The sequence below is a fragment of the Pseudomonas sp. LBUM1647 genome (genome assembly GCF_059716175.1).
Window position 1 is genome coordinate 2,578,460 of record NZ_CP166809.1, and the last position, 57,671, is coordinate 2,636,130.

General features: G+C 56.5%; 45 protein-coding genes and 2 pseudogenes (2 of these 47 running past the window's edge). 23 read left to right on the forward strand and 24 right to left on the reverse strand.

What is annotated here, in order from left to right:
* Positions 1-210, reverse strand: the beginning of a protein-coding gene (locus ACA059_RS11705; RefSeq protein ID WP_497633902.1) for an MFS transporter. The gene continues 996 nt to the left of window position 1, outside the view; 210 of the gene's 1,206 nt are visible here — the first part of the coding sequence; the start codon lies at positions 208-210; its stop codon lies beyond the left edge, outside the window.
* Positions 211-363: 153 nt separating this feature from the next.
* On the opposite strand from ACA059_RS11705, the gene ACA059_RS11710 reads away from it, so the two are divergent.
* Positions 364-1,290, forward strand: a complete 927-nt coding sequence (locus ACA059_RS11710) for a LysR family transcriptional regulator (RefSeq protein ID WP_497633903.1) — start codon at positions 364-366, stop codon at positions 1,288-1,290.
* Positions 1,291-1,327: 37 nt separating this feature from the next.
* On the opposite strand, the gene ACA059_RS11715 is transcribed toward ACA059_RS11710, so the two are convergent.
* Positions 1,328-1,816: a hypothetical protein gene (locus ACA059_RS11715; protein WP_497633904.1), complete on the reverse strand. Its 489-nt coding sequence runs from the start codon at positions 1,814-1,816 to the stop codon at positions 1,328-1,330.
* Between the two features lie 93 nt (positions 1,817-1,909).
* Entirely contained in the window at positions 1,910-2,650 is a 741-nt protein-coding gene (locus ACA059_RS11720; protein ID WP_497633905.1) for a Mut7-C RNAse domain-containing protein, read from the reverse strand.
* A 286-nt stretch (positions 2,651-2,936) separates the two neighbouring features.
* On the opposite strand from ACA059_RS11720, the gene ACA059_RS11725 reads away from it, so the two are divergent.
* Positions 2,937-4,226: an NAD(P)/FAD-dependent oxidoreductase gene (locus tag ACA059_RS11725; RefSeq protein WP_497633906.1), complete on the forward strand. Its 1,290-nt coding sequence runs from the start codon at positions 2,937-2,939 to the stop codon at positions 4,224-4,226.
* 92 nt (positions 4,227-4,318) lie between these two features.
* On the opposite strand, the gene ACA059_RS11730 is transcribed toward ACA059_RS11725, so the two are convergent.
* The 3 genes from ACA059_RS11730 to ACA059_RS11740 form a co-directional block, all read right to left on the reverse strand.
* Positions 4,319-5,332, reverse strand: coding sequence for an acyltransferase family protein (locus ACA059_RS11730; protein WP_497633907.1), 1,014 nt, complete (start codon positions 5,330-5,332; stop codon positions 4,319-4,321).
* Between the two features lie 333 nt (positions 5,333-5,665).
* Entirely contained in the window at positions 5,666-6,859 is a 1,194-nt protein-coding gene (gene ampC, locus ACA059_RS11735) for a class C beta-lactamase (protein WP_497633908.1), read from the reverse strand.
* Between the two features lie 663 nt (positions 6,860-7,522).
* Entirely contained in the window at positions 7,523-8,575 is a 1,053-nt protein-coding gene (locus ACA059_RS11740) for an alpha/beta hydrolase family protein (RefSeq protein ID WP_497633909.1), read from the reverse strand.
* A 436-nt stretch (positions 8,576-9,011) separates the two neighbouring features.
* Here ACA059_RS11740 and ACA059_RS11745 point away from each other — a divergent pair, with 436 nt between their 5' ends.
* Positions 9,012-9,842, forward strand: coding sequence for an alpha/beta fold hydrolase (locus ACA059_RS11745; protein ID WP_497633910.1), 831 nt, complete (start codon positions 9,012-9,014; stop codon positions 9,840-9,842).
* Between the two features lie 76 nt (positions 9,843-9,918).
* Here ACA059_RS11745 and ACA059_RS11750 read toward each other — a convergent pair whose 3' ends face one another.
* A complete protein-coding gene (locus tag ACA059_RS11750; protein ID WP_497634759.1) occupies positions 9,919-10,071 on the reverse strand; it encodes a hypothetical protein in 153 nt (50 codons plus the stop codon).
* Entirely contained in the window at positions 10,068-10,496 is a 429-nt protein-coding gene (locus ACA059_RS11755) for a hypothetical protein (RefSeq protein WP_497633911.1), read from the reverse strand. Before ACA059_RS11755 ends, ACA059_RS11750 begins: the two co-directional genes overlap by 4 nt.
* Positions 10,497-10,654: 158 nt before the next feature.
* Between ACA059_RS11755 and ACA059_RS11760 the strand changes: the two are divergent.
* From ACA059_RS11760 to ACA059_RS11785, 6 genes and pseudogenes are all read left to right on the forward strand, one after another.
* Positions 10,655-10,726: pseudogene (locus ACA059_RS11760) on the forward strand (KUP/HAK/KT family potassium transporter); the annotation flags it as partial.
* Between the two features lie 330 nt (positions 10,727-11,056).
* Positions 11,057-12,178, forward strand: coding sequence for an HDOD domain-containing protein (locus ACA059_RS11765; RefSeq protein ID WP_497633912.1), 1,122 nt, complete (start codon positions 11,057-11,059; stop codon positions 12,176-12,178).
* 95 nt (positions 12,179-12,273) lie between these two features.
* Entirely contained in the window at positions 12,274-13,983 is a 1,710-nt protein-coding gene (locus ACA059_RS11770; RefSeq protein ID WP_497633913.1) for a putative bifunctional diguanylate cyclase/phosphodiesterase, read from the forward strand.
* Between the two features lie 68 nt (positions 13,984-14,051).
* Complete coding sequence (locus ACA059_RS11775; RefSeq protein ID WP_497633914.1) at positions 14,052-18,602, forward strand: PAS domain-containing hybrid sensor histidine kinase/response regulator; 4,551 nt, start codon at positions 14,052-14,054, stop codon at positions 18,600-18,602.
* Positions 18,602-19,570, forward strand: coding sequence for a diguanylate cyclase (locus tag ACA059_RS11780; protein ID WP_497633915.1), 969 nt, complete (start codon positions 18,602-18,604; stop codon positions 19,568-19,570). The genes ACA059_RS11775 and ACA059_RS11780 overlap by 1 nt, the downstream gene beginning before the upstream one ends.
* A gap of 708 nt (positions 19,571-20,278) precedes the next feature.
* Positions 20,279-20,521 carry a hypothetical protein gene (locus ACA059_RS11785; RefSeq protein ID WP_497633916.1) on the forward strand — a complete coding sequence of 81 codons (243 nt, stop codon included), beginning with the start codon at positions 20,279-20,281 and terminating at the stop codon, positions 20,519-20,521.
* 227 nt (positions 20,522-20,748) lie between these two features.
* Here the strand turns inward: ACA059_RS11785 and ACA059_RS11790 are convergent, their stop codons facing one another.
* From ACA059_RS11790 to ACA059_RS11825, 8 genes are all read right to left on the reverse strand, one after another.
* Positions 20,749-21,474 carry a Crp/Fnr family transcriptional regulator gene (locus ACA059_RS11790; protein ID WP_497633917.1) on the reverse strand — a complete coding sequence of 242 codons (726 nt, stop codon included), beginning with the start codon at positions 21,472-21,474 and terminating at the stop codon, positions 20,749-20,751.
* 76 nt (positions 21,475-21,550) lie between these two features.
* Positions 21,551-30,199 carry a GH36-type glycosyl hydrolase domain-containing protein gene (locus tag ACA059_RS11795; protein ID WP_497633918.1) on the reverse strand — a complete coding sequence of 2,883 codons (8,649 nt, stop codon included), beginning with the start codon at positions 30,197-30,199 and terminating at the stop codon, positions 21,551-21,553.
* A 335-nt stretch (positions 30,200-30,534) separates the two neighbouring features.
* Positions 30,535-30,738: a hypothetical protein gene (locus ACA059_RS11800; RefSeq protein WP_497633919.1), complete on the reverse strand. Its 204-nt coding sequence runs from the start codon at positions 30,736-30,738 to the stop codon at positions 30,535-30,537.
* A 136-nt stretch (positions 30,739-30,874) separates the two neighbouring features.
* Positions 30,875-32,242, reverse strand: a complete 1,368-nt coding sequence (locus ACA059_RS11805) for an aspartate aminotransferase family protein (RefSeq protein ID WP_497452952.1) — start codon at positions 32,240-32,242, stop codon at positions 30,875-30,877.
* A gap of 87 nt (positions 32,243-32,329) precedes the next feature.
* The gene (locus tag ACA059_RS11810) at positions 32,330-33,676 is read right to left on the reverse strand and encodes a glutamine synthetase family protein (RefSeq protein WP_497452951.1); all 1,347 of its coding nucleotides are present in this window, start codon (positions 33,674-33,676) and stop codon (positions 32,330-32,332) included.
* 32 nt (positions 33,677-33,708) lie between these two features.
* The gene (locus tag ACA059_RS11815; protein WP_497452950.1) at positions 33,709-34,266 is read right to left on the reverse strand and encodes a helix-turn-helix domain-containing protein; all 558 of its coding nucleotides are present in this window, start codon (positions 34,264-34,266) and stop codon (positions 33,709-33,711) included.
* Positions 34,267-34,301: 35 nt separating this feature from the next.
* Positions 34,302-35,270 carry an agmatinase gene (speB, locus tag ACA059_RS11820; protein ID WP_497452949.1) on the reverse strand — a complete coding sequence of 323 codons (969 nt, stop codon included), beginning with the start codon at positions 35,268-35,270 and terminating at the stop codon, positions 34,302-34,304.
* A 10-nt stretch (positions 35,271-35,280) separates the two neighbouring features.
* Positions 35,281-36,360, reverse strand: a complete 1,080-nt coding sequence (locus tag ACA059_RS11825) for a polyamine ABC transporter substrate-binding protein (RefSeq protein WP_497633920.1) — start codon at positions 36,358-36,360, stop codon at positions 35,281-35,283.
* Between the two features lie 120 nt (positions 36,361-36,480).
* Between ACA059_RS11825 and ACA059_RS11830 the strand changes: the two genes are divergently transcribed.
* Positions 36,481-37,389, forward strand: a complete 909-nt coding sequence (locus ACA059_RS11830) for a LysR family transcriptional regulator (RefSeq protein WP_497633921.1) — start codon at positions 36,481-36,483, stop codon at positions 37,387-37,389.
* A gap of 191 nt (positions 37,390-37,580) precedes the next feature.
* On the opposite strand, the gene ACA059_RS11835 is transcribed toward ACA059_RS11830, so the two are convergent.
* A complete protein-coding gene (locus tag ACA059_RS11835; RefSeq protein ID WP_497633922.1) occupies positions 37,581-38,492 on the reverse strand; it encodes a LysR family transcriptional regulator in 912 nt (303 codons plus the stop codon).
* Between the two features lie 107 nt (positions 38,493-38,599).
* Here ACA059_RS11835 and ACA059_RS11840 point away from each other — a divergent pair, with 107 nt between their 5' ends.
* The 4 genes from ACA059_RS11840 to ACA059_RS11855 all read left to right on the forward strand — a co-directional run bounded on the left by ACA059_RS11840 (position 38,600) and on the right by ACA059_RS11855 (position 43,775).
* A complete protein-coding gene (locus ACA059_RS11840) occupies positions 38,600-40,339 on the forward strand; it encodes an amidohydrolase (RefSeq protein WP_497633923.1) in 1,740 nt (579 codons plus the stop codon).
* Between the two features lie 87 nt (positions 40,340-40,426).
* Positions 40,427-41,167 (forward strand): TorF family putative porin, encoded by a 741-nt coding sequence (locus ACA059_RS11845; protein WP_497633924.1) that lies wholly within the window; start codon positions 40,427-40,429, stop codon positions 41,165-41,167.
* Between the two features lie 223 nt (positions 41,168-41,390).
* Entirely contained in the window at positions 41,391-42,959 is a 1,569-nt protein-coding gene (locus tag ACA059_RS11850; RefSeq protein ID WP_497633925.1) for a long-chain-fatty-acid--CoA ligase, read from the forward strand.
* A gap of 471 nt (positions 42,960-43,430) precedes the next feature.
* Positions 43,431-43,775 (forward strand): cupin domain-containing protein, encoded by a 345-nt coding sequence (locus tag ACA059_RS11855; RefSeq protein WP_497633926.1) that lies wholly within the window; start codon positions 43,431-43,433, stop codon positions 43,773-43,775.
* A gap of 52 nt (positions 43,776-43,827) precedes the next feature.
* On the opposite strand, the pseudogene ACA059_RS11860 reads toward ACA059_RS11855, so the two are convergent.
* Positions 43,828-44,492: pseudogene (locus ACA059_RS11860) on the reverse strand (FMN-dependent NADH-azoreductase).
* A gap of 103 nt (positions 44,493-44,595) precedes the next feature.
* Between ACA059_RS11860 and ACA059_RS11865 the strand changes: the two are divergent.
* Positions 44,596-45,450, forward strand: a complete 855-nt coding sequence (locus ACA059_RS11865; protein WP_497633927.1) for a LysR substrate-binding domain-containing protein — start codon at positions 44,596-44,598, stop codon at positions 45,448-45,450.
* Positions 45,451-45,587: 137 nt separating this feature from the next.
* On the opposite strand, the gene ACA059_RS11870 is transcribed toward ACA059_RS11865, so the two are convergent.
* Both ACA059_RS11870 and ACA059_RS11875 read right to left on the reverse strand, forming a co-directional pair.
* Positions 45,588-45,737, reverse strand: coding sequence for a hypothetical protein (locus tag ACA059_RS11870; protein WP_497633928.1), 150 nt, complete (start codon positions 45,735-45,737; stop codon positions 45,588-45,590).
* A complete protein-coding gene (locus ACA059_RS11875; protein ID WP_497633929.1) occupies positions 45,716-46,087 on the reverse strand; it encodes a hypothetical protein in 372 nt (123 codons plus the stop codon). Before ACA059_RS11875 ends, ACA059_RS11870 begins: the two co-directional genes overlap by 22 nt.
* A 206-nt stretch (positions 46,088-46,293) precedes the next feature.
* Here ACA059_RS11875 and ACA059_RS11880 point away from each other — a divergent pair, with 206 nt between their 5' ends.
* Positions 46,294-47,010 carry a hypothetical protein gene (locus tag ACA059_RS11880; RefSeq protein ID WP_497633930.1) on the forward strand — a complete coding sequence of 239 codons (717 nt, stop codon included), beginning with the start codon at positions 46,294-46,296 and terminating at the stop codon, positions 47,008-47,010.
* Between the two features lie 149 nt (positions 47,011-47,159).
* On the opposite strand, the gene ACA059_RS11885 is transcribed toward ACA059_RS11880, so the two are convergent.
* Positions 47,160-47,432: a hypothetical protein gene (locus ACA059_RS11885; protein ID WP_497633931.1), complete on the reverse strand. Its 273-nt coding sequence runs from the start codon at positions 47,430-47,432 to the stop codon at positions 47,160-47,162.
* Positions 47,433-47,738: 306 nt separating this feature from the next.
* Entirely contained in the window at positions 47,739-48,632 is an 894-nt protein-coding gene (locus ACA059_RS11890) for a LysR family transcriptional regulator (RefSeq protein WP_497633932.1), read from the reverse strand.
* Positions 48,633-48,728: 96 nt separating this feature from the next.
* On the opposite strand from ACA059_RS11890, the gene ACA059_RS11895 reads away from it, so the two are divergent.
* The 5 genes from ACA059_RS11895 to ACA059_RS11915 all read left to right on the forward strand — a co-directional run bounded on the left by ACA059_RS11895 (position 48,729) and on the right by ACA059_RS11915 (position 54,895).
* A complete protein-coding gene (locus ACA059_RS11895; RefSeq protein ID WP_497633933.1) occupies positions 48,729-49,874 on the forward strand; it encodes an alpha/beta hydrolase in 1,146 nt (381 codons plus the stop codon).
* Positions 49,875-49,919: 45 nt separating this feature from the next.
* Positions 49,920-51,131 carry an MFS transporter gene (locus ACA059_RS11900; RefSeq protein ID WP_497633934.1) on the forward strand — a complete coding sequence of 404 codons (1,212 nt, stop codon included), beginning with the start codon at positions 49,920-49,922 and terminating at the stop codon, positions 51,129-51,131.
* Positions 51,132-51,481: 350 nt separating this feature from the next.
* Complete coding sequence (locus ACA059_RS11905) at positions 51,482-52,840, forward strand: MATE family efflux transporter (protein WP_497633935.1); 1,359 nt, start codon at positions 51,482-51,484, stop codon at positions 52,838-52,840.
* Between the two features lie 95 nt (positions 52,841-52,935).
* Entirely contained in the window at positions 52,936-53,625 is a 690-nt protein-coding gene (locus tag ACA059_RS11910) for a phosphoribosyltransferase (protein WP_497633936.1), read from the forward strand.
* 238 nt (positions 53,626-53,863) lie between these two features.
* A complete protein-coding gene (locus ACA059_RS11915; RefSeq protein ID WP_497633937.1) occupies positions 53,864-54,895 on the forward strand; it encodes an NAD-dependent epimerase/dehydratase family protein in 1,032 nt (343 codons plus the stop codon).
* On the opposite strand, the gene ACA059_RS11920 is transcribed toward ACA059_RS11915, so the two are convergent.
* Both ACA059_RS11920 and ACA059_RS11925 read right to left on the reverse strand, forming a co-directional pair.
* Entirely contained in the window at positions 54,822-55,229 is a 408-nt protein-coding gene (locus tag ACA059_RS11920) for a MerR family transcriptional regulator (protein WP_497634658.1), read from the reverse strand. The genes ACA059_RS11915 and ACA059_RS11920 overlap by 74 nt on opposite strands.
* A 158-nt stretch (positions 55,230-55,387) precedes the next feature.
* On the reverse strand, positions 55,388-56,143 hold the full coding sequence (locus tag ACA059_RS11925; protein ID WP_497633938.1) for an SDR family oxidoreductase: 756 nt from the start codon (positions 56,141-56,143) through the stop codon (positions 55,388-55,390).
* A gap of 205 nt (positions 56,144-56,348) precedes the next feature.
* Between ACA059_RS11925 and ACA059_RS11930 the strand changes: the two genes are divergently transcribed.
* Both ACA059_RS11930 and ACA059_RS11935 read left to right on the forward strand, forming a co-directional pair.
* Positions 56,349-56,918 (forward strand): YceI family protein, encoded by a 570-nt coding sequence (locus ACA059_RS11930; protein ID WP_497633939.1) that lies wholly within the window; start codon positions 56,349-56,351, stop codon positions 56,916-56,918.
* An 84-nt stretch (positions 56,919-57,002) separates the two neighbouring features.
* Positions 57,003-57,671 carry the 5' portion of a GNAT family N-acetyltransferase gene (locus ACA059_RS11935; RefSeq protein WP_497633940.1) on the forward strand. 12 nt of this gene lie beyond the right edge of the window, so only the first 669 of its 681 coding nucleotides appear in the window; its start codon is at positions 57,003-57,005; its stop codon lies off the right edge, out of view.

The window sequence follows — 57,671 nt, forward strand, 5'->3', positions numbered from 1 at the left end:
GACAAGAAAGCCACCGTAAAGACTCAATAACGACCCGATGATCAGTGTGCTGCCAATAACCAGGCCGATATCGGCGACGCTCAAGCTGAAACTGCCGGAAAGGTAAATGACCAGATAGGGCAGGGTGATTGCTCGCGCCAGGGTCAATATCAGGGACGCCGAAAGCAGCAAATTTATTGTTGTCGGATAGTTTTTTAGCGTGGTCAGCATCCTTGCCTCATCGTTCAGCAGGTTGTTTTTATGGTGTTCGTCAGTCGCATAGTGTTGATTGATGCGCGAATCAAGCTTACTGGGGAATTGTGTTCTGATTTATGATGTTTTTTATCAGGTCGAAAGAACTCAGTTCATGAATGCGGGGCGTCCATGTTTTCCTCCGAACGATTAAAGGGCATTGATGTATTTGTCTGCGTCGCCGACTCCGGCAGTTTCAAAGGCGCTGCCGAGCGGATGAGTCTGACGGCTTCGGCAATCAGCAAAGGGATAGCTCGATTGGAGAGCAGGCTTGGGACTCGGTTGTTCCATCGAACAACTCGAAGCTTGTCACTGACGGATGCGGGTATTGCGTTCTATCGCACATGTACAGGCGTGCTGGCTGACCTCGAAGAGGCTGAGCTGTCCCTACTTGCCGAAAACACTGAGCCTCGTGGCAGGATTCGCATTGACCTTCCAGGTGCATTCGGCCGCCTGCAGGCACTGCCGGTTATTCTGCGATTTGCCCAGGAACATGCGCTGCTGCTCCCGCACATTTCGTTTTCCGACCGTTTCATCGACCCTGTCGAGGAAGGTGTCGATATCGTCGTACGCATCGGTGGTTCGGACGTTTGGCCCGCCGCATTGGAACACCGCTACCTGGGCAGTGAGTGGCATATCTTCTGTGCGTCTCCCGCATATTTGAGTAAGCACGGCACGCCCGTGACCGATCGCGATCTGGAACAGCATCAGTGCATCGCTTACGGCTGGGCGGATGGGACGGTTAGCCCTTGGAGTTTTTCAGGAAAGCACCCGGGCGAAATTGAACGCAGGGCGATAGCCGCAAAGTTCGTTGTGGGAGATGGCGAAGGTCTGGTGATCGCGGTATCGGCGGGATGCGGGATCGCGCAGTTACCTTCATGGTTGATCAAACGTCAGCTTGAAGAGGGGACATTGGTTGAAGTGCTTCCCCACTTGGCAACCGATGGCCTGGCGATCAATCTGATTTGGCTAAAGAGCCGTCAGGCGCTTCCCAAGGTCAGTGCATTATTGGAGGCACTTGCCGCTGGTTTGGTGCCGTCTGCTAGCAAAATCCAATGACCGTTTTGGCTGTGGACTCAACCGGTCGACGCAACGCTCAACGTCCATATTCAACGTAGGGGCCCAAGTAGAAATCTTGCGTATCCCAGTTGATTCGATAAATCACTTCTTTCCTTGGCTTGATGTTGGCCGCGACAGTTTTGATCGCGACACCAGCACATAATCCAGACTCGGCGAGCCCGGTGCCGAGGTTCACTTCACCGGCAGGCAAAACGAAAGAGGCTTTCTGACCGGGACCAATCTTGGCTGCACGCTGACCATCAATGTAGAACACGACGTCACATCCCGCACCGACAAACCCGTCATCACGGAAAACGGTCAGGCGTCCCGGATCTTGCGTACCCTGGCTTTTGAACGCGTACATCTCATTGGCCGGCACTGGCCGCGCTTCAGAAACCCGCATATGAGATGTTGCGCAACCGCCCAAGGCCAGCAAGAGCGCCCCCGTTGCGATAATCCTTCGCATAATTTTTCCCTCCTGAAAAAAGGGCGAATGTATCAGAGCAGTCATACTGCTTTGCTTCATAAAGCCATTCGCCAAAAACACCATCGCCAAGTACTACCAAGAGTGTCTGCTTTTGGCCGTTATCCACCTGATGCGCCGGCCTGATGCGCTCGGCTATCGGTATAGCAGAGGTGCCAGCAGTGCACACATGCCACGCCAGTGCGAACCTTCCCAGTAAACCCGTTGGCAGGCGTCGCAACGCAGGAAGTGCGAATAGAGGATGCCAACGCGTGGCGGCACCTGCGACCGGGCCAGTTCCGGGCTGATCTCGTGCAGCGGCAGGTTGCAATGAAGGCACAGGCTGAATGGCCGCGCGCTACGCGCCAGGTCGAGGCGCTCGTACAATTCGCGCAGCTGCAGCGACGGTTTCAGGGCATGCACGTAACAGCCGTGACTGATAATCCGTCGCTTGAGCAGTTCGCGGTCACGGGTTAGCACGATGCGTCCTTGATGCGCAGCGATCTCGGCGATCTCGCCATCCTCGAAGCCATTGTCGTAGAGAGTGTCGAAGCCGCTCATGCGCAGCAGGTTGGCCAGCCCGCCAAGGTGCGCATCAGCGACGAAGCGCAGCACCCGTAAAGGTTGCGCCCGAACCTTGAGCAGCGGGCTGATGTCCAGCGTTTCGAACTTGGGATACACCGCCAGCCGGTCACCGTCGAAAATCACCCGCTCGAAGCCCACCGACTCGCCGTTGAGCAGCACCAACTCGACCTCGGTGTGCGGTATCCCGAGCGCCTCGATCATGTGCTTGACCGTCGCCGCTCGCGCGCACTCGCAAGTGAAGGACTGCCGCCGCCGTTCGGCCGGCAGGAAATCGTTGAGCTCCTCGTAGAAGCGGAAAGTTGCACTGGTCATGTTGAACAGTATGGCAGGGCTGCAAGGATGAGCGAGTCTGGTCCGGACATCTTCTCCGGCAGGCACCAAACTACGATTTGCCAACCGATTTTACTACCTGCACCCCGAACGTCTACGCTCCGTTTCTATCGGTGCACCACGTAACCTTAAGGCCTATGACATACGTGATCAGCAAGACATTGTTCCCAACACCGCCCACGCCGGAATATCGGTTGTGCCCTACGTCCAGGACTTTCTATTGCAACTAGGGGATTGAATAAAAACGCCGTCGAGGCCACATGAATTTATGAGCACTAATTACCAGCAAACCTTTTATGAAACCACGGCCGACATCACCACCTATCCCGCTCAATCGGGTCGTGTAGATACTAAAGTGTGCATCCTCGGCGGTGGCCTGGCAGGCCTGTCGACTGCACTCGGGTTAGCGGAGCGTGGTATCAATGACGTCGTTGTTCTGGAATCTCATAGCATCGGTCATGGTGCCTCGGGTCGTAATGGTGGCTTCGTCTTCGGAGGCTACAGCCTGGGAAACGCTGACCTTCTCGCCGCCCTTGGCGTTCAAGAGGCGCAGCGCCTTTACAGGCTAACGCTTGATGCCGTTGAGTTGATTCGTAATCGTGTCAAACAATACGGTATCGATTGTGACCTGGTTGACCAGGGGGTGATTCTCGCCAATTGGTTCAACGACCCGTCAAGACTTGAAACACCGCGAAAACTTATGAGTGACGTCTACGGGGTTGATTGGGAATACATGCCGCCAGGCCAGTTGAAAGAGATACTCAAGACTCACCGCTATTTCGGCGGCCTGCTGGAGCGTAACGCCTTCCACTTCCATCCTCTCAAGTACGTGTACGGCATTGCTCGCACGGTGGCTGAATTCGGTGTGCGTATCCATGAGCAATCATCCGCCCTGAACATCGAGAAGCGTGGAAAGAAATATGTTGTGCAAACCGATGGCGGGGAAGTGCATGCCGAGCATGTCATCTTTTCCTGTGGCGGATACGCGCACGGCGTCTATCGCCCGGTCGAACGTGCTGTGTTGCCCATTGCCACCTATGTCGTTGCAACCGAACCTCTCGGGGCTCGCTTGAAAGACGTTATTGACTGTGAATCAGCGGTCTACGACACGCGGTTCGCTTTTGATTACTACCGGCCGCTTCGCGACAGCAGGATTCTATGGGGAGGGCGGATTTCGGTGCTCAATCGGAGCCCGGAAGCGATCGCCAGTCTGCTCAAAAAAGATCTTTTAGCCGTATATCCCCAGCTGGAAGGTGTAGAGATCCAATATTCCTGGGGCGGGTTGATGAGTTATGGCCGGCATCAAATGGCCCAGATTGGCCAGGATGAAGCGGGCGTCTGGCACGCCGTTGGTTTTGGTGGTCACGGCATGGCGCCCACGACGGTGGCGGGCGAGGTTCTGGCCGACGCTATCGCCAAGTCCATTCCGATTCCCGACGGTTTCAGCAAGTTCGGGTTGACCCGTACTTTTGGTCTGGCCGGTCTGGTCGCCGCGCAAATGACCTATACCGCATGCCAAGCGAGAGATGCTTTCGACGCTATGCGCCTTAACAAGTAACGGCAACGACAGTAACGCTATCGGCGACACGACCTGTTTTGACGACAAAACAGGTCAAAGCCTCTGTCTGCAGTTGTGCTTCCTGCCAGGATTCAACCGACCGATGTAACAGGTTGGCGAGCTACTTTCTTGGCAAATCTCTTACCAAAAGCAATCCACCATTTTTCATAATAGAAGGTCGAGATATGCGCGGTGATAAAAATGGCGGCGAACAACAAAGGGCGCTTCAAATATTTGATGACGGTATCTCCGCTACCCAGCCAAGTATGTATTAGCAGCGGATGAACAACGTAGAGAGCGTACGAGATGGTGGCGATATAAAACAGAGAGCGATTATTCAGAAGCTGGGCAATTCGTGTATGGCTATTGAGTAACGTGCTCCCCACCATTGCTGCGGCAAGATAGGGGCGGAAGTAGTTCATGAAGCCCGCATCGGGATGACAGGACAAGACAAACAGGAGGCATAAAAATATTTGTGCGATCCCCGTTTGTGTAGGAAGTTTGGTAAGTATGTTGCCTGGTCTATTGTTGTATATCAGTGCAAGTATGCATCCGGAAAGTATTTCATCAATGCGGTAATAAGTGTTGATTGCGACATGGACATCATTCATGACTCGGTACATCGTGACGGCGATGCAGAGACAAGGGATTAGCACTACCCACTTGTTTCTCATCAGAACTACCAGCAAAGCGATGGCGAAATAAAACTGGACCTCCATGCACAAACTCCACAGGTGGCCGTTTACACTGCCAAGCCACATAGGTGGCCAGTTGGCAATGAACAGAAAGTTTGCGATGTAGAAATCCGAAGTGCTGTTCATGACAGGTAAAGCAATGAGCATGTACAACCAGGCGAGAGGCACAACCCGAAAGATTCTGCGGATTAAAAAATCAACGACGCTGCTGTTGTTGAGCAGAAAATTTGTTATCAGGAAACCCGATAGCGTAAAAAATATAGCCATTCCCATAACGCCGGCGGTGGCATTAAATTGCCAAGGCTTTGGGCCAAGTGGTAGCAGGTGGCACGCCAAGACAAGCAAGATGCTTATGCCGCGCCATCCATCAAGTACGCTGAATCGAGAACCCGCTACGGAACTACTGTTCATATTTGCATCCCGCTCTTAAGTCGATAGAGGGCATTCGATAAAGGCAGTGCTGCGTCTGAAGACTGTCTGAATTCATATAAAAATCCAGTAGTTGCAGCGGTGAAAAATTCATGAAATCAGATCATTTAAGCCTGTAGTCTAGGACACCTTTTGCACTTTACACTTCACGCCATGAAAAAATTCCAGTCGCGAGAAATTCATTAAATGACTGGGTTTTTGACGTTACTTGTTTGACGTTGCTTGATGGCATGGCGCTAAGTGAATCGCCCACTTTTTGTTGCCCACCAATCCTCATTCAGGCCACCTCGTTAAGGTGCGTAGAGTTTCAAGCGCTCACTGACGTGCACTCGATCCAATCCGAGTATCCAGGGCCGTCAATACTTCATGGGCGGCTTTCACCTTCGCAGGGAGGGGATAGTTCTTGTTCGCCAGCGTCACGATGCCCATGCCCTTGGCTGGAACAAAGGCCACGTAAGCGCCGAAACCGTCCGTCATGCCTGGCTTGTTAATGAGCACGTTACCCTGCGGTGGCAGCGGAGGGTTGAGCCGGGTAATTTCATGGGCCTCAAGGATCATTGGGTACGAGTTGCCCGCGAGCAAGCGGTCTAGCTCTATTGGATATGGGTAAAACTCCCATCCCAAGCCCTGCGTCATATCTGCGACCTTGTAGTAGCCTGTATGCGTTGCAGTGATCGCACGTTGCAGAGGCTCATCCAGATCCACCTCCTGCATGTTTGCCTCGACGAAATGAATCATGTCCGCGGAGCTGGATTTCACGCCATAACCCTCGGCATACAGAACACCTGGGACCATCCTGGACGGTACGCCCTCTTTGCTATAGCCGTACGCGTAATGACTCATCTGCGCTTGAGGGACCCTGACGTAACTTTGCTTCAGGCCGAGCATCGGAAACAGCCTCTTTTCCAGTAGATCTTCGAAAGGCTCCCCCATGCTCTCGGCGGTCAGAAAGCCGAGCAGACCGATGCTCGGGTTCGAGTAGAGCCTGATTGTTCCGGCGGCATAGTTCGGTTGCCAGTTTTTGTAATAACCGATCATCGTTTCGTGACTGTCCACATCGCCCGGAAACCGCAGCGGCAGACCGCCGGCCGTGTAGGTTCCAAGATCGAGCAGGCTGATGTTGTCGAGACTGCTGCCACGCAGCGAAGGCAGGTATTGGCTTGCGGGATTAGACAGGGAGAGCTTTCCGATTTCCTGCGCGTAGGATGCGAGGGTCGCCGTGAAGGTTTTACTAATCGAGCCGATCTCGAAAATCGTCTCCTCGGTGACCTTCGGCTTCCCCTCCTCCATGGAGATGACGCCGTAGTTAAAGTAATACTGCTTCCCATGGAGTGTCACGGCCACCGCCATGCCAGGAATGCCATACTCTTGCATAACCGGCCGGATAGCCGCGTCCACGACAGCCCTGACCGTGTTTTCTATATCATCCCCAGCGACGCAACTGCCTGCGCCGAGGAAAAATGTGGTAACGGCAAGGGCGCCCAGCCTGGACATAGTCTTTTCATACATGATTGAAAAACCCTCCATGACTTTGATGAGCTTGAGCGCTAGTGATGATCTGCTTATCTGCTTATCTGCTTATCTGCTTATCTACTTTCCTTGAATGAGATCCCTGATTGATAGGATGATAACCATGTTGTGCTGCGCATCTTTTGCGCAACACCACCGCAGGCCATGCAGCTTGAAAGTTTGGTGGGTTTGTAAGTTTTATGGGCTTAGGGTTTCGGGTGGCCTCGCACTGCGTATTAAGTCGACAGTACTATCATATACTCCATTATCAGCCTAATTAGCCTGCTGGTGACGGCCTTACCTGGCATGATTAATAATTACTTAAAGTGGTACTACCATAATACCTGCCGAATAACTCAATCTCACGCACATATATAATCAAAGCGTATTTGCTCATCTTGATATTAGCCCGCCAATATCGACATATTAGAATCAATGGAAATATTTATTATAGTTAATGGCCATACTCATTTGAGTCTGAATAGGCTCTGTTTTAGTAGACGCGTCCGAAGGTCTGCTTCTGTGGCCGATTGCGGCCCCTCACGAAGGGCTGCAATCGACCCCGAGCGCTCATCCCGGGCCAACCGTTCTGACAGATTGCACGGGCGCTGAAACTGCTCCAGCATTTTTTTGCTGAGCCGCGGCAGGTCTCGTACCACGACTCTACAAACTGTCTTCTTTGTTGATAGATGACTGAAGAAACTCTGCTATCAGCGATGTAATCTGCTGTTGAATCACCCCACGCGGGCGAGCGCTGTCGCCATCCCGGCAAATGATGCCATCGCCTGGTACTTCTTCTTCGAGCATTACTTGCGCACCAGGTTTGCACACCGACAAGAAGCTGAAGTGGCTTGCGTCGCTGATTTCGACGTAACGGCTTGATGCCGGAGGCAGGCGTTTGGCCAGGTTGGCAGACTCCAACTCAGCGGGAAGCTCGTGCGACGGTACGCCGGCAGCGATCACCAGCGTTGGTACCGGCAGCGCGGCCAGGCTTTCATCGGTCATACCCCGTGAAAGGCCCAGGTCCAAGGTAACCACAGCAGTGACACGTTTATCGCGCAAATCGGCAGCCAACGCGGCCTTTGATTCTGCGGTGCTTGCGGGGTTTATCTTTCCATAGACGGTGCAACTTGTTAACTGCGGGTGGGCTTTGCAGTCCTGGGCGAAGCGGTCTGGATCGAAACGAGCACCGGCAATCTCCAGGGCGGTCCAGCCGCCGAGTGAATGGCCCACTACTGCAATTCGATCATTGGCGACCAAGCCGAATTTTTCAGGTTGAGTCGTGACGCTATCAATGGCTCGGCGCACATCAACGGGCCGCTGCCATAACTGCGCCGCTGCTTGAGGGCTACGGTCATGAGTGGTGGTGCCAGGGTGATTGATTGCGGCGACGATGTAACCCCTATGAGCCAGAGCACTGGCAAGCCAGATCTGGTTGCTCCAGTTACCTCTGTACCCGTGGGAGAGCACCAACAACGGATGCTTGCCAGCAGCGGGCGGCGCGTCACGAACGGCAGAAGCCCCGACGAACACCACATCATCGCCGATCAATTGCGTGGCGGCGGTAGTTGCACTGGGGTACCAGACGACCATCTCCAGTGCGCGGTCATTGTGCGAGTCCGCCAGTGTGGAAGAGTGGAAGCCGACAGGGTTCTCGTCAGCGAGTGCGATAGTAGTCAGCCAGGTTAACAACAGGGCGCCAAAAGCTATTTTCAATGTCGTTTCTTCCTTGATTAGACAAGTGCATAGCGAACCCGCCGTTAGGCGTATCCACCTTCGTAGGGAGTCGAAGCTAATGTGGTTGCATAGAAGCACGTACATTAAAGCCCACATTCAAACCGCCGCGTATAACTTTCATCGTTAGCTCTATTTGCGGTCTTTGGTGAGAAGGCTTAACGTCCGCTTCTAGCCGATAGCTGCCTGTCATTAATGGCCGATTTGTAACTGGCAAGCTCCCCCTATCGTTTGAAAGTGTTGCTTCCTGTGCGTCTTCTACACTGACGAAGCCCGCTCGTGCCCCGTAGCTCACGACCTTGGGCCCACTGCCTTTTGCACGTTTGCTGGTAATGCTTTCCAGCCTTTGCGGGTTGACGCAGGCGCTGATAAGCACCCTGCAACCCCACACCAACCAGATCGCGAGGGGACACACGCTATGAACGCAATTACGACCAAAGACGGCACCAGGATTTTCTACAAGGATTGGGGACCGAAAGACGCGACGCCCATCGTGTTTCACCACGGTTGGCCGTTGAGCGCGGATGACTGGGACAACCAGATGATGTTCTTCTTGCTCAAAGGCTACCGGGTGATCGCGCATGACCGCCGCGGACACGGGCGCTCGACCCAGACGTGGGAGGGCAACGAAATGGACACCTACACCGCCGATGTCATCGAGCTGACCGATGTGCTCGACCTCAAGGGGGCGATCCATGTCGGCCACTCGACCGGTGGTGGTGAAGTCGCACGCTACGCCGCGCGAGCCAAACCGGGACGCGTTGCCAAGGCCGTACTGATCAGCGCTGTTCCGCCCATCATGATCAAGTCGGAAAAGAACCCTGGAGGTTTACCTCTGGAAGTGTTCGACGGGTTCCGTTCGGCATTGGTTGCCAGTCGTGCGCAGTTTTACATGGACGTGCCGGCGGGGCCGTTCTACGGCTTCAATCGACCCGGGGCCAAGGTCTCGCAAGGCGTCATCGACAACTGGTGGCGTCAAGGCATGATGGGCGGTGCAAAAGCTCATTACGACTGCATCAAGGCGTTTTCCGAAACCGATTTCACCGAAGATTTGAAGGCGATTCAGGTGCCGACGCTGGTCATGCATGGCGAGGACGATCAGATCGTGCCGTTTGCAGACTCTGCGCCGCTTTCGGCCAAACTCTTGAAGCATTCCACGCTCAAGACGTACCCGGGCTTTCCTCACGGAATGCCGACGACCAACGCGGATCAGATCAATGCTGATTTGTTGGCGTTTATTCGCGGTTGAGCACTGCGTCGTGACGGCGGCTGCACAAGGTAAGGGGACCGATTTGTTTTCGAAGAAAATAGATCGGTCCCTTTTTTCACAACGGAATGGCCAGTAACTGAGAAAAGTCCTTCAGCACAACCGTGTCGCAACCGAGTTCGGCGCGAAAGGCGATGTTTTCCAGCACCTGCGTGACCGTGCGAATGCGGTAGTCAGCCATGGCTTGCAGGCCGGAACTGTCTGGGCTCAACGTCCATATTCAACGTAGGGGCCCAGGTAGAAACCTTGCGTATCCCAGCTGATTCGATAAATCACTTCCTTCCCTGGCTTGATGTTGGCCGCGACAGTTTTGATCGCGACACCAGCACATAATCCAGACTCGGCGAGCCCGGTGCCGAGATTCACTTCACCGGCAGGCAAAACGAAAGATGCCTTCTGACCGGGACCTATCTTGGCTGCGCGCTGACCATCAATGTAGAACACGGCGTCACATCCCGAACCGACAAACCCGTCATCACGAAAAATGGTCAGGCGTCCCGGATCTTGCGTACCCTGGCTTTTGATCGCGTACATCTCACTGGCCGGCACTGGCCGCGCTTCAGAAACCCGCATAGGTGATGTTGCGCAACCGCTCAAGGCCAGCAAGAGCGCCCCCGTTGCGATAATCCTTCGCATAATTTTTCCCTCCTGAAAAAGGGCGAATGTATCAGAGCCTCATACTGCTTTGCTTCATAACGCCATTCGCCAAAAACACCATCGACCGGTTGAATCCACAGCCGATTGCTGCCTGTCGCGAAGTGCTGGAGTCGACCCAATATAGATGGTCCGTCGCGGACAGCATGATCACCCCGGCTATTTCGGTGCTTTCTGCGGTTGAGGGACTTCAGCTAGCGTTTGACGGAATCACCTTTTGAATCTAGCGAAATTTGGGGGCCGGGATCAGCGAGCGCAGGACGGAACCGCCCGAGCAATTTCGCTATCGCAGCATTTATGCATTACCCCCACCTGCCTATTTACCTGCGAGCTGTTTGCTTGCTTGTATAGTTCGCCAGTGAGGAATAGATTCGGTTGTGAACCTTTTTACCCTCAAAATTGAAATGGATATCGCCGTGACTCAATCCCGATTGCTCGCTCACAACCGCATTTCCTGACGTCAGCGACCTCTACTTCGTCGTCGAACAAACCCGGGCCGCAAAGCCTTGCGAAATGGTGCATCAATCCAGTGCGGTGACCGAATGCGCGTGATGATTCTGGATGATGATCCCTGGATAGCAGACCTTCTGAAACAGCTGGTTTTGAGCATCCGTCCGCTGGCGCAAGTCGATTGCTTTGGCGATGTTGCAAGTGCCTTGTCTGCCTGGCAGCAGAGTGCCTACCAGATGGTTATGGCCGACTGGAATCTACCGGATGCCAGCGGTGTAAGCCTGTTGCAAACGATTCGTGCACAGGATCTGAAAATTCCGCTGATTATGATCACCGGGCGTTCCGATCGAGAAAGTGTCTTGGCGGTCAAGTCTCTGGGGATCAGCGCTTTTTTTACCAAGCCGTTTCAAGTGTCGCGTGTCGTTGAATGCCTCAAAGCGCTCCTTCCTGCCGATACGTCTGTGCCAGTACCGGCTGTTATTGATGAAAACCTGATTGACTATCTCAGTGGATTATCCACCTATGAGCTGGACTTGCCGTTACTCGCTCAGGTAAAGGAAGAACTCCAGCGTGGATATGGAGAGCAGCTGGATATTCGCGAACTGGTCCAGGATTGGCAGCATGATCCGGCGCTGTGCGCTCATCTGATAGCGGCAGCCAACAGCGCTGCTTATCACGGGGTAGGCCAACCCTGCACCAGTTTGATCGATGCCATTAAACGATTGGGAGGGCTTACCAGTGTGAATCTGGCGTTGAGCCAGGCCCTGCGACAGGCCAATACCCAAACCAATGGGGTGCTGATGACCTGCATGCAGGCTTATCTGGATGATGCCGAGGGCCTGGCTGAACAGGTTGTTTTCCTGGCTCGACGATGCAAGCTGGATCCGACGCCACTACAGAGTGCTGCGTTGCTGCACCGGATAGGCGAGCTGTGTGTGCTTTACCAAATCCAGAAGTGGGAGGGCCAGGGGCATAGGGTGGATGAAGAAGTGCTCACCCATGCCCTGCGGGATTTCGCCGCCCCTTTTGCCATCAAGTTGAAAGCCTCCTGGGGACTCCCTCAGGCGCTGCGTGAGTTGATAGGTGCGATCTATGCGTTGCCTCCCATGCAGGTACGCGGCGAGCAAGTGGTCATGCGCCTTGGGGCCGCCATGAAAAATGGCGAGCCTCAAGCGGACCTCGAAAGACTTCAACGATTGGCGGGCCTGGCCTGAGCGCATTCGGGAACGCAGACTGGGCATCCCACCGCAGAAAAGCTGGTCTAGGATTGCTTGTTATTAAATGCAAGGGATTTGCGAGGAACAATGGAATGAGCGACAAGACGTTTAGCCTCAAACCAGTCCTCCTGATAGTTGATGACCAAGTCACTGACCTAAGAATTCTGAGCACCGCAGTGCGAGATTTAGCCGACGTCTATGTCGCCCAAAGTGGTCAGGAGGCGCTAGAGATTGCGCGTCAATGCAGGCCCGATGTGGTTTTGCTCGACATAGAAATGCCAGGAATGAGCGGCTTCGAGGTCTGCCGGGCGCTGAAATCCGATCCGGAGCTTTTGGATGCAGCGGTCATTTTTGTAAGTTCTCATACGCATACAGACAATGAGCTTCGCGCTCTTGAGTGCGGCGGAGTGGACTTCATTCAAAAGCCGCTGAATATTCCAGTAGCCAGAGCCCATATCAAGGCTCATATCGCCTTGCGCAATGAGGCCAAGAGGCTCGCCAATCACGATGCATTGACTGGACTACCCAACCGAATACTGTTGCAGGATCGTACCGAGCAGGCTTTACAAAAGGCCCGTCGCAGCCATGGTTGTGTGGCGATGCTACTACTTGATTTGGACAACTTCAAAGTGGTCAATGATTCGATGGGGCACTCGGTCGGCGACTTGGTGTTGCAAGAGGTTGCATCGCGACTATCGCGATCCTTGCGCGCAGTGGATACCCTCAGCAGGCAAGGAGGAGACGAGTTCATCCTCCTTCTGCCAGAGGTGATAGGTTTCGACGCCGTGGGCGACTTCGCTGAAAGGTTGCTCGCAACAATCGCCGGTCCTTTTACAATCCAGGCAAACCGATACGACCTTTCCGCAAGCATCGGCATCAGCGTGTTCCCTGAGGATAGCGACGATCTGGAATCACTTTACCGGCATGCCGACTCGGCTATGTACCAGGCGAAGCTTTCAGGTCGCAATCGCTATTGTTTTTTTTCTCCGCATATCGAGAGCAGCATGCGTGCCAGGCACTTGCTTGAGCGCCATATGCGCAACGCTTTGGAAGATAGAGTCTTTGAGGTCTTTTACCAGGCGAAGGTCGATGCCCGACATAATCGGATCATTGGTATGGAGGCGCTGATCCGATGGCGCAATCATGACGGTGTTTTGGTCTCGCCTGTCGATTTCATTCCACTGGCAGAAGAAACAGGGCTGATCATCCCCATTGGCAAGTACGTTCTGCTCCAGGCCTGCCAGGACGCGAGAGCGCTTCGTGAACTGGGCCATGATATTTCCATTAGCGTGAACATCTCCGTCGTGCAATTTCGCGAGGAGTCCTTCCTGGACATGGTGAAAGGCATTCTGGTCGAATCTGGATTAGAAGCAGGATTCCTGGAATTGGAGATTACCGAAGGGGTGCTGGCAAGAGACATTGATAACGCCTGCGAAACCCTTTTTCAGCTCAAGGCGTTAGGGGTTCGCATTTCTATCGACGATTTCGGCACAGGTTATTCGAGCCTGGCTTATCTCAAACGGTTTCCAATTGATGTTCTGAAAATAGATCAGAGCTTTGTGCGAGATATGCTCACCGACAAAAGCGATTCGGCGATCATTGAGGCGATCATAAAGTTAGGCCAGGCGCTAGGCCTTGAGTTGGTGGCCGAAGGCGTAGAAACCCAGGAACAGGCCAATGTACTTCTGGGGAAAGGCTGCCAGATCATGCAAGGTTTTCTTTATTGCCGTCCTATTCCCTTCGCTCAAATATGCTCATTTTTATCCTCGGGGCTCAAGGTTAATGTGATGCATACGAACTAAGTTGCAGGCGCTCTCAACAGAGTTAGAACTTTAATATTGAAGGCTTAAAGGCTTTCTGCAATGGGACAATGCGGGTGAGAAAGCATAAGTTTTTTGCATTGGGCTGGGGAGTAGCTATCACTCTGGCGGCAGGGTTAGGGGCAAGCATTCTGGGCGCCTGGATCCTTGAACGCGTCAACGAACAGCAGGCTCAAGAGGCGGTCGCGGCGGCTACCGAGGAAGCCGCAGAGTTGGTTTTAACTCGCCTCGATCTTTACCAATACGGATTGCGTGGCGCTCGTGGAGCGGTGCTGACAGCCGGCGAGCATGGTATCAGCCGCGAAGTTTTTGACCAATATCACCAAACGCGCGACCTCGCTGCCGAGTTCCCCGGCGCAAGCGCCTTGGGCTTTATCAGGCGTGTACCGGAGCGGGATGAAAGCGAGTTTCTCAAGCACGCTCGGGCCGATGGCAAAGCTGATTTCTCCATTCGTCAAATCTCACCCCATTCAGGCGAGCGCTACGTTGTCCAGTATGTCGAACCGGTTGAGGGTAACCAACCTGCAATTGGCTTGGATATAGGGTCGGAAACATCACGGCGAGAGGCTGCCCAATCCTCGATACAAAGCGGTATGGCACGGATTACTGGGCCCATCACTCTGGTGCAGGCCACAGCGAAACCGCAGCAGTCTTTCCTGGTGTTGATGCCTATCTTTCGCGGCGGTGTGATTCCGGTGACCGCTGCTGAACGAGAGACAGCAGCTTTTGGCTGGAGCTATGTCGTGTTGCGCACAGAGGAGGTACTCAGAGGCCTGCGCATAGAAAATGAGACGGTGCGTCTGCGGTTGAGGGATATCACTGTCCCAGGGCAAGAGAAGCTGTTTTATGAAAGCACCGATGACTCGGCCAGCCGTGAAACGCTGATTACCCACCAGTCGGAGCGCGAGGTATACGGGAGACGATGGCAAATCGAACTCGGCGCGCATCCGTTGTTCATCCAGCGCCTGCATCAGGTTTCACCAAAGGTCGTCCTGTTGATGGGTGGTCTGCTCACTCTTCTTCTGGCTACTCTGGCGGGTGTCGTGAGTGTCAGCCGTCAACGCCGACGGCAGATATTCGCCGAGCAGGCAAGGCTGGCCGCCATTGTCGAAAGCTCGGCCGATGGCATTATTGGAAAAACACTTGATGGCATAGTCACCAACTGGAACAAGGGGGCCGAACATCTGTTTGGCTATACCGCCGAGGAGGCTGTGGGCCAGACGCTGGCCAGTCTGGTTGTTCCTGAGGAGTTTGTAGCTGAAGAAGCCCATATCCTTGCGCGCATAAGGGCGGGGGAGCGTATCACCGGCTTTGAGACCCAACGTCGCTGCAAAGATAGTCGGCTGATTGATGTCTCCGCCAGCATCTCACCCATTTATGGCGAGGGTGGTCGCGTCGTTGGAGCCTCCAAGACGTTAAGGGATATCTCGGCGAAAAAAGCAGCAGAGGCCCGAATTCTCGAACTCAATTCCAACCTGGAGGAGCAGGTTGCGCAGCGTACTTCTGAGTTGCGGCATCTCAATCTGTTGTTGGGCACGGTGCTGCGCTCGGCCACCGAGGTTTCGATCATTGCGACGGATCTCGATGGCGTTATCCGTGTGTTCAATAAAGGTTCCGAGCATTTGTTGGGTTATGACGCCGATGAGTTACTGGGAAAAAACACACCAGCGCTGATCCATGTACCAGAGGAAGTCGCTGCTCGTGGCGTAGAACTGAGCGAGGAGTACGCTCAGGCGATCGACGGTTTCCATGTGTTTACCCACAAACCTGAGCTTGAAGGCCCAGAAACACGTGAGTGGACTTACATACGTAAGGACGGCTCGCGGTTTCCTGTCACGCTGGTGGTCACCTCCATGCGCGATGACGATGGGAAATTGAGCGGTTACCTAGGCATCGCGGTAGACATCACCGAACGGAAAGCGGCAGAAAAGGAGCTGGCTGCGAGCCTGGAGACGACGCAGAAACAACGTAGTGAACTGATGGCGGTGCACGACCAGTTAGTGATGGCTGCTGAGGTAGCTGAACTGGGCATTTGGTCCTGGACGTTGACGGACAATAACTTGCAGTGGAATGACCGCATGTTCGAGTTCTACGGTCAGCCACTGACGTTGCGCAATACTGGTCTGAGTTATAAACACTGGTACGCGCGTATTCACCCCGAGGATGCTGTGGCTACGGCTGCAAAGCTGAATGCCGCCGTCGAGGGGAATGGTGTGTACGACACAGTTTTCCGTGTCGTTCACCCAGGCGGCCAGATCCGCTTCATACAGGCAGGCGCGCAGGTCGAACGCAGTCCCAACGGTACGCCCCTGCGCGTGACGGGTATCAATCGGGACATCACTGCCCAGCGCGAGCTGGAATCACATCTACTGTACGCCAAGGAACAGGCCGATACCGCGAGTGCGGCAAAATCGTCGTTCCTGGCCAACATGAGCCACGAAATACGCACGCCGATGAACGCCGTGCTGGGCATGTTGCAGTTGGTGCAGAACACTGACCTGAATGGTCGTCAACTCGACTATGTGACCAAAGCGCAGACCGCTGCGAAATCACTGCTGGGTTTGCTCAATGACATCCTTGATTACTCCAAAATTGAGGCCGGCAAGCTACAGCTGGATGTGCACCCGTTCGAACTCGAACCGCTCATGCGTGATCTCGCCGTTGTGCTGGCAGGTAATCAGGGCCAGAAAGAGGTCGAGGTCATGTTCGACCTGGACTCCAATCTACCCAACGACCTGATCGGCGATAGCCTGCGGCTGCAACAGGTGCTGATCAACCTGGCGGGTAATGCCCTCAAGTTCACCATGGAAGGCCAGATCGTGGTCAGCGTCGAGCAACTGATGCGCACGGAAAACACTGTGAGCTTGCGCATCGCCGTTTCTGACACCGGTATCGGTATCAGCCCGGAGCAACTTCAACGCATTTTTGAAGGATTCACTCAGGCCGAGGCTTCAACCACCCGCCGCTTTGGCGGTACCGGTCTGGGCTTGGTGATCTGTAAGCGGTTGGTCAGCTTGATGGGCGGTGAACTTCAGGTGGAGAGCCAGCAGGGTGTGGGAAGTCGCTTTTGGTTCGATATCACGCTGGATGTAGCGCCGAATTCGCTGCTGAGATCTGACAGCTCTGGAGTCGATGTGTCCATACGGATACTGGTCGTCGACGACAACGCCATGGCGGGTGAATTGCTGTTGCGAACGGTACATGCATTGGGGTGGAAGGCCGACCACGTGAGTGGTGGCACGCAAGCAGTGGAATGGGTGAAGAACGCGCAGGCGAGAGGCGAAGCCTACGACGTGGTACTGATGGACTGGCGGATGTCCGATATGGATGGACTGAGCGCTGCGCAATTGATCCGTCAGCAGGGCAACGGCGTACCGCCTCCAATGGTTATTATGATTACCGCTTACGGCCGTGAAGTGCTGGCCGACGCAAACGAGATGGGAGACGCTCCCTTCGTGGGGTTTCTCACCAAGCCTGTCACTCCCAAGCAGTTAGCCGACGCTGTTCAGCGAGCACTCAATGGCAAGGGCCTTGCGCAGTCACTCCCGTCCAAGTCAACTGTTTACAGGCCGCAGCGCCTGGCCGGGCTGCGGCTATTGGTGGTGGAAGACAACATGCTTAATCGGCAGGTTGCCGATGAGTTACTGACAGGAGAAGGTGCTCAAGTGACGTTGGCTGAAGGCGGTCTGGAAGGTGTGAGCAGGGTGATGGCTGAGATGGCGCCCTTCGACGCGGTGTTGATGGATATCCAGATGCCGGATATTGATGGCTTGGAGGCGACCCGTCGCATACGATCGGATCCACGTTTTGCAGCGCTGCCAATAGTGGCGATGACCGCAAATGCCTCCAATACCGACCGTGAGGCCTGTCTTGCTGCGGGGATGAATGAGCATGTCGGCAAGCCCATAGATCTGGAACAACTCGTCGCAACATTGCTTTTTCAAGCGGGCCGTGAGGATCGCCAGGTATCTCCAGCTCTGGGCCAAGCCAATGCAGGAGAAGGTGTCATCGAGCCTCGTGAATCGATCATTAGCCGCTTTGGTGGTGATCTCGATTTGATCCGCAACGTGCTGCGTAACTTTGGTCCCGAGCTAGAAAAACAGCTTGTCCGGTTGCACGATCAGATCCAGCGGCAAGACGCATCGGGGGCAGCTTTCGTGCTTCATACAATTAAAGGCAGCAGCGGGACCATGGGTGCCAAGGCGATGTCGCTGCTGGCCGGCGACCTGGAGCAAAAGCTGAAATCCGCAGATGCAGAGTCTGTAGCGAGTATCTTTGCTGACGCAACATGGTTTGACGAATTGAGCAGGTTACTGCAACAAAGCCTTGAGCAGATGAATGTCGACTTTGGTCAGAGCCCACGAGCAAAGATCAGTGCAGGCGAGGAAGCAATGGAGCCGACGCAATGGAAAGAATCCCTTAAAGAGATTCTGCTAATGCTGGAGGCGGGTAACCTTCAAGCCATAGAACTGGCAGACGCATTGGCGTCAAAAACGCCGCCATCCCTGCGTCCACAATTCGACGAACTGGTTGTCCTGGTGCAGTCGCTCGACTTTTCCGCTGCGATGCCGATGGGTCGTGACCTTTTGAGATCTGCCTGATGGAACAAGCAATGGAAACCTGGTTGTCGCATCCCCATAACCGTCCAAAAATCCTCATTGTCGACGACCAACCGACTAATATCCGAGTACTCCATGAGCTATTTCGTGAGGACTGTGATGTGTTCATGGCCACCAGCGGTGAACAAGCGATCACCTTATGTCGCACTCAGCTACCTGATCTGATTCTGCTGGACGTGGTCATGGAGGGCATGGACGGGCATGAAGTATGCCGTCGGCTCAAGGCGGACCCCGCGTCTCAAGGCATCCCTATCATCTTCATTACCGCACAGCAGCAGGAATCAGATGAGGTGCTAGGTCTGGAGCTAGGCGCGGTGGACTTCATCAGCAAACCGATCAATCCCACCATTGTCAGAGCACGTGTGCGAACACATCTGACCCTGAAGCTACAGAACGATCTGCTGCGCTCTATGGCGTTGATGGATGGCCTTACTGGAGTGGCCAATCGACGCAAGTTCGATGAGGACATATTGGCGGATTGGCGCCAGTGCTTTCGAGAGCAAAAGCCGCTGTCGCTCATTTTAGTGGATGTCGACTATTTCAAGCGCTACAACGACCGATATGGGCATCTGGCTGGCGATGGATGTCTGAAATCCGTTGCCCAGGCGTTATCTGAAACGGTTAGACGCCCCTATGACCTGGTCGCTCGGTATGGTGGCGAAGAGTTTGCCTGCATTCTGCCCAATACAGGTCTTTGCGGAGCAGTCGAACTTGCAGAAAAAATGCAACGGAATATCCGGGCGCTGGGTATCGAGCATTCTGCTTCTGATGTAGATCGTGTGGTGACTATTTCTCTAGGTGTCGCAACATTGATGCCCACTGCCGACCTTGAATTCCAAGCGTTGATAGTCGCTGCGGACAAGCAACTTTACGAGGCGAAGAAAACTGGCAGAGCCAGGGTATGTTCATCCTTTAGCGATGAATGTCCGATCAAATCTGGTCGGCTGTGACACCTTGAAAACCATTTCGGAATCGAATGTGGAAGTTGCTCTCAGATTTGCTTCATCGAACGTTGGTGCCCGAGAACATCAGCGATCGTCTTCTCTAACTGCTCCAGTGTGCAAGGCTTATGCAGATAAGCCGCCGACGGCGGGATCACCTGCTCATCCATGAAATAACCAGATGTGAGAATCGAAGGAATAGGCCACCTTTCTATCGCCAGAGTGTCGTGCAGAGTACTGAGGATTTTCTGTGGGAACTACTTTTGCCGGTTCCCTGATTCCCTTGTCTGTTGGTGAAGAGCAGCAACCCTGTCTGGTCGTTTTTCTCCGTCACGACCGACCGCTTCTGGCCGATTTCTGCCTGTCGTGACGGGCAGCAATCGAACCAGCATAACCCGGCGTTTGCTGTTAACGTAGAACACTTATTTGCATGCTCAACTACTGCCCAGGCATCAACGCGAACAGGTCACCCAGCGGCCTTTTAAAACTAGGGCGCTAACACATACTCATGAAAAATCTGCGAACCATGCTCTTCATCAGGTCTGCTGGTAAATCCCATACCAACGGCCAGGCCGTGCATCGCCTCGTTACCTGACGAATCCATTGACGAGATTTTGCTGAAGCCTTGACGAGTGGCGGTATCCATCAAATGTTGTAAAAGCGCAGTGGCGACCCCCTTCGTTGCCAGCGGTCGCGAACAGCAACGGCGAACTCGCAATGAGCATCGCCTTCGTACGCCCCGTAACGCGCAGTACCGACTTCAATGAGCTGACTGCCTTCGTATGCCAGTGCAAGGTAGGCCATGCGATTGTGCAGGTTGATGTCCATGAGCTGTTCATGGGGTTCGACCAGATTGCTGAACGAGGCCAGAAAATGAAAATGGGGTTTGCCTTTGCCGAGCTCGTTGAAAAAGGCCAGATCCCGGTCTCGATCCGTTTCTGCCAGTTCACGAATCAGTAGGGCGTACCGTCGGCCAAGGATTCCACCCAGTATTCGCTGGTCAGCCCATCGGTTTCATCCTTGAAACGTTTGTTGATGCTTGCGTCATAAGACATGCGATGAACTCCAGCTCATTAATGGGACTGCTCATTCACCCTAGTCTTATGCGAGGTGAGCTGGAGCACTATCCGCTCGCTGACAGGTTTAAGGGACAGCCGGTATTGCCGTCGGCAATCCATTCGAACGCATCACTCGTCGTGACGCCGGGTGTAATGCAACAGTCGATCGGTTTCGGTCTTGACCACCAGGTAGCACTCGCAGCTGAGCCGTTCGAGGCGCGCTCTATCCAGAACCGTGATCTGGCCTCGGCTGTACTCGATGACGCCTTGACGCTGCAGTTTGCCGGCCGCTTCCGTGACGCCTTCGCGGCGCACGCCCAGCATGTTGGCGATCAGCTCCTGGGTCATGTTCAGGTGATTGCCATGCAGGCGATCCAGCGACAGTAGCAGCCATCGACACAATTGCTGATCGATCGAATGGTGGCGATTGCACAGGGCGGTCTGTGACATCTGCGTGATCAGCGCCTGGGTGTAACGCAGCATCAACAGAAGCAGATCGCCATGACGGTTGAACTCATTCTTGAGCTTTTGCCCCGGCAGGCGAAATGCACCACCGGCACTTTGCACCACTGCCCGACTGGAGGTGCTTTCGCCGCCCATGAACAGCGCTATGCCGATCAAACCCTCGTTTCCGACCACGGCGATTTCTGCTGACGAGCCGTTTTCCGTGACATGCAGCAGAGAAACGATGGCGTCGGTCGGGAAGTAAACGTGCCGCAGTGTGTCCCCCGGTTCATACAGCACATCGCCCAGCGCCAGACTGACCTGCTCCAGGTGCGGAACAAGACGTTGAAGGTCGACGGCCGGTAGCGCCGCCAGTAAATGATTGTGGCTTGGATCGGGGGAGGCATGCATGACAGAGCATCCGTGGCGGAACAGGGGCGTGCCCGCTCAGGGTACTCCCATGCATGCCATGGCTGGTGATCAATGTCTATTCATCGGCGGCATGCTCGAATTCCAGCGCTTGGGGCCTGGGTGACCGCGCGCGGCAATCTACCCGGACCCAATGCTCCAGTCCGCCGTCATCCAGTGGCAGCGCAGCATCACTCAATGGCTGGCCGTCGAGGGTCATGGAGGTGAAGGTCGAACTGCTCTGACGCACATCAAAGTGGTAGAGGGTTTTGCCGAAGCGGTAGTGCAAGATGAAGCCCGGCCAGTCGACGGGTATCAGCGGTTCGATCCTGAGCGTGCGGCCGCTGCGTTGTACGCCCAGTAACGACTCGACAATCAGCCGGTACATCCAGCCCGCAGAGCCGGTGTACCAGGTCCAGCCACCTCGACCGGCATGGGGCGCGGTGCCGTAGACATCCGCGGCCATGACATAGGGCTCGACCTTATAGGTCTCGATTTGAGCGTTGTTGGCAGGCGCGGCGGGGTTGATCAGATTCAGCAGTTCCCAGGCTTTGCCGGCTTCACCCAACTGCGCAAACGCCATGCCCGCCCAAACGGCAGCATGGGTGTACTGACCTCCGTTCTCGCGCACGCCTGGCACGTAGCCCTTGATGTAGCCGGGGTCCAGGGCACCCTTGTCAAACGGGGGGTCGAGCAGCAACACGGCGCGGATGTCACGTTTGATCAGATGCTCATCCAATGACTGCATGGCCTTGATCTGGCGGACGGCAGAGCCGGCCCCCGACAGCACTGACCAGCTTTGAGCAATGGAATCGATACGACATTCTTCATTGCTCGCCGAGCCGAGCATTTGTCCGTCGTCGAACCAGGCGCGGCGATACCAGGCGCCGTCCCAGGCCGTTTTATCGAGGTTGCGTTGCAGTGTCACCGCGCTGTCGCTGCAGCGTTTGGCAAATGCGTGATCACCGTGCTGGCGAGCGGTCACCGCAAATTGCTCCAGCACCTGATAGCTGAAGAAGCCCAGCCAGACACTTTCACCTGCACCCAGGTGGCCGACGCGATTCATACCGTCGTTCCAGTCCCCGGAGCCCATCAGCGGCAACCCGTGATGACCGCGGCGCAGGCTCTGTTCGATGGCACGCACGCAGTGTTGATAGAGGGACTCTCGCAGGGGCGATTCACCGGGGAGGTCATAGTAGGACTCTTCGCCGGCCACCAGTTGGCGTCCTTCCAGGTATCCGGCGACCTCTTCCAGCACACCCACGTCTGCGGTCATTTCGACATAGCGGTTGGTGGCGGCCACCAGCCACAAAAAGTCATCGGAGCAGGCGGTGCGGACCCCTCGATTCATCGGCGGGTGCCACCAGTGTTGCACGTCGCCTTCCGCATACTGATGGCCGGCGCACAGCAACAGATGCGCGCGCACGGCTGCCGGATCGGCATGGATCATCGCCATGCTGTCCTGCAACTGATCGCGAAAACCGATGGCGCCACCTGACTGGTAGTAGCCGCTTCGGGCCTGGAAACGGCACGCGATGACCTGATACATCAACCAGCCGTTGACCATGACGTCGACCGCAGGCGCGCCCGTTTCAATACGAATCGCCCCGAGCAATGAGCGCCAGTGTTCCCGTACTTTATGCAATTCCTCGGCGGCCACCAGGCTGCCTCGATAACGCTGCACCAGCTGGGTGGCGGCGTTACTGGAAGACGCCGCCCCCAGACGCAGGATGACTTCCCGGGTATCGCCCTCGCCGAGTTCGATCGACACTTGCAGGGCGGCACAAGGGTCCAGACCGCCGCCCATGCGCCCGGACAGACCGGCGTGCTGCATCGCTGCCGGTGAGGCGAGGGTGCCACTGCGGCCGATGAATTCAGTACGGTCACCGCTGACACCGTGATCGATCGTGTCGGTGTCAAAGAACGCCACCCGCTCGGAAAACTCCACCGAGTAGGCGTTGCGGGCGAAGAAGGCCCCGCTGGCGGGATCCGATTGGGTGACCACATGCATCGCCGATTTGCTGCGCAGATCGCCCAGCACCCATTCCACATACCCTGTGACCGACAATGACCGGCGGCGTCCCGAGCGGTTGCTCAACACTAGCCGCGAGAATTTGATCGGCGCATCCAGTGCCACGTAGATCCACAGCTCGCTGTAAATGCCGTCTTCTTCATGTTCGAACACGCTGTAACCGAAACCGTGACGGGTCTGGTACGGGCCTTGTCCGGGGCAGGGTTGAGGCGCTGCAGACCAGAAGTGTCCGGTCTCTTCATCACGCAGGTAAATGGCTTCGCCGCTGCGATCGGTGACCGGATCGTTATGCCAGGGCGTCAGGCGAAATTCATGGGCGTTTTCGGCCCAGGTATAGGCACTGCCGGCTTCCGAGACCACCGTGCCGAGATGTGCATTGGCGATCACGTTGACCCAGGGCGCGGGTGTCGGATCGGGCGCGAGCCCGGTGATGATGTACTCACCGCCATCGGCGCTGAAACCACCATATTCGTTGCTCAACAGCAGGAAGGGACGGTTCGGTCGTACCGCTGCCGGCCGAGCCTGAAAATGCCGTGTCGCCACAAACGGCGCGTGCACCGGTGATACTTTGCGGCGGTGAATCTGTTCGGCCAGGCTACCCAGATCTTCGCTCAGCACCAGCCTGGCAACCGAGAGGAACAGCACACGATCCTCATTCGACATCTGCTGCGCGGGGCGCACAAAAATCCCGCCCGGGCGATCCAGCAGAGTGGCTTCACTGCCTGAGGTGATAAGGCCCAGGATCGCGTCCTGCAGTTGCTGGCGATAACCCGCCTGATCTTCGTTCCAGATCAGCAAATCGACCACCAACCCTTTTTGTCGCCAGTAGGCGTGGGCCTGAATCAATTGCTGCACCAGGGCAATGTTGTCCAGGCTCTGGATTTGCAGCAAAACGATGGGCAGGTCGCCGGAGATGGCCTGCCCCCAAAGCCCCGGCTGATTGCGGCGATTGGCAATCAGCACCGCATGGTTGGCGCGCATCGAGGCGTTCGCGTAAAGCAACGACGAGGCCATCTGCTCGAACAGACGGGCATCGGACAACGAGGCGTTGAGTTGACGCAAAAGCACCTGGCTATGGGTCCAGGACAGGTCGAACACGCGGTCGGCGAGGTGGCGGTCGCGGTATTTGTTGATGAGGTAAAGGCAGTCATCATGGCTGTCGGCGACACCGGTGACCAGGTCGATGGTGGCCTGTTGGCCGGGTTGCAGGGTAATCCTGCAGCGAATCGCGATCACCGGATCGAGCACCGGGCCTGCACTGCCTGACAAGCGCTGGCAATCGGCATCAAGGGCGGCAGGTGACACAAGGCTGCGTCCTCGGCCGATGAACCGGGCGCGATCGGTTTCGTACGAGATCGCATCGATGTCCACCCCGTGTGCCGCCAGCAAATGGCACATCCACGGCGTCGGCTCATCGCTGGCCCGGGGGCGGCGGCTACAGATAATGGCCTGAAGCGCTGGCAGTAATTCGGTCTGCACGAACAGCTTGCTGAATGCTGGGTGCATCGCGTCGTTGACCGGGGTTGTCAGCACGACTTCGGCGTAGGTGGTGATCTCCAGTGTCTTGGCCGAAGACGCTCGGTTGGTGACATGCAGGCGGCGCAGTTCGATGTCGTCTTCAGGCGAGACAACGATCTCCAGGTGGGTGTCGAAATCCAGGTTGCGCGCACGGAACTCTGCACGGGAATCGCAGAAGATCGCCTCGTGACTCTCGGGTTGATGCATCGTCGGTTGATGCGCAGCCGACCAGACCGTGTTGCTCTGGACATCGCGCAGGTAGCAGAACATCCCCCAATTGTCCTGTGAGGTGTCCTCCTGCCAACGGGTGATCGCCATTTCATTACGGCGGCTGTAACCACCGCCGCCGCTGGTTAGCATGACGTGGTAGCGACCGTTGGAAAGCAACTGCACGGCCGGACGCTTGCGTCCTGGATCGGAGAACACCCGAAGTCCCGTATCCTGGCCTTGGCCAACATCGCCGAGTACCGGCGACTGTGCGGTTTGCAGGTACGGCGCGGCGGATTTCGGCACCCGCTCCTGTAGCAGCAGCAGGGCTGATCGCAGCGCCGGGTCGGCCTCGAACCGCTGTTGCATGGGTTGATCGAGCAGTCGGCTGGTCAAGGCCAGCAAGCTCATGCCCTGGTGGTGAGCCATGAACGACCTGACCACGACGAAGTGTTGACCGCGGGGTAAGCGAGCCTCGGTGTAATCCACGGCTTCATACAGACCGAAACGTCCGGCGGAGCCTTGCAGGGCGAGGCGTTGCAAGTTCTTGCAGGCCGCATCGGCATCGACCATCAACGCCAGGGCGCTGGCGTAGGGCGCTATCACAATGTCATTGCTCAGCCCGCGTTGGAGCCCCAGAGCCTGAACGCCGAAGGCGCGGTATTGATAATTGAAGTGCGCGTCGACGGTGGAGTAACCCGACTCTGAAACGCCCCACGGAATGCCCAGCCTGTTGCCCTGTTCGATCTGCACCGTCACGGCGGCGCGGCAAGTCTGGTCCAGCAGGCTGCCCTCGAAGTTGGGCATCACCAGCATCGGCATCAGGTATTCGAACATCGAGCCCGACCAGGACAGCAACGTCGGTACGCCCGCGTTTTCACTCAGCAGCCTTCCCAGGGTGAACCAGGCGCGTTGGGGGATTTGTCCTTGAGCGATGGCCACGTAATTGGTCAGCCGCACCTCGGACGCCAGCAGGTCGTAGTAACCGGTGTCGAGCCTGCGCTCCTCGGCGTTGTAACCGATGACAAACAGGTCACGCTGGTGGTCGTAAAGCAACGAGAAATCCATCTGCGCCAGCGACGTCGCCAATAACGCCAGACGCTTCAGGGTTTCCAGACGCTGCGCGGCGTCACTGCGGACTCGCTCGACTTCAGAGTGATGCTCGGCGGCCCAGTCGGCGGGGTTCAGGCCGGCCAGTTGACGCAAGGTACGAGGCGATTCAATCGTGACCGAGGGGGCAGGGAGGCGATAACGCTGCAGTTCTTCTGTCCAGTCGATGCATTGACGGATAAACGCTTCCCGCCAGTAGAAGCTTTCCTCGTCGGTGTCCGCTGGCTGGCTGGTGATCATGATGCGAGCCGTGTGCAGCAGGTCTGCCAGCGCCTCAGGGGTCGCAATTGGCGAGACCGGTTCAAGGCCTTTTCTCAGTGGCAGGGCGTATTCATCCGCCCCCGAGGCGCGTTGGGAATCTGCAAGGATGTCCAGGGTATCGCGCAGGCCCTTGATCACGGCAGGGCCGAACATCGGGGCGTCTGCCAGCTGCGCAATGCCGGTGCTCAAGGTCAACAGCAGGCCCGCCAGGTTGCCGCTGTCGACGGTGGACACGTAGTGCGGACGCAGCGGCTCGAGGGTCTGCGTGTCGTACCAGTTATAGAAATGCTGCCGATAACGCTCCAGACCGCCCATGCTGTCCAGCGACGCCGCAAGCCGGGACAGCATCCGTTCAGTGCTCAAGTAAGCAAAATCGTGAGCGGCCAGGTGGGCGAGCAGCGACATGCCCATATTGGTCGGCGAGGTACGATGGGCAATGGCAGGCCTGGGGCCTTCCTGCACGTTGTCCGGTGGCAGCCAGTGATCCTCGGGCCCGACGTACTGATCGAAGAACGCCCAGGTCTTGCGCGCCAGCAACCGCAGGAAGCGCAAATCATCCGTCGACGGTGCGAACACCGACTGCTTGGGTGCCGAACTGAGCCACCAAGCGATCCAGGGGCCCACTAACCATGACAACAGCAGCGGACTGGCGATGGCCAGCGTCTGCGGATCCTTCACCAGCAGGACCAGTGAGATCAGGGCCAATACCGGCTCGATCCACATCTGGCTATAGAGGCCGGTCAGCCGGTTTTCGGTGGTGCGCTCCACCTCGCGCGAGGGCTGCCATTGCAACAGTCGGCGTCTGCTGAAGCCGATTCGCCAGAGCGAGCGCAGGATGGCGTCAGCGCTGTAGAACATCTCGAAGGGCAGCCAGGCGAGGGTCAGACCAGCTCGGGCGAGGTCTTGTGCCAGATCACCCTGCAGCGCCCTGAGGTATTGCCCATAGGGCACATTAGCGGGGGGCTGCATCAGATCGGTCACCGCTCGCAGCAACGGTTGAATCACCATCAGCCCGATGACTGTCAGGGTCCAGTTCATTGGCTGACTGCTGGCAAACCAGCCCCATGCGAACATCAGCAACAGCGCCAGCGGTTCCAGGCTGCGTCGCAGATTGTCCAGAATCTTCCAGCGTGCCATGACGCTCAGCCTGTTGCGCACCCAGGTGCCGTCGGCGTTGCGCGCCCAGGGCAATGTCCACGGCAGCAGTTGCCAGTCGCCGCGAACCCAGCGATGCCGTCGTTTGACATCGGCACCGTAGCGCGAGGGGTATTGCTCGTAGACTTGCACGTCGCTGAGCAGGCCGGATCGTGCATAACACCCTTCGATCAGGTCGTGACTGAGAATCTGGTTATCCGGCAAGCAACCTTCCAGGGCGCAGGTGAACGCGTCCACGTCGTAGATGCCCTTGCCGATGAAGGAACCTTGCTGGAACAGGTCCTGGTAAACGTCCGATACCGTCCGGGTGTAGGGATCGACGCCGGCATCACTGCCAAACAGCCGGGCGTAGATCGATCGCGTGGCGCTGGTCAGGCTGATGCCCACTCGCGGTTGCAACACCGCGTAGCCGGAAATGATCTGCTCGCCGTCACTGTCGAACAACGGACGATTCAACGGGTGCATCATGGCCGCCACGCATTGGCGAGCGACATCGCGCGGCAGCAGAGTGTCGGTGTCCAGCGTGATCACGTAACGCACCCCGCGCAATGGCGTGATGTCGCCGACGATGGCGTTGAAGCGTTCCTCTCCATGGCCACGCAACAGGGCGTTGAGTTCAATCAGCTTGCCGCGTTTGCGCTCGTGGCCCATCCACACGCGTTCGCTCGCGTTCCAGCGACGCGGCCGATGCAGCAGAAAGAATCGGTCGCTGAGTCCGTCCGCGTATTTTCGGTTGAGCAGGGTGATTGCACGGGAGGCCTGTGTGAGCAGCTCGGCGTCTTGCGGCTGAACCTCTTCAGGCGCATCCAGAAAATCGCTGAGCAACGCGAAATACAGGTTGCTGTCGCGGTTGGCGAGAAAGCGCACTTCAAGACCTTCCACCAGTTCGTCCACATCGGCCAGGCTGGCGATCAGCGTCGGGATCACCACTAGGCTTCGCGCGCGATCGGGAATACCGTTGGCAAAATCCATTTTCGGCAGCGTCGTCGGCAACAGGCTGAACGTCACCAACCAGTTGATCAGGCTGATCGCGAGTCGGCTGGTCATGATCAGGCAGGGAATCGCCATCATCAGAAGCGCCGCATCGGGCATCCCGTCGCGCTGCGCGGAGGCCAGTAAAGGCCAGGCGAAGATGAGCGTCAGAACAGCCACCGGCGCCAGATAAAACATCAGCGGCGACTGCTGCAACAACCGTTTCCAGCGCTCATGAAGCGGAACCCTGGCCTTGAGTCGTCGCTCCAGTGTCGGCAGCCCTGCGCTGATCAGGTAATACCCGACATGGCGGGCCAGCAGTTCGCAGGGGACTGAGGCGGTTCCGGCGGCGGCGAGATTGATCGCGGCGCGGGCAACCTGGATTTCCGAGTGCTGGGGGCTTCTCCGGGCAAGGCGTTCTATGACATGCCGGTAGCTGTCGCGGGTACTGAAATCCATCGCCCGGTAAATTTCTGCCGGGTCTTCATTGAGAATCTGCTCGACATGACTCATCGACTCGACAAACTCGCGCCAGTCCGTGGCGGACAGGAGGCGCAAACTGCCGATGCTGTTGCCGATCGACACCTGATCCGCTGCCTGTTGTTGCGCATCGAGCTGCACCTGGCGTTCGATGCTGGAGCCTGTCTCACTCAGCATCTGCTCCATCCAGTTCAGCGCCAAGGCCAGTGCTGCGCTTTGGCCCTGCAGGCGGCGGGTGAATTCGGCGACAAAGGCGGCGGTCATCGGTGGTGCGGAGCGGGCCATGTCGGCAACGGTCAGCACCACGCTTTTGATGTCTCGCTCCGAGGTTTCGATCAGGTGCTCGGCCCAGTCATCGGCCAGATTGCGCTCGTCGGCGTTGGCCATGACCCGCGAGGCCACGCGCCGCAGGTTTTCGATCAACGCCAGACGCAACATGATCGGTATCGCCCACAGTTCGCCCAGCGCAAGCGGCATCACGGTCTGATAGGAAAAAATGAAGCGGCTCAGGCTTTCCTCATCGACTCGACCGTCGCCATGGGAGATGGTCTCCAGCGCGATGTCATAGACGCGAGGCAACCCCGCCGACGGGCCGTTGATCAGGCGTGGCAACTCACGGCTATAGCCTTTGGGCAGGTGCGTTCGGGCGGTGCGAATGTTTTCCTCGATCAGGTAGTAATTGTCCAGCAGCCATTCCGCTGCCGGCGTCACTCGTCGGCTGGACCCTTGCGCGTTGGTCAGCGCCGCGCAGCTGCGTTTGAGCAACTCCTCGTTGTCATCGAGCCTGTGCAGCATCGAGTCCCGTGCGGACAGCGTGGTCAGGCGATGCTGCCCGGCCAGGGCGATGCCGTGACTGGCCATCTGATCGGCGCTGAAAAGCTCCGAGCGCAATATGGGCTCGTATTTGAATCGGGGTGGAGGAAACAGACGGGTTCGCCAAAAGCCGGACGAGCGAGAAAATACCTTCTGTAGGCGTGTCCATATGCTGTTCATAAGGTCCTGAGCCTGAAACGCATCATACAATTGCGTACTTTTTATTGGTGCACCAACGCATAGCTCCAGTACCGAGCAGCGCTGGGAGGACGTAGCTTTTCAGCTTGAGTGTGGTGACTTGGAGGGCTGTTCGTCTGTTCGCTGGCGAACATAGCGCGCGTTCTTAGGATGTTCCTGGCGGTGTCTGGAGTGACTGCTTCTGGCCGATTTCTGCCGGTCACGACTGACTGAAATCGACCCAGGCTGTGTGAAATTGTTTCAGAGCGAGTTTGACAGTCAGAATCGATGAACAGTTGCTGCTCCCGCAGTGAGTTCTCCTGCGTTCCTTTTCCAGTTCAATGAAGTAACCGCGCCGGATTACCCAGTACCCAAAGCTGATACCCCGACACTGCAGTCATGAGCGCTTTAGCTTCGAGCCGCAGGCGCTCGACCTCCTCGGCCGGCAGCACGCCGTTCGCTTCGTTGTAACGGCGTACTGCTTGCAGAGCCTTGCGCAATAGCGGCTCACCCGCTGCCACCTTCCCAGCAAGGTCGTCCATGCAGTCCTCCAAAGTCGATAATTCTGGAAAATGTAGCAGCCAAATTAAATACGCTGGACTCTGACTAGAACTGGGCTACCAGTGGATCAACTCAGGTTCCACCACCCGGAACCTGAGTTAATACCTGACGCTTAGCTCAACCGAGGATCTCAGTGGCAGTAAGATCCAGGCACTGACGCGCCTTGGTCACCAGTTCATCGATTTCGGCTTTGCTGATCACCAGCGGCGGCGAAATGATCATGGTGTCGCCGACGGCGCGCATGATCAGGCCGTTGTCGAAACAGTGACCGCGGCAGATCATGCCGACGCCCTTGCCCTCGAAACGCTCGCGGGTCTGCTTGTTCTTCACCAGCTCGATCGCACCGAGCATGCCGACGCCACGGACCTCGCCCACTAGCGGATGATCTGCCAGTTCACGCAAACGCTGCTGCAGATAAGGTGCCGTTTCCTCACGCACGCGCTCTAGAATCTCCTCTTCGCGCAGGATGCGGATATTTTCCAGCGCCACCGCCGCTGCCACGGGGTGCCCGGAGTAGGTGAAACCGTGGTTGAAATCGCCACCCTCGTTGAGCATCTCGACGATCTTGTCGCTGACGATCAGCCCGCCCATGGGGATGTAGCCCGAGGTCAGACCCTTGGCGATGGTCATCATGTCTGGCTTGTTAGCGAAGTAGTCGCTGCCAAACCATTCGCCGGTGCGGCCGAAGCCACAGATCACTTCGTCGGCAACGAACAGGATGTCGTACCTGGCGAGGATCTCGCGGATCTTCGGCCAGTAGCTGTCGGGTGGAATGATCACGCCGCCGGCACCCTGAATCGGCTCGGCAATGAAAGCCGCGACCTTGTCTACACCGACTTCGAGGATTTTCTTTTCCAACTGCTCTGCGGCCCAGATGCCGAACTCGTCCGGCGTCATGTCGCCGCCTTCTGCGAACCAGTATGGCTGTGGGATGTGCACGATATCGGGTATCAGACCTCCCTGGGCGTGCATGCCTTGCATCCCGCCCAGGCTGGCACCGGCCACGGTCGAACCGTGGTAGCCGTTGATACGGCCGATGATAACTTTCTTCTGCGGCTGGCCTTTGATCGCCCAGTAGTGACGAACCATGCGCAGCATGGTGTCGTTGCCTTCCGAACCGGAGCCAGTGAAGAACACATGGTTCATGCCGGCTGGCGCGATATCGGCAATCGCCTTGGCCAGTTCCAGCACCGGTGGGTGCGCAGTCATGAAGAAGGTGTTATAGAAGGGCAACTGTTTCATCTGCTTGCTGGCGGCCTGCACCAACTCGTCACGACCATAGCCGACCGCTACGCACCAGAGCCCGGCCATACCGTCGAGGATTTTGTTGCCCTCGCTGTCCCAGATATAGACCCCGTCAGCCTTGGTAATAATCCGTGGCCCCTTCTCCTTCAGCTGTTTGTTATCGCTGAAGGGCGCCAAGTGGTGATCATTGCTCAGTGCTTGCCACTCGAGTGTCTGCGGGTTGCTGACTTGCTTGCTCATAGTTGATTCCTAAAGTCGTACCTGACAAATCTGGAGAACGTTTGCTGTGCCCAACCACGTCAACGCGCGGGAACAGCAAGCTGCCACCTACAGATACCAGCGGTATTCGCGCGCAGCGATCTCTTGCATAAAGGCCAGATGGTCCTGACGCTTGTTTTCGCAGTAGACATCGACAAACTCCGCGCCCAGCCCTTCGCGTATCCGTGGCTCGTGCTGCATGGCACGCACCGCGTCGAGTATTTCCAGCGGGAAGTCGATACCGCTGCTGCGGTCTTCGTTGAGCGGCTCGATCGGTTCATGGCCGGTGACCAGGCCGTTCTCCAGACCAACCAGAATCGCAGCCAGGACCAAGTAAGGGTTGGCATCGGCGCTGGCCAGACGATATTCGATTCGCAGGTTCTGCGGGTCCGACTCGGGAATCCGCACACAGGCATCGCGATCCTCAAAACCCCAGCTGGCCCGCGTCGCGGCGTTCACTGTGCCGCCCAGACGGCGAAAGGCGTTCTGGTTCGGTGCAAAGATCGGCATGCAATGGGGTAGCAGCTCCAGGCACCCGGCAACCGCATGGCGCAACGCCTGCTGATGGTTGGCTGCCAGCAGGTTATTGCCCTTCTCGTCGTAGAGGCTGACGTGCACGTGCATGCCGCTGCCCGGGTGCTGCAAGTAAGGCTTGGCCATGAAGCTGGCGCGGTAACCGTGCTTGAGGGCAACACCGCGAGTGCTGCGGCAAAACAGAGCGGCCCAGTCGGCGGCACGCAGGCCGTCATCGAGGTGACCGAAATTGATTTCGAATTGACCCGGACCCAGTTCGGCTGTGATCACCGTGGTGTCGATGCCTTGGATTCGCGCCGTCTCGACCATTTCATCGAGTACCGGAGAAAAACGCGACAGCCGTTCGATGTGCATATTCGGCTGATCATCCGCATCGTCCGTCAGCAGATCGCGTGGGAACTGTGGTTGTCCATCGCGCAACTTTTTATCGAACAGATAAAACTCCAGCTCGAAGGCCACCACCGGGTGAATGCCTTTGCTGCGCAGGCGATCCAGTACCTGCGCCAGGACTTCCCGTGGCTCGAACTCGATAGGCGTCGCCGTGCCATCGGAAGTAATCAACATCTGCCCCAGCGGTTGTGCTTCCCAGGTCACCGGCTTGAGTGTGCCAGGTATCAAACGACGACGGGCATCCGGGTCGCCGTCGTTGAAGCAGTAGTCGCCAATCTTGAACAGCCCACCCTGCACACCCAGCAGCACGCAGTTTTGCGGCAGCTTCAGAGCGCTGCCGGCGGCAACCTTTTCCAGCATGTCTACCGGGTAACGTTTACCGTAAAAGTGCCCAGGAATATCCAGGGCAATCAGGTCGACGTAGCGGACCTGCGGGTAGCACAGGCGGAACGCACGCACTTCAGCCAACAGGTCTGCACAGACAGCATTCATAGTTGTTTTTCCTTCGATCTTTATAGGTGTCATCAGGTGTAAACCCAAAGAACCCGGGTCGTCTGTTCAGTGAGGTTGCCGTAGCGGAAAAGGGTGTGGCGGGCCAACTGAAAGCTGTCTCCAGGGAACAAGGTGATTGGCTCGTCGTCATCGCCCAGCCATAACTTCAACTCTCCCTCCAGGACGTAACCTCCCTGTTCGGAGCTGTCATTCATATACCGCTCACCACTATTGGCACCGGCCTCCAGCTGGCTTTCGAGCATGGAGAAGGGAGCTGACATCTTCGGTGAGACTAAAATGTCAGTAATACCATTGGCGAAATACAGCGCACGTCGCTCATCCGGTCGAGTCACCCAAGGCAGTTTCTTGGGTTTTGGCAAGCTATAGAAATACGTGGTCGCCACCCCGAGGGTTTCGCTGATCGCCGTCAAATCCGCCACAGTTGGACGTGACAGACCGCGTTCGACTAGCGAAAGAAAATCGACCGTGCAGCCAATTTTGTCCGCCAGTTCCTTCATGGTGCATTTCTTGTGCTCGCGCAGGTCGCGAATAAGGATCGCCAACGCTGCTATTTCTTCTTGTTTGTTCATGCCAAGAGCTCCAAAAGATGGCTCATCGTGCATATTCAACTGACGGGTAATTTGTGCCGCGCGGCATACAGGCAGACCATCTCCATGGCGATGGTCGCGCCGGCCAGCGAAGTCACTTCGGCGTGATCGTAAGGCGGTGAGACTTCCACCACATCCATCCCAACCAGGTTAATACCGCGCAATGCACGCAGGATTTCCAGTGCCTGATGCGTGCTCAACCCGCCGCAGACCGGCGTACCTGTACCGGGTGCAAAGGCCGGGTCGAGGCAGTCGATGTCGAAGGTCAGGTACACCGGGTTATCACCTACCCGCGCACGAATCAGCTCGGCGATAGCCTTCGGTGAGTTGCTGAGAACTTGCCGGGCATCGAGTACCTGGAAGCCCATCGTGTCGTCATTGGTGGTGCGAAGACCGACCTGCACTGAGCGGCCCGGATCGACCAGGCCCTGGCGGACGGCGTGATAGAACATAGTGCCGTGATGGATCCCCTGCTCGCTGTCGTCGGCATCGGGCCAAGTATCACTGTGAGCGTCAAAGTGCACGAGCGACAAAGCGCCGTGCCTCTTCGCATGGGCCTTGAGCAATGGGTAGCTAATGAAGTGGTCCCCCCCCAGAGTCAGCATCCCGCAGCCCGCATCCAGAATGTGATCGGCATGCGCTTCGATGGCGGCGGGAGTCTTCTGCGGCTGTCCATGATCGAAATTGCAATCGCCGTAGTCGATCACAGCCAGATGATCGAAGGGATCAAACTCCCATGGGAAAGGGCGCTCCCAGGCCGTCTGGATCGACGCAGCACGGATTCCCCTTGGCCCGAAGCGAGTGCCTGGACGATTGCTGGTAGCTGTGTCGAACGGTACGCCGCTGACTACCAGATCGACGCCGCTCAAATCACGCGTGTAGCGCCGGCGCATGAAACTGGTGATGCCGCCGTAGGTCGGTTCCGATTGCGTGCCGTAGAGACTTTCACGCGTGAGGGCAAGATCGTTGCCTTGAAATACTTCCACGATGAACTCCTTAATAGTGACTGCGGAAACTAGTCCAGATGCGAGTGCGTTCGCGCTGCATGCGCAGTGGAAGCAGTTGCTCACTGAATAGCCGGGCACGCACTTCCTGTGACGGATAGATGTTCGGATCGCCGCTCACGGCTGGGTCAACCAGAGGGGTGGCGGCGCTGTTGGCATTGGCAAAGAACAGGGTGTTGGTCAGCTCGGCTATCGACTCCGGGCGCAGCATGTAGTCGATGAAGGCGAGCGCAGCCTGCGGGTGCGGTGCGTCCGCCGGGATCGCCATGGTGTCGAACCAGATCAGTGTGCCTTCACGCGGAATGCGGTAAAGCACCTCGAACGGCTGCTTAACCTCGCTGGCACGAGCGGCGGCTGTGGTGGCATCGCCGTTGTAGGTTAGCGCCAGGCAAATCTCACCCTTGGCCAGGTCGTCGATATGCCGGCCAGAGGCGACATAGCGCAGGTTCGGCTGCAACTCGGCGAGCAGTTTCTGCACCTGCTCCAAGTCGGCCTCGTTCGTACTGTAGGGGTCGTGCCCCAGGTAATTGAGGACAATGCTGATCACTTCCTGCGGTGAATCCAGCATGGCGATGCCGCAGTCCTTGAGCTTGCTTGAATATTCCGGCTTGAACAGCAAGTCGAGACTATTCAGCGGCGCATCGGGAATACGCTTCGCCACTGCCTCTTTGTTGAGCCCCAGACCGATCGTGCCCCAGGTGTAAGGCACACCGTAACGATTGCCCGGATCGGAACTGGCAAGGTTGGCCAGCAGGTCGGGGGTGAGGTTGGTGTAGTGCTTAAGTTGTGCCTGGTCGACCGGCTGCAGCGCCTTGGCTTTGATCGCCTGCGCCAGCCCGCTGGAGGCCGGAAACACCACGTCATAGCCGCTGCCGCCGGTTAGCAGCTTACTGCCCAGCGTCTCGGCGCTGTCGAAGATATCGTATTTGACCTGGATACCGGTCTCGCGCTGAAACTCCTTGAGTGCTTGCACCGGAAGGTACTCAGGCCAATTGTAGACATTCAGAACCTTGTCTTCGGCGTGCACGGACAACACGCAACAGAGCGACAAAAGCCAGGGGGCCATACGCATGATTGGGGTCTCTTCAGTTATTTTTATTATTTGGCCGGGACATCCTGCGATGCATTTCGCTTCTGATAAATATGAAGTGTGCTAACTTGGCATCTACCGCTATCAATGTTTGGAATCGCCATGTTCAGTCAAGTTCACGACGTTGATCTTCAGCTTCTTCGGCTGTTTGTCTGCGTAGTCGAGTGTGGCGGCTTTAGCGCGGCTCAAGGCGAACTGGGTATCGGTCAGTCCACCATCAGCACGCAAATGGCCAAGCTGGAGACTCGACTCGGATATCGCCTGTGCGAGCGCGGCAAGTCAGGCTTTCGCCTAACACCCAAAGGTGAGCAGGTGCTTCAAGCTACGCGCAAGCTGTTCACCGCCATCGAACAATTCAAAGGCGAAGCTCAGGGGATGGCAGATAAACTGCTCGGCGAGCTCAAAATCGGTCTATCCGAAGCCCTTGATGTACAGGTGCTGCACCGCGTAGCGCAGGCCATTGGGCGTTTTCGTAAGCGTAACCAGGATGTGCAGATCGAGTTACTCAGTGCCATGCCGGCAGAATTGGAACGGCGCCTGTTGCAGAACCAGCTGCACCTGGCCATCAGCTACTTCTCCGGCCAGCAAAGTGCGCTGAATTACCATCCTCTGTTCAATGAGCAGCAACGACTCTACTGCGGTAAGGGCCACCCGTTATTCGGTATTCCACACCCCAGCCAGATGCAGCTCAGCGCGTGTGACGGAGTGCTCCATCCTTACCGTTTCACAAGTTCGGTCGAACCATTCCAGCCCAACCACAGTAGTGTGAGCACCGAACAAGTCGAAGGAAGTCTGGCCTTTATCCTTTCTGGCGCACACATTGGCTACCTGCCGCGCCACATCGCTGTGCCTTGGCAAGCCCGAGGCCTGTTGCAGGCATTAGGGCCAGAAACGTTAGAATTCAACGTGCAATTCCACTTGGCCAACCATAGTGGCCGCCAACCAAGCGAGGCACAGCAAGCCGTGGTTGAAGATTTACTGATTGCGTTCGCCGAAAACTCTGAGATCTGACTAGATTCAGGAGACGCTCCTGAATGGTGAGGCGCGAGTAGAGACACCAATGTGGTCGAAGATTGGGCTCTCACTATCCCGGCGGCAGTCGTTAACCGCACTTTCTTTTATGGTTAACACCCTCCCGCTACCCAGTTTGACCGGAATTAAAGGGAGGGATGATCGCCCTGGTTCAGAACCTCACTGCCCCCTTAATGCAGCGCTTCCTCGTCTAGATAGTTGCTGAGACATTCAATAAAGGCTAGGAGTTTGCGTGTGTGGCGTCTGTGTGCCGGATAGATCACATGGACTGTAGAACCGAATTGCTCCGGGTCCGGGTCTATATCGGGGAGCAGTTGCACAAGTTCGCCACGCCGCAGATAGGGAGCAGCACTCCACTGTGGACAGAATTGCATTCCCTGCCCATCCAACAGCGCACTAAACAAAAGATCATAGCTATCGCTAGATAGGCGAGGCACCGGCTGCAATATGCGCCGGCGCTCGCCTGCATGGGTCAACCACCAGTAATGCGGGTTCAGTGCAGGGTGTCGATAGATCAACCAGTCATGTTGATCGAACGTTTGCGGTAGGACTTCAAGAGGCTTGCGCTGTAGATAGCGTGGGCTAGCGTAAAGTCGGATACGGTTGACGGTCAGTGGTCGGGCGATCAGATCCGGCCCAACAGGTCCGTCACGCACAGCAAGATCGTAGCTGCCCTCAAGCAGGTCCACGAACTCTTCGGTGAGAACTACCTCAAGACGCATCTGTGGGTACCTATCAAGAAAGCGACAGCACACCGCATTCAGAAACGCCGGAGCGTAGGACGGTGGCGCCGCTACTCGCAAAGTGCCACACATCTCCTGCTGGAGTTGGTCAAGATCTTCCCGAGCTTGCTGCAGCTGAATTAGCACCTGTCGAGCGCTTGCCAGATAGATCTGTCCGGCCTCGGTCAGGGCAATTCGGCGGGTAGAGCGCTCAAAAAGACGTGTGCCTAATTCCGTCTCAAGGTGGGTTACCGCCCGGGTCAGAGCCGACGTGGTTTTGCCCAGGTAGGAAGCCGCGCGCGTAAAACTGCCTTGTTCCGCCGTGGCGACGAACATAGTGATAGCGCCGAGCTGATCCATTCACTTTTACCTTTTTGGAAAGTATGTGTTTCGCTGTTTAAGTATTCTTTACATCGCCTCCATTGGATAGTCTCCCGGATACTCTAATAAAAAAAGGTGTTCGGGCGATGAAGAAGATTCTCAGGGCGACGTTAACCATGGCGATTGCTTTTTCATCTATGGAAAGCATGGCGGCAGTCGATCTGCTTTTGTACAACGGCAAGGTGTTCACCGCCGAGCCGGGTCAGCCCCAGCAACAAGCCATAGCGGTGGCCGATGGCCGGATCCTCAAGGTCGGTAGTGATATCGAGATTCTTTCGCTCAAAGATGCCATGACCCAAGTGGTTGATTTGAAAGGTAAGGTCGTCATGCCAGGCTTTATTGACAGCCACAGCCATGCCATCTTTGGCGGGGTGAAACTCAAGGCGGCCGACCTTGAAGGACAAATGCTGCCCTTCGACGAACTGGAGCAGCGTTTGCGCGCGTGGCGAGATGATGGCAAGGCGCGACACGGCGACATACTCAGTATTGGTGGTTTTCCCTCTACCTACTGGAGTGAAGTGGCTCAACTTGAAAAGCACTTCAATCGCGGTGAATGGGTTGATACACCGATCGTATTCATAGGTTGGGATTACCACACTGGTTGGGCCAACAAGGCGATGCTCAAGCGAGCAGGTATCGATGCCGAGCGGGTCAAGTCGCTCAAGGGCGAAGCCGTGGCGACCATCGGCCACCATGAGGACAGCACTCCCAATGGATTCGTCGCAGATGCCGGATTGTCTGCGGTGATGTCTCAGCTTCCTTCTCCTTCCTTCGATCAGTTGATGGCTGCGGGCCGGGCGGCGCGTGATCTGAACCACAGTCTGGGAATTACTGCCCTGATGGACCCAGCGGCCAATACCATGCCTGGCGATGCGGTATTCGACTTCAAGCCTACAGCACAGACGTTGGGGGTTTTACCTGTCTACAAAGCACTGTCGGAAAAAGGTGAGTTGGAGTTGCGGGTGGCCGCTCTGATGGTTGCCAATCCGAAGAGCAAACCAGCGGATTTGGACGTGCTGAATGAGGTCAGAAAGCAGTTTGTCGGCGTCGATAATCTAAGCCTGCCTGGCATCAAGATATTTGCCGACGGTGTCGCCGAGTTTCCTGCTCAAACGGCATCGTTGCTGACCCCCTATAAAAACTCGAAAAAAGGTGGAGAGCTGTTGATCGACCCCGCTCATTTCGGTGAATTGGTCAGTGCCGCAGATGCCCGTGGCTGGCTGGTCCACGTACATGCAATTGGGGACCGGGCGGTAAGGGAGTCTCTCAATGGGATCGAGAGGGCACGCCATGACAGACAGAGTGGCGTGACACACTCGATTACCCATTTGCAGATGGTCAATCCCAAGGAATTCACCCGTTTCAAACCGCTGAACGTCATTGCTTCCATGCAGCTGTACTGGGCCTCTGCCGACGAATTGAGCATTGATTTACTCAAACCCTACATCAGTGCCATGCAATTCCAATTCATGTATCCGGCGCGCTCGCTGCTGAAAAATGGCGCAACCATTGCCGGTGCCAGCGACTGGCCGATCAGTACCCCCAACCCGTGGAAAGCCATAGGTCAGGCCATCAGCCGCAAAGGCCCCAAGGGAGTGCTCAACAAGGATGAGGATATCGATCGTGAAACGATGTTCTACGCCTACACCCGCAACGCCGCCCGTGCGATCGGTCTAGATAAGGAGATTGGCTCTCTCGCCGCGGGCAAACAGGCTGACCTGATCATCCTCGATCGCGATGTGTTCAGCGTGCCCGATGAGCAATTGGCTGACACCCAAGTGCTCAAGACCTACTTTTCCGGGCGCGAAGTCTACAGCCACCCATAACCCCCCAACGTATGCCTGACCTGTGCCCTTCGGGGCACGGGAAGAACGAAGTCTTGCCTGCCAATAATAATAAACAGGATTCGACCTATGCATCGCCTTGCCCTTACGACCGCTGTCTGCTGCACGCTTATGCCTTTTGCTGCCTGGGCTGTGCCGCTGACTGACGACCTGCAACTGGAGCTCAAGCCGCAGGTGGTCAGCGATTACCGCAGCCGCGGATTGTCCATGACACTTGGCGACCCCGCTGCGCAGTTGGAAGCCACCTTGATACACAGTAGCGGTGCTTACGCGGGTGTCTGGACCTCAAACGTCGACTTTGGAATGAACCTGAAAACGCGACTTGAACAAGATTACTACGCAGGCTTTTTCATTCCATTCAATGACGATGTCAGCCTTGATGTGGGGTATCTCAAGTACACCTATGCCAAGGAAGCACAGTTCAACATGAGTGAGGTCTACGCCATCCTCAAAGCCTACGGCTTCAAGTTCGGCAGTTATTACTCCAACGACTTGAAGAACTTTGTAGGGAAAGACCAGGACACGCTCTACACCTACTTGGGGTACAACCATGAGATTGTGGATCAGGTCGGTCTGGAGGTCCGCTATGGCCGTTTCGACTTCAAGGATGATGTGTTTTTGTCAAACAGTGGCAAGGCTCGAGGTGATTATCACGAATGGGAAGCCAAGCTGACCCGCAGCGCATTTGGGGTCAACTGGGGCCTTAGCTACGTCGACACGGATCTTTCCGAGAGCGAGTGCGCGAGTTACTACGGTTACACCGACGTCTGCACGGCGACCGTGGTAGTCAGTGCCAGCAAGACATTCTGATCAAAACCTTCAGTTAAGAAACTTGCACTGTTGAATGCTTGCAGGTTTTTCGGGCGGTGCTTTTGCGCCGCTTTTAAAGGCTGGAAGGGACATAGATTTATTTCCGCGTTCTAGGTGTCTGTTTCGGAGTTTGGCATCGGGGCAGATGCCTGAACGAGGCGCCACAATCAGCGTGCGAGTATCGGTAGCTGGACTCTTTAAAAAAACAAGATAGGAGATTTCGATGTACTTGACCCAAGGGTTGCATCGCCATATGCAACAGCGTCCTGAAACACCGGCCATTCGTTACCAAGGTCGTAGTCTGAGCTTTGCCCAGTTGGGCGACCGAGTCGCCCGTCTGGCCGGCGCACTAAAAGACCTGGGCGTGACCAGCGGCGAGCGGGTGGCGATGCTTTCGCTAAACTCGCAGCGTTACATCGAATACTATCTGGCGGTCCCTTGGGCCGATGCCGTGCTCAACCCGGTGAACATCCGTTGGAGCGCTGCGGAGATCATTTATTCATTGGACGATTCTGAAACCTGTGTACTGATCGTCGACGACAGTTTCCTGGATCTGGCAGGAAAAATCAGTGCTGCTGCGAAAACCCTGCGTCTGATGATTTATGCCGGCGAGGGCGAAACCCCGTTGGGCATGCTCAACTACGAAACGCTGATCACCCAGTATGAGCCGGTCGAAGATGCCCTTCGTGGTGGCGATTCTCTGCTGGGCGTCTTTTATACCGGTGGAACCACGGGCTTCCCCAAAGGGGTAATGCTCAGTCATAACAATCTCGTTTTATCAGCCTTGGCCACTTTCAACCAGACCGGGATCGGACCTCAGACTATCTTCTTGCATGCCATGCCGATGTTCCATATAGCCGATCTGTCGGCAATGGTCTCACTGTTCATTAGCGGCGGTACGCATGTGGTGTTATCAACCTTCAAACCGCAGGAGGTACTTGAATGCATCGGCCTGGAACGGATCAGCAATACCAGGCTGGCGCCGACCATGCTGCAGATGCTCCTCGATTGGCGCGAAGTCAATCCCGCTGCGGCCCAACTTGATCTGAGCGCGCTAAGGAAAATCACTTATGGCGCTTCGGCAATCTCTCCGGCACTGCTCGACCAAGCCCGCCAGTCCTTTTCGGCAGCCGACTTCATCCAGGGCTACGGCATGACCGAACTGTCTCCCTTCGCATGCATCCTCAATGCCGAGTATCACTGCGAGGAGCATCAGCGCAGCGGTAAGATGTACTCGGCGGGGGTGCCGGTCAACTGCGTTGAAATCCGTATCGTTGATGCCGAAGATCGGGAGGTGCCGCGTGGCACCGTGGGGGAGATCGTCGCACGCGGGCCTAATGTCATGCTCGGTTACTGGAACAACGTGCAAGCCACTGCCGAAGCGCTGCGAAACGGCTGGATGCACACTGGCGATGGCGGCTACATGGACGAAGATGGCTTCGTCTATATCTGCGACCGGCTGAAGGACATGATTGTGAGTGGCGGGGAGAACATCTATACCGCCGAGGTCGAAAACGCCATCGTCAGACTTCTGGCCGTTACCCAAGTCGCAGTAATAGGCATTCCCAGCGACAAGTGGGGCGAGACGGTTCACGCAGTGATCGTTTGCAAACCTGGAGCACGCATCTCCGAGCAAGAGGTTATCGCCCACTGCCGCGAATGTATCGCCGGTTACAAGGTTCCGCGTAGTGTCGAGTTCCGGGAATCGTTGCCATTGTCCAGTGTCGGGAAAGTGTTGAAAACCGAACTGCGCAAGCCGTTCTGGGAGAACCGTGCTCGTCAAATTGCCTAGAACGTCGGTGCGCATTGCAGCGATTCGCTGACTCGAACCGCGATAAATCGCATTGGCAGTAAAACTGACGAAGTGCTGATTCAGAAGACTGGTTCGACTTGGCATTGTCTGCACCTTGGATACGGTGCAGATCATCAGGCGACACGCAGCCATAGCTAGCGAAGGCTCTCCCATGGCTTTTTCGGCTTGGCTGCAATTGCAGTGGGAAAAGTGCTTTAGGTCATGACAAGTTTTGGTATTTAACGTGCAACAGCGACAGCATCCCTAGAAGGCATCAGTTATTTAGGGGCACGCCCTGAACCTAGTAGCCGCAAATAAACAGGCAGAATTGTTGTTGTCGACAGACTGCTTTTGGCCGATAACAGCTTGTCGCGAAGGGCGGCAATCGACCCTTTGTCGCCTCCCGACTGATCACACCTTTTAGGGTGTCTACTTCTAGTCAGGCCCTGTACGTACAGAGGGGAGCGCGCGATGAGCAACGAACAGGTGGCACCTGAGACGAAAGGCGTTACGGTGAAGTTACTGGCAACGATTGACCTGGGGCCTGAGATCGAGGGTATGGCAGGGCGCCAACTTAGAATGCGCAGGGTGACCATCGAGCCTGGAGGCGTCTTCGGGCCGATTCACAACCATACAGACAGACCAGGCACCGTCTACATTCTGCAAGGAACGATCACTGACCATCGAAATGGAGTCGCCACGGATTATGGTCCGGGAGTGGGCTGGCCCGAGGACAGGAACACCACACACTGGCTTGAGAACAGAGGCACGATAGCGGCGGTGGAGATCTCGGTCGATATTGTCAGGCAAGAGTAAGCTCAGGACCAAAAGGGACCACCCATTAGCCGGTCTCAAGTCAAGGCTTGCCTCAACAGTAGGGGGCCTGAAGCGTCAACGATAAACTGTCTGCCAGGCGCCTGGCCTGCTGAGTCGCGTCCTCACGCGCGCGCCGATCAACGTCTTCCCCCAGGATGGTTTTCTCCACAATCACCGAATGCACATCCGTGACGCCGATAAATTTCAGCCAGGCTTCCACGTAGGGCTTCTGGAAATCGAAGCGCTCCGCCGGTGTGATCGACTGCGCCGAAAAATCCAGGCCGCGGGCGTACATCACCACGGCGAGTTTGTTGTGCAGCATGCCTTCCAGACCGCGTTCCGGGTCGACGCTGAACAGGATGTCTTTCTGCGATACCAGGTCTATGAAGTGCTTGAGTTTGTACGGGATGCTGAAATTCCACAGCGGTACGGACATCACGAGTACATCCGCGCGGGGTTCAGGTGACTTGCCAACTCTTTTAACGTGTTCCAAGTGTCTTGTTGTGCGGGGGTCAACGGCGTGCCATTGAGCCCGGCGTATTTGGCCTCCATGGCCAGATCATCGAATTCCGGCAGAACCATGTTCCAGAGGTCGAGGGTGATGACTTCGGTGTTCGGGGTGTTTGCTTGATAACGCACAATGAAGCTGCGGGCGACTTCCAGGGAAGCCGAACGCTGTTTGCGTGGAGAACACTGAATATGGAGAAGAGTCGTCATGGCACACCTTGAATGATGGGGCAGGGCAGGTGGGAGCATTGCAACATAGTTGGATTTGAAATATAAATCGTAAATTCACACTCAATTGATCACGTATAAAACTATGTTCGATGCTCTGCTGCTCAAGACATTTGTCACCGTCGTCGATGAAGACGGCTTCAGCCGTGCAGCTCAGAAGCTGCACCTGACTCAGTCGGCGGTCAGTGGCCACGTGCGGCGATTGGAAGAACAGATTGGTAAACCCCTGTTGACGCGCACCACCCGTTCCCAGCAACTGACTCCCGATGGCGAGCGCCTCGTCTCTTATGCGCGCACGATCCTCGCGCTGAACCGTGATGCCTGGACAGACCTGACACGCACGCCGTTTCACGGGCGGCTGCGGATCGGGGTGTCCGAAGATTTTGTCGAGTCTCGATTACTGCGCACTGTTCAGGATTTCGCAGCGCAGTACCCCGGGATGGAGATCGAGGTGCAGGTAAGCATTCCGGGTACGTTACTGGCGCTGATGAAGCAAGGGCATCTGGAGGTGGTCATCGGTTCGCTGTGCGAAACCAGCGAAGCGGGGCTGTTGCTATGGCAAGAACCGCTGGTGTGGGCCTGGTCGGCGCAACCCGTCGCCCGGTTACCCACGCCGTTGCCGCTGGCCCTGTTCCCCGAGCCGTGCCCTTATCGCGAGGCCGCGCTGACGAGGCTGGCGCAGGCGGGGATCGCCCAACGCACGGCGATGTTGTGCAGCAGCACTGCCGGGTTGCGGGCGGCCGCCCTGGCAGGCTTCGCAGTAGCGCCCATGCCACTCAGTCAGTTGGGGCAAGGATTGGCGGTTGTTGGGGTAGAACAAGGGTTGCCGGATTTGCCGGATGCGCAATGTCGGCTGTTCACCTCGCCTGACGCGGATCAGGCGATTGTGGCAGCGGTCACTCAGCTGATTGTGGAGTATTGCTCCACGCGCAGGGCCTGATTGTCATTTCAAGGGTCTGCTTGAACGTTTCGGGTAGCGACCTCTAATACGAGTCAGTGATTGCGAGCCCGAACAACAGCATTGCAGGGCCGCACCCGAAAGGTGGGGAGGCCGGCCAGATGATTCTCAGATTTATTTTACTGCGCACGTTTTATGGCACTGGCGAGCGCTGCGGCTTCGCTGCGTAACGCATCAAATCTTGTGTTCAACTCGACATACCCGGGCTTCCAGGCCCAAACACCATCGACGTGGTGTTGCCCAAGGATCAGGTCATTGAACGAGCCCATTCCGCCAAAGGCTGACAACAAGTATTCAACCCGTAGTAATCAGAGTTCATCAAGTGTGCCTTGGCTTTGCGCATCCACTGGCTCCAGTCAGTGGCTCCATCGCTTTCAAGTACGATGGCGAGTTGATCCAGAACATCGATCAATTGTTCAGTCATTTGACCCATTTTTGAGTTCATCCAAACTGTGGAACGATGGATTTTCGGCCATTGGGAAGTTGACCATGCGATGACCTCCGCTTCAGCCATTTGCGCACACAATCCTTGATTTCGCTCGGAGCTGGCAAGTCCGATGGATATTGGCGCACCTCTTTGTTTGCGGACACAAAAAACGGGCGCAGTCACGGCGCCCATTTTCGTTTATTCCGCTGCTTGAGCCCGTAAGCGCCGGCCGATCACGTCCATCAAGTCACAGCCATCGCGCAATGGCATTGCCAGCAGTTTGGAGAAGTCCGACAGCACTCACCGTGTCGCAACCGAGTTCGGCGCGGTAGGCGATGTTTTCCGGCCCTGTACTATCCTCCTCAGCTAACAGTCGAAGGTCATGGACAGGAACTCTAATGGACATCAAGGCGTTTTGTACTGCTCATAGCATTGATCTAGGTAACGCAGCAGTGTCGTTACAAGGAGGGAGTTTTAGTCTTGTTGAGCTCAAAACCTCTCCAGTCGCATTTCTACTTCTTGCAGAGGACGACTACGAGCGCGGTGGGCTTTCTGCATTGATAAACGCGACGACGAATGCAAAGCGAGCAATCGTTAGCCAGATGGATCAACTGCTGGTCTCATTTGGGTTTGGTTCATTTAGATGGGATGTCCCACGCAAAGTTGAAAAGCTGCTCGCCATGGGGCTTCTAGCTCCAACCCTGCTCCGGAAAATCGTCAAAATGCGTAACACGCTTGAGCATACATATCAGGCACCGAGCCTTCTGGACGTTGAGGAAGCAATGGATGTGGCAGCACTTTTCGTCATGTCGGCGACAGCGTTGTTTATCCCTTTTGAAGATGAACTGCAGTTTTCACTTTATGACCGGGTGGATTCCGAAATTCCGGCTAGGTACATACTCGTCGGACTTAACACGGAGGAAGGTGCGGTTTTTTACACGGCTTATGCGTATGAAACTGCATCACCTAGAGATGTATGCATAGGTGAGTGCAAAATCCAATCGGGCCACGCTCTATTCGATTCGATGGTCAAGCTGTCCGCTTCGTTGATGCTGCGATACAAGGTTGACCAAGCGCTTAAGGGCTTTGAAGAAACGTATGCAGCTTTGAAGTGAGTGCTGGAGGGCAGAGGATCGCCAATGCATTTGTTGGCTATCTGTCAGCTTTTGGCCGGGATTAATTATTCAGCCACGTGGTTTACCAATCTGTGCCACTCACGTTTCCGGACAAAAAAAACGGGCGCCGAGCGGGCGCCCGTTTTCATTTACTCCGCCGCCTGCGCCCTCAAGCGTCGGCCGATCACATCCATCAAGTCACAGCCATCGCGCAACGGAATGGCCAACAGTTTGGAAAAGTCGGATAGCACCACCGTGTCGCAACCGAGCTCGGCGCGGTAGGCGATGTTTTCCACAACCTGTGTGACCGTGCGGATGCGGTAGTCGGCCATGGCTTGCAGGACGTCGAGTGGGGCTTGGGTGTCGATGAGCAGGGAGGCCGGGATCAGGTCGATTCCGGTGAGGGGCATGTATCTTTCCATAGGTGAAACTCCGAATCAGATTTATGAGAACTGACCCGATCTGCAGGTCGCCAAACCTGGTCGCTGAGTGAGCGGCGGGGTGACTATAGATTTTTTCTCTGCATGGGGGATAGGAACGATTTCCGAGGTTGCTGTAGGACCGGTATGGAAAGCAGGTGTGATATTGGAGAGCACTTGGGCTCCCCAAAAAAACGCAGCATCGCGATCTTTGAAGGCAGGCAACTTTCGCCGGAAGTAGTCTTTGGCGAACGGCCGGTTGAATCCACAACCCATAGCAGACGTTGCAGCGCGTCGAGTCTAGAACGCTCAGCTTTTATATTTCAGCGCCTCCACCAATGCAGAAAAGGCGGGAGACGCCTGGCGTCTGTTGGGGTAATACAAATGGTAACCCTGAAACTCAGGGCACCAGTCGGCCAAGACTTCTTTGAGTCGGCCGTCGGCCAGATATGGTGCTACCAATTCCTCTGGTACGTAGGCCAAGCCAACGCCATCAACGGCGGCATTGAGTACATGCATGATGCTGTTGAAAACAAGTTGTCCATCTGCCTTGACGGTAAAAGCCTGGCCATTCCTTTCAAATTCCCATGCGTAGATCGCCCCTGATGGTCTGTGTCGGATATTCACGCAGTCATGCCCGGTTAACTCATGGGGGGTTGTTGGTGCCGGGTTGCGTTCGAAATATTCTGGAGAGCCCACCACAGCCAACCGCCAATCCGGCCCTATGCGAACGGCGATCATGTCTTTGCTGATCGATTCGCCCATGCGAATGCCAGCATCAAATCGCTCCTCGACCACGTTGGTGAATCCATAGTCGACGTAGAACTCCAGTGTGATATCCGGGTAGCTCTTCAGGAAGCTTGCAAGCATCGGCCGAATGCACAACTCAATCTGATCATCAGTACAGGAAATACGAATCGTGCCACTGGGCTTGTCCCGCAGCTCGCCCAGCGCTTCAAGCTCGGCGGTGATCTGATCAAAAAGCGGAGCGATCGAGCGCATCAATCTTTCTCCCGCCTCTGTGGGCGACACGTTGCGTGTCGTGCGGGCCAGCAGTCGTATCCCCAGTCTTTGTTCAAGTGCCCGGATCGTATGACTCAGCGCAGAAGGAGTAATGCCCAGTTTGGCGGCGGCTTTCGTAAAACTTTGATCTCGCGCCACCGCCAGAAAAGCTTGGAGGTCGTTGACTTTGGTATTGGCCATTACTGAGTTTTTCTCAAAACTACATGAAGATTACGCCTACTAATCAAGATATCTCTAATCCGTCAAGCTCTGTCACCTATCTGGAACGGAGTACTGATGATGAGCGAGACACCTGTAACCCTCCTTGAAGCTACAGAAGCCTTGGACTCTCAAGGGCTTGATCGGCGCGCATTTGTAAAGGCCACCGGCGTCAGCATTGCGGCTCTGGGCGTCCTTTCAGTCGCAGGCGGTTCTGCCTTAGCAGCTGACTCGAAAAGCGCTGTCAGCCCGCCGGAAGGCGCCGACAATTTTTACAAAAGCGACAAGGTCACCGTGCAAAAGGTGACCTTCAAGAACTCATACAATCTTCAAATTGTGGGCAATCTTGTAACGCCCAAAAATCTGGCTAGAAACGCTAAAGCGCCTGCAATTATCGTCGGTCATCCCATGGGAGCAGTCAAAGAGCAAAGCTCCATGCTCTATGCACAAAAGCTGGCGGAACAAGGCTTCATCACGCTGGCGATTGACTTGCCTTTCTGGGGAGAGAGTGAGGGCCTGCCTCGTAACCAGGTTGCCCCCGAAATGTATGCCGACGCATTCAGTGCCGCCGTTGACTACCTTGGCACGCGGGACTTTATCGATCGCAACCGTATCGGCGTACTGGGTATCTGTGGCAGCGGTGGCTTTGCCATCAGTGCGGCCAAGATGGATCTGCGTTTGAAAGCCGTGGCCACCGTCAGCATGTACGACATGGGCGCCGTCACCCGTCATGGTCTGAGGCACTCAGTGACTGTCGAGCAACGCCAGGCCATGCTCGCCAAAGCCGCCGAGCAACGCTATGACGAGTTCTCTACCGGAACATTGCAATTTCTGAACTATCTGCCTGCGCAGCCTGGCAAGGAAACCGACCCGGTAACTCGCGAGTTTTGGGACTTCTATCGCACGCCACGCGGCATCCATATCCCTCATGGCAGTACGTTGGAACTGACGCAAAATCGCGCCTTGACCAGTGAAGTCAGGTTCGTGAATTTCTATCCATTCAACGATATCGAAACGATTTCCCCGCGTCCGCTGCTGTTCATATCTGGCGATCAGGCGCACTCCAGAGAGTTCAGCGAGGACGCCTACCAACGCGCCGCCGAACCTAAGGAACTGGCCTGGGTTCCCGGCGCGGGTCACGTGGATCTGTACGACCGCGTGAACTTGATTCCCTGGACCAAGCTCACCGCCTTTTTTACCCGGCACCTGACGGTGGTTGGCTAAAAGGCCAGTGCTTCAGCCAACAACTATTTGATGAGAGGTTTTTGAATGACGGCTCAAGTATTCGACACCCCGGCAGGTGAGGCCCTCGGCACGCCGGGGACTGGGGAACTGCCGGCTTACTGGAGTGGCATCTTTGCGATGACACTGTGCGTATTCGCGCTGATCGCCTCGGAGTTCATGCCTGTCAGTTTGCTCACGCCGATTGCATCGGATCTGCAAATCAGTGAAGGACTGGCCGGGTATGGGATCGCCATCTCCGGCGCCTTCGCGGTGCTGACAAGCCTTTCGATTTCCAGGCTAGCGGGTTCAATGGACCGCAAGACGCTGTTGCTTCTACTGACCGGGATTATGTGTGTGTCAGGGCTGGTGGTCGGTCTGGCGCCGAACTATACGGTGTACATGATTGGTCGTGCGCTGATCGGCGTGGTGATCGGCGGATTCTGGTCGATGTCGGCGGCAATGGCCATGCGCCTAGTACCTGCCCATAGCGTGCCCAAGGCTCTGGCAATCTTCAACGGCGGCAATGCTTTGGCAACCGTAGTGGCCGCACCACTGGGAAGCTATCTGGGGAGTGTCATCGGTTGGCGGGGTGCTTTTTTCTGCCTTATTCCGGTAGCGATCATCGCGTTGATCTGGCAGTGGATCAGCCTGCCAGCTATGACGGCGGCGCCGCGCAAACCGGGCGCTGGCAATGTCTTCCGATTGTTTAAGAGCCCATTGGTCAGTTTCGGCATGTTGAGTGTGGGCATTTTCTTCATGGGGCAGTTTGTATTGTTCACCTATCTGCGCCCGTTCCTGGAAACCGTCACTGGTGTAGATGTCTCTATGCTGTCAATAATTCTGCTGGTCATCGGCGTGGCGGGTTTTGTCGGGACCATTCTGATCGGTACTTTCCTGAAAACCGGCATGTACCGTGTCCTAGTCTGCATTCCACTCTTGATGGCTGCCATTGCGCTTTCCTTGATTGTTTTTGGCGGGGGAGTCATGGCAGCTTTTGTATTGCTGGGGATGTGGGGTCTGATCGCGACAGCGGCACCTGTGGGGTGGTGGTCGTGGTTGGCCAAGGCTTTGCCCAACGATGCTGAAGCCGGTGGCGGCCTGATGGTGGCAGTCATTCAGCTATCCATTGCGCTGGGCTCTACCCTCGGCGGGCTGCTGTTCGACGGGAGCGGTTATCGCATGACATTTCTCGCCAGTTCTATCCTGCTGGTACTCGCCGCAGTGACGACCTTTTTCACATCGCGAAACCGGGTTTAATAGAAGGAAGATTTGAGTAAGGCAGGCAACTGTCCGCAATTTGTCAGATCGGATTTGATCCAACGTCCGCTATTCGCCCAGGTTGTGTAAAAACACATCCACGTTTTGATGGTCTGCGCTTCTCCGCAAAATCTGCAGTCGTTCGGGCCGTTCAGCAGATCTGGAATTTACGCAGGAGCACGATTTTTGGCTCAATTTAAGATACTGCCGGCGCTCAAAAACGTTTTTACACAGCCTCGGCCGAAAGCGAACATTACTCATGCTGTCCAAATCTGCGCAATCGAACGGGTGGTGCCCAGTCCTCTAGCGTAGAATTTGCAAACCGCGATCGCACCCGAGACGGACCCTCAATGCAAACCCCCACCACCCAACACCCACTCTGGAAAACCTACCTCCTTTTCCTGGCCCCCATGGTCCTCTCCAATTTCCTCCAATCCATGTCGGGCACCATCAACAGCATCTACATCGGCCAAATGCTCGGCACCCAAGCCCTGGCTGCCGTCTCGGGTATGTTCCCCATCGTCTTCTTCTTCATCGCCCTGGTCATCGGCCTCGGCGCGGGTGCGGGGGTGCTCATCGGCCAAGCCTGGGGCGCGCGTGAGCCGCATCTGGTGAAAACCATCGCCGGCACAACGCTGCTCTTGGGCGCAATGATCGGACTGACAGCAGCCGTACTCGGCAGCGTATTCGCAAGGCCCGCCCTGCAAGGCCTGGGCACACCGGCCGACGTTATCGACGACGCCGTGTCCTACGCCCACGTGATGATGTGGATCATGCCGTCGCTCCTGGTCTACGTGCTCTTCACCCAACTGCTGCGCGGGGTGAGCGATACGGTGTCGCCGCTGATTGCGTTGGTGGTGTCGACGTGTATCGGGTTGGCGCTGACGCCGGCGTTGATTCGGGGTTGGTTCGGGTTGCCGATGATGGGGATTCAGAGTGCGGCGTATGCGGGGTTGGCGGGTAATTTGTCGGCGATGGGGTGGCTGGCGTGGCGGTTGATTCGCAAGGGGCATCCGTTGGCGCCGGATCGGGAGATGTTTGCGGCGATGCGGCTGGATCTGGTGATTCTCGGCAAGGTGTTGCGCATCGGGCTGCCGACCGGGTTGCAGATGGTGGTGTTGTCGGTGTCGGAGCTGGTGATTCTGGCGCTGGTGAATCAGCACGGTTCGCAGGCGACGGCGGCGTATGGCGCGGTGACGCAGATCGTCAATTATGTGCAGTTCCCGGCGCTGTCGATTGCGATCACGGCGTCGATCCTCGGTGCTCAGGCGATTGGGGCAGGGCGGCTTGAGCGCATGGGGCCGATTCTGCGCACGGGGCTGTTGATCAATGTGTGCCTGACCGGTGGGTTGGTGGTGTTGGGTTATCTGTTGTCGCACTGGTTGCTGGGGTTGTTCCTCACGGATGATTCCACCCGGGCGATGGCGGAGCATCTGTTGCACATCATGCTGTGGAGTCTGTTGGTGTTCGGTTTCCAGGCGATTGTCGGCGGCATCATGCGCGCCAGCGGTTCGGTGCTGGTGCCGATGGCGATTTCGATTTTTTGTGTGGTCGGGGTGCAGTTGCCGGTGGCGTATGTGCTGGACGGGCACTTCGGGTTGCAGGGTGTGTGGATGGCGTTTCCGGTGGCGTATCTGGGGATGCTGGCGTTGCAGACGGCGTATTACAAAATGGTCTGGCAGCATCAGAAGATCGAGCGGTTGGTGTAGGCGGGCGGACTTGCTGTCGGCCACCTTCAGACTGACAATCTCTGGTGACCGTATGATGCGAACCGACAGGCGTGATCGCCTGAGGAGGTTTTCAAATGAGTCCCTCATCACCCACCATCCTGCAGGACCGGGCAGCAGCCGGGCGACGTCTGGTGGAACCGCTGCTCAAATACGCTCATCGCCCCGATGTCATCATCCTCGCCTTGCCCCGTGGCGGTGTGCCGGTGGCCTATGAAGTGGCCGCTGCACTGGACGTTCGTCTGGACCTGATGCTGGTGCGCAAGCTGGGTGTTCCGTCTCATCAAGAATTTGCCATGGGCGCTATCGCCAGCGGCGGCATACAAATCCTCAATGAACAGGCGCTGCGGGTTCATCCGATTGACCCGGCCACGTTCGATGACGTGGTCGCACGGGAAACCCGGGAGCTGCTTCGCCGCGAGCAGGTTTACCGGGGAACGCGCACGCCTGTGCAACTCAAGGATCAGGTGGTGATCCTGATCGACGACGGCCTGGCGACAGGCGCCTCGATGATGGCGGCGATCCACGCGGTGCGTGTGCACGCGCCGTCTTGCATCGTCGTCGCCGTGCCAGTGGCGCCGATTGAGACGGCGGAGGCGCTGCGCAGTGAGGTGGATGAGCTGATATGCCCGATCATTCCCGACTGGATGATGTCGATCAGTCGTTGGTACATGGACTTTACCCAGACCTCGGATGCCGAGGTCATCAGGCTGTTGCAGCGGGCGTGGCTGCGAGAGTCCAGCGCCACTCAGCAGCGTTCTGTGTGAGCGATGGGCTGCGGTTCGCAATGCGGCCCATTTTTTTGTTCGCTTGAAAGAGCCGGTGCGATTGCAGGCGCCAAGATCGCAGCCTTCGGCAGCTCCTACATTGGATCGGCGTACACCTGTAGGAGCTGCCGCAGGCTGCGATCTTTTGATCCGCTGATGCTTGACTCTGTCCCACGGGACAGAGCCTAAGGTCGTCCTCGCCAAAACGGATGTTTGTTCAAGCGAGGGGGACAGTTGTATGAGTCAGTTATGTCTGGTCACAGGCGCCAATGGGCATTTGGGCAATACGTTGGTCAGAGCCTTGCTCGATCAGGGTTACCGAGTCCGCGCCGGGGTTCGTGATGTGAACGATTCGGCAGCGTTCGAAGGGCTGGACTGCGAAAGGGTGTATGCCGAACTGCTCGACGAAGCGGCCATGCTCGAGGCGTTGAAAGGGGTCGACGTGCTGTTTCAGGTCGCGGCGGTGTTCAAGCATTGGGCGAGGCATCCGCACGCCGAGATTATCGAACCGAATGTGGAAGGAACACGCCGCGTTTTGCAGGCGGCGGCGAAGGCCGGGGTCAAGCGCGTGGTGTATGTCAGTTCCGTTGCGGCCATCGGTCAGAACGGGCAGAAGCTCGATGAAGAGCACTGGAATGACGAGGACGAGAATGCCTATTACGCGTCCAAGATTCTGTCGGAGCAAATGGCCTGGCGTACGGCGCAGGCCCTGAACCTTTGGATGGTCTCGGTGTTGCCCTCGGCGATGATCGGCCCCAACGCGGCCAAGCTGACTGACACCATGAAGTTTGTCGATTCGGTCAGGCGGCGGCAAATGCCTCTGGACCCGGGCTTTCATTTCAATTTTGTCGACGTGCGAGATGTCGCCCTGGGGATGATCCTCGCGGCAGAAAAAGGCCGGTCAGGGCAGCGCTACATTCTGGCGAATGAGTGGTCCTCTTCACTGGCCGAGATCATTGATGCCGCGAACGTGGTTTCACCTGGCTATCGCCCACCACCGCCAGCACCCAAATGGCTGTTGGTCGCGGTGGCGTGGATGCAGGAGCGTTGGGCCGGGTTGACCGGTCGGCCAGCCCAACTGTTGCTCAGTCAGGTCAGGATGTTCCACGGCGTCAAGCAGGAATACGCCATCACCAAGGCCAGGACCGAATTGGGCTTCCGTCCACGAGCGCCGGAAGTTGCCCTGCAATCGACGTTTATCTATCTAGGCCAGTGCTCGACGCATCGCTATGAGGCGTTATCACTGCGCCCGGTTCAAAAAGGCAATTGATCTCGCTTTTGAGTTCGCTGAGGTGATCAGCCAAGGTCAGCAAGTCGGCTATTTTCCCGAAGACTTGTTGGCGCTTGAGGTCGATCGCTTCGTTGGCCAGTTCCACGGGAAAGGCTTTCAGTGTGTTCTTTGCCGCGATGAGAGGCACCATCTCGGCGAGCTTGAAACCGGCGACCTGTGCCCGGCGGATCAGGCGCACGAGCGTGAGGTGATGTGAGGTGTAAACGCGATATCGACCCTGGCGATCCGGTTCCGGGATCAACCCCATCTGTTCGTAAAGTCGAATGGCTTTCGGGGTGCAGCCGGTGAGCCCGGCGAGTCTTCCAATGAACATCAGCAATCCTTCTCGCCATGCGAGTCGCTATCGAAAATCCGGGCGTCATCCTATCGCAGCCCGATTTGCTTGCAAGCCGTTGCCTGTGAAGAGCTGATACCTGAACGATGAGAGCGGGTTCAGTTTCGCTGAACCGGCTGATCATCATCGCCAGCGACTCAAGAGGGATGTGCGGCCTCTAGCCAATCTTCAAACCGGGTCGCTCCGACAATGGGGCTATCGCCTGGCGTGAGGGACTTGTCATTGATCGGGGCGCCAAAGTAAGGAACCGTGTCATCCGGGACGGCTTCGCGCGGGTCCTTGGTGTGTTTCAGGTACTCACTCACAAACTCGACAATGGGTTGGCGATCCGGCCCGGCCACTTCCACGGTCTGATTGATCGGCGGTTTTTGAGCGATAGCCGTCAGTGCGGCCGCGACATCGACCGAGGCCACCGGTTGCAACGCGGCGGACGTTAAATGGATGGTGTTGCCGTCCTCGCGACCTGAGTAAGCAATGGCACCAATGAACTCGAAGAACTGTGTGGCCCGCAGGATGGTGTAGGGAACGCCTGACGCCTTGATGAGTTTTTCCTGGGCCATTTTGGCCCGGAAGTAACCACTGTCGAGCATCCGTTCGGTGCCGACGACTGACAGGGCAACATGGTGTTGGGTGCCGGCTACCTTCTCGGCAGCGAACAGGTTATGCCCGGCGGTCTCAAAGAAATGCAACGCCGCATGATCCTCAAATGAGGGGGAGTTGGCCACGTCGACCACCACGTCGGCGCCCTTGAGCGCGTCCGCCAGGCCTTCGCCGGTGATGACGTTGATGCCGGAACTCGGTGACGCTGATATGACTTCATGCCCCAGATCCTGGAGGTTCTTGCAGACTTTGCTGCCGATCAGCCCGCTTCCTCCAATGATGACGAATTTCATGGCCGGTCTCCCGATGCGGTGAGTTGGGACAGTTATTAAACACCCTGACAGCGGCCGTATCGGGCGGTCCTTCGCGTTGCCAGACAGGTGGTCGGAAGTCTGAGCGGCAGGTGGAATTAACGGCATTTGTTTGCTTTAGTCCACCTATCGCTGGCATACCTGTACGGCGCCTCAGCTCATGACGGGAGCCCAACCGGAGAATCCCATGAAACACCGATTCCCGACCTGCGCCGTGCTGGTGGCCGCCCTTGCATTCGGCGCGTTGCCTTGTGTCCAGGCGGTCGAATACACGCAGGTCAATGAAACCGCCAGCACGATCTCCTTCACCTATAAACAGTTTTCCTCGCGGGTGTACGGTACGTTCGGCAAGTTCGAGGCCACGCTTGATTTCGACACGGCGAACCCGTCGGCAGGCCGGGCCGCGCTCACCATCCAGCTCGACAGCATCGACGCCGGAAGCAGCGACGCCAACAGCGAGCTGCAAAAACCAGCCTGGTTCGACACGGCAACGTATCCAGTGGCGACGTTTGAATCGACCGGCGTGAAAGTACTGGGCGACAACCGTTACTCGATCACCGGCAAACTCACGCTCAGGGGGATCACGCATGTCGTGGAGGTACCGGTGCTCCTGAAGGCCGAAAACGCCATCGGGATTTTCGATGGCCAGTTAACGCTCAAGCGCAGCGACTTCAAAGTCGGTGAAGGTGAATGGGCCGACGGTGTCGTCTCGGACAAGATCAATATCCGGTTTCGGATGGTTGCGCCGGAGCAGTAACTCGGCCAGGCGCGCATGGCGTCGGTTATGATAGGCACGCCCGCGAACACACTCTTCACGTCCGCCCCAGAGTCAGAGCCACGAATGCCCCAGATCACCCAATTCAAAACCCCGTGCCCCGAGCACATCAATAGCCAGATCCTGCAAATGGTGGTCGATTACCTGACCGACATCAGCATGGTCGCTATCGCGCCGAGCAACCTGTTGTACAACGTGTACCAGTACGCGATCGGCTATGAGGTTCACCTCTATCTGGAAGCGTTGAACGGGGCGAAAGGGATTGCGGTGGAGTTGCTCGTCGCGACCGACGAAGACGACCCCGAGAAGGTTGTCGGCTTCTTGCTGTACCTGCCGGTCAAGGACGATCCCGATGCGTGCGGTGTTGCGTATATGGCGGTGAGTGCCAGCCATCGACGCCAAGGTATTGCCCGGCGGATGCTGGGGGAGATGGTCGGCCGCTATCCTCATGCCGAGCTGACGTGCGCGGTGGCCAAGGTTCCGTATTTTGAGGCAATGGGGTTTCAGGTAGTGGGCGTGCGCGCAACTCAAGTGCTGATGAACACCCGCGATCACGGCAGTGATGGCTTGATGGCCGTGCTGGACGTGGCATCGATCTACAGCTCGCTGGAGGTGCGACAGATTCATACGTACCTGCTGCAAAAACACGGCAAGCGGGCCATGCTCGATGCGGAAAAACAGCGTGACCGGCATCTGGACCAGATGACGCGCAAGGCGAATGAGTTTGTCCGGGAG

Coding starts and splice junctions, on each gene's coding strand:
- ACA059_RS11920 (WP_497634658.1), bottom strand. CDS start 55,229: ATGTTCATTGGAAGACTCGCCGGGCTCACCGGCTGCACCCCGAAAGCC.
- ACA059_RS11745 (WP_497633910.1), top strand. CDS start 9,012: ATGAACGCAATTACGACCAAAGACGGCACCAGGATTTTCTACAAGGAT.
- ACA059_RS11915 (WP_497633937.1), top strand. CDS start 53,864: ATGAGTCAGTTATGTCTGGTCACAGGCGCCAATGGGCATTTGGGCAAT.
- ACA059_RS11800 (WP_497633919.1), bottom strand. CDS start 30,738: ATGGACGACCTTGCTGGGAAGGTGGCAGCGGGTGAGCCGCTATTGCGC.
- ACA059_RS11725 (WP_497633906.1), top strand. CDS start 2,937: ATGAGCACTAATTACCAGCAAACCTTTTATGAAACCACGGCCGACATC.
- ACA059_RS11755 (WP_497633911.1), bottom strand. CDS start 10,496: ATGCGAAGGATTATCGCAACGGGGGCGCTCTTGCTGGCCTTGAGCGGT.
- ACA059_RS11875 (WP_497633929.1), bottom strand. CDS start 46,087: ATGGGCGCCGTGACTGCGCCCGTTTTTTGTGTCCGCAAACAAAGAGGT.
- ACA059_RS11895 (WP_497633933.1), top strand. CDS start 48,729: ATGATGAGCGAGACACCTGTAACCCTCCTTGAAGCTACAGAAGCCTTG.
- ACA059_RS11850 (WP_497633925.1), top strand. CDS start 41,391: ATGTACTTGACCCAAGGGTTGCATCGCCATATGCAACAGCGTCCTGAA.
- ACA059_RS11825 (WP_497633920.1), bottom strand. CDS start 36,360: ATGCGTATGGCCCCCTGGCTTTTGTCGCTCTGTTGCGTGTTGTCCGTG.
- ACA059_RS11870 (WP_497633928.1), bottom strand. CDS start 45,737: ATGGGCTCGTTCAATGACCTGATCCTTGGGCAACACCACGTCGATGGT.
- ACA059_RS11905 (WP_497633935.1), top strand. CDS start 51,482: ATGCAAACCCCCACCACCCAACACCCACTCTGGAAAACCTACCTCCTT.
- ampC (WP_497633908.1), bottom strand. CDS start 6,859: ATGTATGAAAAGACTATGTCCAGGCTGGGCGCCCTTGCCGTTACCACA.
- ACA059_RS11840 (WP_497633923.1), top strand. CDS start 38,600: ATGAAGAAGATTCTCAGGGCGACGTTAACCATGGCGATTGCTTTTTCA.
- ACA059_RS11845 (WP_497633924.1), top strand. CDS start 40,427: ATGCATCGCCTTGCCCTTACGACCGCTGTCTGCTGCACGCTTATGCCT.
- ACA059_RS11880 (WP_497633930.1), top strand. CDS start 46,294: ATGGACATCAAGGCGTTTTGTACTGCTCATAGCATTGATCTAGGTAAC.
- ACA059_RS11770 (WP_497633913.1), top strand. CDS start 12,274: ATGAGCGACAAGACGTTTAGCCTCAAACCAGTCCTCCTGATAGTTGAT.
- ACA059_RS11790 (WP_497633917.1), bottom strand. CDS start 21,474: ATGCATGCCTCCCCCGATCCAAGCCACAATCATTTACTGGCGGCGCTA.
- ACA059_RS11815 (WP_497452950.1), bottom strand. CDS start 34,266: ATGAACAAACAAGAAGAAATAGCAGCGTTGGCGATCCTTATTCGCGAC.
- ACA059_RS11810 (WP_497452951.1), bottom strand. CDS start 33,676: ATGAATGCTGTCTGTGCAGACCTGTTGGCTGAAGTGCGTGCGTTCCGC.
- ACA059_RS11865 (WP_497633927.1), top strand. CDS start 44,596: ATGTTCGATGCTCTGCTGCTCAAGACATTTGTCACCGTCGTCGATGAA.
- ACA059_RS11720 (WP_497633905.1), bottom strand. CDS start 2,650: ATGACCAGTGCAACTTTCCGCTTCTACGAGGAGCTCAACGATTTCCTG.
- ACA059_RS11710 (WP_497633903.1), top strand. CDS start 364: ATGTTTTCCTCCGAACGATTAAAGGGCATTGATGTATTTGTCTGCGTC.
- ACA059_RS11730 (WP_497633907.1), bottom strand. CDS start 5,332: ATGAACAGTAGTTCCGTAGCGGGTTCTCGATTCAGCGTACTTGATGGA.
- ACA059_RS11910 (WP_497633936.1), top strand. CDS start 52,936: ATGAGTCCCTCATCACCCACCATCCTGCAGGACCGGGCAGCAGCCGGG.
- ACA059_RS11855 (WP_497633926.1), top strand. CDS start 43,431: ATGAGCAACGAACAGGTGGCACCTGAGACGAAAGGCGTTACGGTGAAG.
- ACA059_RS11930 (WP_497633939.1), top strand. CDS start 56,349: ATGAAACACCGATTCCCGACCTGCGCCGTGCTGGTGGCCGCCCTTGCA.
- ACA059_RS11795 (WP_497633918.1), bottom strand. CDS start 30,199: ATGAACAGCATATGGACACGCCTACAGAAGGTATTTTCTCGCTCGTCC.
- ACA059_RS11885 (WP_497633931.1), bottom strand. CDS start 47,432: ATGGAAAGATACATGCCCCTCACCGGAATCGACCTGATCCCGGCCTCC.
- ACA059_RS11835 (WP_497633922.1), bottom strand. CDS start 38,492: ATGGATCAGCTCGGCGCTATCACTATGTTCGTCGCCACGGCGGAACAA.
- ACA059_RS11925 (WP_497633938.1), bottom strand. CDS start 56,143: ATGAAATTCGTCATCATTGGAGGAAGCGGGCTGATCGGCAGCAAAGTC.
- ACA059_RS11805 (WP_497452952.1), bottom strand. CDS start 32,242: ATGAGCAAGCAAGTCAGCAACCCGCAGACACTCGAGTGGCAAGCACTG.
- ACA059_RS11775 (WP_497633914.1), top strand. CDS start 14,052: ATGCGGGTGAGAAAGCATAAGTTTTTTGCATTGGGCTGGGGAGTAGCT.
- ACA059_RS11780 (WP_497633915.1), top strand. CDS start 18,602: ATGGAACAAGCAATGGAAACCTGGTTGTCGCATCCCCATAACCGTCCA.
- ACA059_RS11890 (WP_497633932.1), bottom strand. CDS start 48,632: ATGGCCAATACCAAAGTCAACGACCTCCAAGCTTTTCTGGCGGTGGCG.
- ACA059_RS11715 (WP_497633904.1), bottom strand. CDS start 1,816: ATGAAGCAAAGCAGTATGACTGCTCTGATACATTCGCCCTTTTTTCAG.
- ACA059_RS11830 (WP_497633921.1), top strand. CDS start 36,481: ATGTTCAGTCAAGTTCACGACGTTGATCTTCAGCTTCTTCGGCTGTTT.
- ACA059_RS11765 (WP_497633912.1), top strand. CDS start 11,057: ATGCGCGTGATGATTCTGGATGATGATCCCTGGATAGCAGACCTTCTG.
- ACA059_RS11900 (WP_497633934.1), top strand. CDS start 49,920: ATGACGGCTCAAGTATTCGACACCCCGGCAGGTGAGGCCCTCGGCACG.
- ACA059_RS11785 (WP_497633916.1), top strand. CDS start 20,279: ATGAGCATCGCCTTCGTACGCCCCGTAACGCGCAGTACCGACTTCAAT.